This window comes from Cronobacter universalis NCTC 9529, assembly GCF_001277175.1.
Lineage (GTDB): Bacteria > Pseudomonadota > Gammaproteobacteria > Enterobacterales > Enterobacteriaceae > Cronobacter > Cronobacter universalis.
In genome coordinates, this window is sequence record NZ_CP012257.1 from 4,107,159 (window position 1) to 4,162,863 (window position 55,705).

Annotated in this window: 55 protein-coding genes, 1 tRNA gene and 1 pseudogene (2 of these 57 only partly in view); 19 read left to right on the plus strand and 38 right to left on the minus strand. The window is 57.5% G+C overall.

Translation table 11 applies throughout. The features are described from left to right. The 3 genes from glyS to AFK65_RS18970 all read right to left on the minus strand — a co-directional run. On the minus strand, positions 1-305 hold the 5' end (the start) of the coding sequence (glyS, locus tag AFK65_RS18960; protein ID WP_007703111.1) for a glycine--tRNA ligase subunit beta. Its footprint begins 1,765 nt before the window's first position; the window shows 305 of its 2,070 coding nt (coding positions 1-305); its start codon is at positions 303-305; the stop codon falls past the left edge of the window. Positions 306-314: 9 nt separating this feature from the next. Beyond that, positions 315-1,226 carry a glycine--tRNA ligase subunit alpha gene (gene glyQ, locus AFK65_RS18965; RefSeq protein ID WP_004387598.1) on the minus strand — a complete coding sequence of 304 codons (912 nt, stop codon included), beginning with the start codon at positions 1,224-1,226 and terminating at the stop codon, positions 315-317. 118 nt (positions 1,227-1,344) lie between these two features. Next, positions 1,345-1,656 carry a YsaB family lipoprotein gene (locus AFK65_RS18970; protein WP_007703119.1) on the minus strand — a complete coding sequence of 104 codons (312 nt, stop codon included), beginning with the start codon at positions 1,654-1,656 and terminating at the stop codon, positions 1,345-1,347. 187 nt (positions 1,657-1,843) lie between these two features. Here AFK65_RS18970 and AFK65_RS18975 point away from each other — a divergent pair, with 187 nt between their 5' ends. Next, positions 1,844-2,836 carry an acyltransferase gene (locus AFK65_RS18975; protein ID WP_007703122.1) on the plus strand — a complete coding sequence of 331 codons (993 nt, stop codon included), beginning with the start codon at positions 1,844-1,846 and terminating at the stop codon, positions 2,834-2,836. On the opposite strand, the gene AFK65_RS18980 is transcribed toward AFK65_RS18975, so the two are convergent. The 4 genes from AFK65_RS18980 to xylA form a co-directional block, all read right to left on the minus strand. Then, the gene (locus AFK65_RS18980; RefSeq protein WP_038858646.1) at positions 2,829-3,749 is read right to left on the minus strand and encodes a GlxA family transcriptional regulator; all 921 of its coding nucleotides are present in this window, start codon (positions 3,747-3,749) and stop codon (positions 2,829-2,831) included. The two genes, AFK65_RS18975 and AFK65_RS18980, sit on opposite strands and share 8 nt — an antisense overlap. Then, a complete protein-coding gene (locus AFK65_RS18985; protein ID WP_007703494.1) occupies positions 3,746-4,288 on the minus strand; it encodes an isochorismatase family protein in 543 nt (180 codons plus the stop codon). The genes AFK65_RS18980 and AFK65_RS18985 overlap by 4 nt, the downstream gene beginning before the upstream one ends. Before the next feature lie 122 nt (positions 4,289-4,410). Continuing rightward, complete coding sequence (xylB, locus tag AFK65_RS18990; RefSeq protein WP_038858643.1) at positions 4,411-5,865, minus strand: xylulokinase; 1,455 nt, start codon at positions 5,863-5,865, stop codon at positions 4,411-4,413. Between the two features lie 47 nt (positions 5,866-5,912). Beyond that, positions 5,913-7,235, minus strand: coding sequence for a xylose isomerase (gene xylA / locus AFK65_RS18995; RefSeq protein WP_007703131.1), 1,323 nt, complete (start codon positions 7,233-7,235; stop codon positions 5,913-5,915). A gap of 382 nt (positions 7,236-7,617) precedes the next feature. Here xylA and xylF point away from each other — a divergent pair, with 382 nt between their 5' ends. The 4 genes from xylF (at position 7,618) to xylR (ending at position 12,664) form a co-directional block, all read left to right on the plus strand. Next, positions 7,618-8,610, plus strand: a complete 993-nt coding sequence (gene xylF, locus AFK65_RS19000) for a D-xylose ABC transporter substrate-binding protein (protein WP_007703134.1) — start codon at positions 7,618-7,620, stop codon at positions 8,608-8,610. Positions 8,611-8,677: 67 nt separating this feature from the next. Continuing rightward, positions 8,678-10,219, plus strand: a complete 1,542-nt coding sequence (locus AFK65_RS19005) for a xylose ABC transporter ATP-binding protein (protein WP_007703136.1) — start codon at positions 8,678-8,680, stop codon at positions 10,217-10,219. Further along, positions 10,197-11,387 carry a xylose ABC transporter permease XylH gene (xylH, locus tag AFK65_RS19010; protein WP_038858639.1) on the plus strand — a complete coding sequence of 397 codons (1,191 nt, stop codon included), beginning with the start codon at positions 10,197-10,199 and terminating at the stop codon, positions 11,385-11,387. The genes AFK65_RS19005 and xylH overlap by 23 nt, the downstream gene beginning before the upstream one ends. Before the next feature lie 98 nt (positions 11,388-11,485). Beyond that, on the plus strand, positions 11,486-12,664 hold the full coding sequence (gene xylR, locus AFK65_RS19015) for a D-xylose utilization transcriptional activator XylR (RefSeq protein WP_007703139.1): 1,179 nt from the start codon (positions 11,486-11,488) through the stop codon (positions 12,662-12,664). Between the two features lie 144 nt (positions 12,665-12,808). Here xylR and AFK65_RS19020 read toward each other — a convergent pair whose 3' ends face one another. Further along, positions 12,809-13,633, minus strand: coding sequence for a protein bax (locus AFK65_RS19020; RefSeq protein WP_071602576.1), 825 nt, complete (start codon positions 13,631-13,633; stop codon positions 12,809-12,811). Positions 13,634-13,946: 313 nt separating this feature from the next. Between AFK65_RS19020 and AFK65_RS19025 the strand changes: the two genes are divergently transcribed. Together AFK65_RS19025 and avtA are read left to right on the plus strand one after the other, a co-directional pair. Further along, positions 13,947-15,977, plus strand: coding sequence for an alpha-amylase (locus AFK65_RS19025; protein ID WP_007703142.1), 2,031 nt, complete (start codon positions 13,947-13,949; stop codon positions 15,975-15,977). Positions 15,978-16,150: 173 nt separating this feature from the next. Beyond that, on the plus strand, positions 16,151-17,407 hold the full coding sequence (gene avtA / locus AFK65_RS19030; protein ID WP_007703144.1) for a valine--pyruvate transaminase: 1,257 nt from the start codon (positions 16,151-16,153) through the stop codon (positions 17,405-17,407). A gap of 48 nt (positions 17,408-17,455) precedes the next feature. Here avtA and yicI read toward each other — a convergent pair whose 3' ends face one another. Both yicI and AFK65_RS19040 read right to left on the minus strand, forming a co-directional pair. Next, a complete protein-coding gene (yicI, locus tag AFK65_RS19035) occupies positions 17,456-19,780 on the minus strand; it encodes an alpha-xylosidase (protein ID WP_038858637.1) in 2,325 nt (774 codons plus the stop codon). Between the two features lie 3 nt (positions 19,781-19,783). Then, positions 19,784-21,187 carry a glycoside-pentoside-hexuronide family transporter gene (locus tag AFK65_RS19040; protein ID WP_007703148.1) on the minus strand — a complete coding sequence of 468 codons (1,404 nt, stop codon included), beginning with the start codon at positions 21,185-21,187 and terminating at the stop codon, positions 19,784-19,786. A 290-nt stretch (positions 21,188-21,477) separates the two neighbouring features. Here AFK65_RS19040 and AFK65_RS19045 point away from each other — a divergent pair. Both AFK65_RS19045 and AFK65_RS22300 read left to right on the plus strand, forming a co-directional pair. After that, positions 21,478-21,572 (plus strand) — tRNA-Sec (locus AFK65_RS19045). Between the two features lie 271 nt (positions 21,573-21,843). Next, positions 21,844-22,713, plus strand: a pseudogene (locus AFK65_RS22300) (tyrosine-type recombinase/integrase); the annotation flags it as partial. Positions 22,714-22,725: 12 nt separating this feature from the next. Here the strand turns inward: AFK65_RS22300 and AFK65_RS19055 are convergent. From AFK65_RS19055 to AFK65_RS19080, 6 genes are all read right to left on the minus strand, one after another. Further along, a protein-coding gene (locus AFK65_RS19055) for an IS3 family transposase (RefSeq protein ID WP_115185090.1) occupies positions 22,726-23,846 on the minus strand; the annotation gives its coding sequence in 2 pieces (ribosomal slippage) (positions 22,726-23,588 and positions 23,588-23,846; 1,122 coding nt in all). A 33-nt stretch (positions 23,847-23,879) separates the two neighbouring features. Continuing rightward, entirely contained in the window at positions 23,880-24,335 is a 456-nt protein-coding gene (locus tag AFK65_RS19065; protein WP_050555876.1) for a hypothetical protein, read from the minus strand. 104 nt (positions 24,336-24,439) lie between these two features. After that, positions 24,440-24,703: a hypothetical protein gene (locus AFK65_RS22305; RefSeq protein WP_236612745.1), complete on the minus strand. Its 264-nt coding sequence runs from the start codon at positions 24,701-24,703 to the stop codon at positions 24,440-24,442. Between the two features lie 236 nt (positions 24,704-24,939). After that, the gene (locus tag AFK65_RS21425; protein ID WP_071602574.1) at positions 24,940-25,458 is read right to left on the minus strand and encodes a DUF2778 domain-containing protein; all 519 of its coding nucleotides are present in this window, start codon (positions 25,456-25,458) and stop codon (positions 24,940-24,942) included. 9 nt (positions 25,459-25,467) lie between these two features. Next, positions 25,468-25,959 carry an Hcp family type VI secretion system effector gene (locus tag AFK65_RS19075; protein ID WP_032805036.1) on the minus strand — a complete coding sequence of 164 codons (492 nt, stop codon included), beginning with the start codon at positions 25,957-25,959 and terminating at the stop codon, positions 25,468-25,470. A 225-nt stretch (positions 25,960-26,184) separates the two neighbouring features. Beyond that, positions 26,185-26,802 carry a TetR/AcrR family transcriptional regulator gene (locus AFK65_RS19080; protein WP_007703155.1) on the minus strand — a complete coding sequence of 206 codons (618 nt, stop codon included), beginning with the start codon at positions 26,800-26,802 and terminating at the stop codon, positions 26,185-26,187. Positions 26,803-26,878: 76 nt separating this feature from the next. On the opposite strand from AFK65_RS19080, the gene AFK65_RS19085 reads away from it, so the two are divergent. After that, on the plus strand, positions 26,879-27,745 hold the full coding sequence (locus AFK65_RS19085) for an aldo/keto reductase family oxidoreductase (protein ID WP_038858624.1): 867 nt from the start codon (positions 26,879-26,881) through the stop codon (positions 27,743-27,745). A gap of 60 nt (positions 27,746-27,805) precedes the next feature. Here the strand turns inward: AFK65_RS19085 and AFK65_RS19090 are convergent, their stop codons facing one another. The 5 genes from AFK65_RS19090 to paoA all read right to left on the minus strand — a co-directional run bounded on the left by AFK65_RS19090 (position 27,806) and on the right by paoA (position 33,086). Next, complete coding sequence (locus tag AFK65_RS19090) at positions 27,806-28,354, minus strand: nucleotidyltransferase family protein (protein WP_007703159.1); 549 nt, start codon at positions 28,352-28,354, stop codon at positions 27,806-27,808. After that, the gene (locus AFK65_RS19095; RefSeq protein WP_038858622.1) at positions 28,354-29,289 is read right to left on the minus strand and encodes an XdhC family protein; all 936 of its coding nucleotides are present in this window, start codon (positions 29,287-29,289) and stop codon (positions 28,354-28,356) included. Before AFK65_RS19095 ends, AFK65_RS19090 begins: the two co-directional genes overlap by 1 nt. Before the next feature lie 70 nt (positions 29,290-29,359). Then, a complete protein-coding gene (gene paoC, locus AFK65_RS19100; protein ID WP_007703165.1) occupies positions 29,360-31,558 on the minus strand; it encodes an aldehyde oxidoreductase molybdenum-binding subunit PaoC in 2,199 nt (732 codons plus the stop codon). Further along, positions 31,558-32,511, minus strand: coding sequence for an FAD binding domain-containing protein (locus AFK65_RS19105; RefSeq protein WP_038858621.1), 954 nt, complete (start codon positions 32,509-32,511; stop codon positions 31,558-31,560). Before AFK65_RS19105 ends, paoC begins: the two co-directional genes overlap by 1 nt. Next, positions 32,508-33,086, minus strand: coding sequence for an aldehyde dehydrogenase iron-sulfur subunit PaoA (paoA, locus tag AFK65_RS19110; RefSeq protein WP_007703171.1), 579 nt, complete (start codon positions 33,084-33,086; stop codon positions 32,508-32,510). Before paoA ends, AFK65_RS19105 begins: the two co-directional genes overlap by 4 nt. 185 nt (positions 33,087-33,271) lie before the next feature. Here paoA and AFK65_RS19115 point away from each other — a divergent pair, with 185 nt between their 5' ends. After that, a complete protein-coding gene (locus AFK65_RS19115; protein WP_007703174.1) occupies positions 33,272-34,321 on the plus strand; it encodes a glycosyltransferase family 2 protein in 1,050 nt (349 codons plus the stop codon). A 9-nt stretch (positions 34,322-34,330) separates the two neighbouring features. Here the strand turns inward: AFK65_RS19115 and AFK65_RS19120 are convergent, their stop codons facing one another. Continuing rightward, positions 34,331-35,233, minus strand: coding sequence for a LysR family transcriptional regulator (locus AFK65_RS19120; protein ID WP_038858619.1), 903 nt, complete (start codon positions 35,231-35,233; stop codon positions 34,331-34,333). A 218-nt stretch (positions 35,234-35,451) separates the two neighbouring features. Between AFK65_RS19120 and AFK65_RS19125 the strand changes: the two genes are divergently transcribed. Genes AFK65_RS19125 through AFK65_RS19135 form a run of 3 tightly spaced genes read left to right on the plus strand, consistent with a single transcriptional unit; the run spans position 35,452 to position 38,241 of the window. After that, a complete protein-coding gene (locus AFK65_RS19125; RefSeq protein ID WP_007703176.1) occupies positions 35,452-36,720 on the plus strand; it encodes an MFS transporter in 1,269 nt (422 codons plus the stop codon). A 34-nt stretch (positions 36,721-36,754) separates the two neighbouring features. Then, a complete protein-coding gene (locus tag AFK65_RS19130; protein WP_038858616.1) occupies positions 36,755-37,801 on the plus strand; it encodes an NAD(P)-dependent alcohol dehydrogenase in 1,047 nt (348 codons plus the stop codon). A 35-nt stretch (positions 37,802-37,836) separates the two neighbouring features. Then, positions 37,837-38,241, plus strand: coding sequence for a (R)-mandelonitrile lyase (locus AFK65_RS19135; RefSeq protein WP_007703178.1), 405 nt, complete (start codon positions 37,837-37,839; stop codon positions 38,239-38,241). A gap of 42 nt (positions 38,242-38,283) precedes the next feature. Here the strand turns inward: AFK65_RS19135 and AFK65_RS19140 are convergent, their stop codons facing one another. After that, on the minus strand, positions 38,284-38,727 hold the full coding sequence (locus AFK65_RS19140; protein ID WP_071602575.1) for a lysozyme inhibitor LprI family protein: 444 nt from the start codon (positions 38,725-38,727) through the stop codon (positions 38,284-38,286). 96 nt (positions 38,728-38,823) lie between these two features. After that, a complete protein-coding gene (locus AFK65_RS19145) occupies positions 38,824-39,774 on the minus strand; it encodes a lysozyme family protein (RefSeq protein ID WP_007703181.1) in 951 nt (316 codons plus the stop codon). A 340-nt stretch (positions 39,775-40,114) separates the two neighbouring features. Between AFK65_RS19145 and AFK65_RS19150 the strand changes: the two genes are divergently transcribed. Next, positions 40,115-40,765: a CPBP family intramembrane glutamic endopeptidase gene (locus tag AFK65_RS19150; protein ID WP_007703183.1), complete on the plus strand. Its 651-nt coding sequence runs from the start codon at positions 40,115-40,117 to the stop codon at positions 40,763-40,765. Here the strand turns inward: AFK65_RS19150 and AFK65_RS19155 are convergent, their stop codons facing one another. Together AFK65_RS19155 and hprR are read right to left on the minus strand one after the other, a co-directional pair. Then, positions 40,766-42,127 (minus strand): heavy metal sensor histidine kinase, encoded by a 1,362-nt coding sequence (locus AFK65_RS19155; protein ID WP_038858614.1) that lies wholly within the window; start codon positions 42,125-42,127, stop codon positions 40,766-40,768. Next, positions 42,120-42,800, minus strand: a complete 681-nt coding sequence (gene hprR / locus AFK65_RS19160; protein WP_038858612.1) for a response regulator transcription factor HprR — start codon at positions 42,798-42,800, stop codon at positions 42,120-42,122. The genes AFK65_RS19155 and hprR overlap by 8 nt, the downstream gene beginning before the upstream one ends. 132 nt (positions 42,801-42,932) lie before the next feature. On the opposite strand from hprR, the gene uraH reads away from it, so the two are divergent. Next, complete coding sequence (gene uraH, locus AFK65_RS19165; RefSeq protein WP_038858609.1) at positions 42,933-43,343, plus strand: hydroxyisourate hydrolase; 411 nt, start codon at positions 42,933-42,935, stop codon at positions 43,341-43,343. Here uraH and AFK65_RS19170 read toward each other — a convergent pair. The 7 genes from AFK65_RS19170 to cpxP all read right to left on the minus strand — a co-directional run bounded on the left by AFK65_RS19170 (position 43,328) and on the right by cpxP (position 49,871). Next, a complete protein-coding gene (locus AFK65_RS19170; protein ID WP_007703194.1) occupies positions 43,328-43,720 on the minus strand; it encodes a hypothetical protein in 393 nt (130 codons plus the stop codon). The genes uraH and AFK65_RS19170 overlap by 16 nt on opposite strands. 23 nt (positions 43,721-43,743) lie before the next feature. After that, positions 43,744-45,048: an SLC13 family permease gene (locus tag AFK65_RS19175; RefSeq protein ID WP_038858608.1), complete on the minus strand. Its 1,305-nt coding sequence runs from the start codon at positions 45,046-45,048 to the stop codon at positions 43,744-43,746. A 58-nt stretch (positions 45,049-45,106) separates the two neighbouring features. Continuing rightward, entirely contained in the window at positions 45,107-45,874 is a 768-nt protein-coding gene (locus AFK65_RS19180) for a CDP-diacylglycerol diphosphatase (protein WP_007703200.1), read from the minus strand. Positions 45,875-45,978: 104 nt separating this feature from the next. Further along, the gene (locus tag AFK65_RS19185) at positions 45,979-46,968 is read right to left on the minus strand and encodes a sulfate ABC transporter substrate-binding protein (protein WP_007703203.1); all 990 of its coding nucleotides are present in this window, start codon (positions 46,966-46,968) and stop codon (positions 45,979-45,981) included. 165 nt (positions 46,969-47,133) lie between these two features. Continuing rightward, on the minus strand, positions 47,134-48,096 hold the full coding sequence (gene pfkA / locus AFK65_RS19190; RefSeq protein ID WP_007703206.1) for a 6-phosphofructokinase: 963 nt from the start codon (positions 48,094-48,096) through the stop codon (positions 47,134-47,136). Positions 48,097-48,285: 189 nt separating this feature from the next. Next, positions 48,286-49,188, minus strand: a complete 903-nt coding sequence (gene fieF, locus AFK65_RS19195; protein ID WP_038858606.1) for a CDF family cation-efflux transporter FieF — start codon at positions 49,186-49,188, stop codon at positions 48,286-48,288. Between the two features lie 176 nt (positions 49,189-49,364). Next, the gene (gene cpxP, locus AFK65_RS19200; protein WP_007703215.1) at positions 49,365-49,871 is read right to left on the minus strand and encodes a cell-envelope stress modulator CpxP; all 507 of its coding nucleotides are present in this window, start codon (positions 49,869-49,871) and stop codon (positions 49,365-49,367) included. A gap of 148 nt (positions 49,872-50,019) precedes the next feature. Here cpxP and cpxR point away from each other — a divergent pair, with 148 nt between their 5' ends. The 3 genes from cpxR (at position 50,020) to trmL (ending at position 52,663) form a co-directional block, all read left to right on the plus strand. Continuing rightward, entirely contained in the window at positions 50,020-50,718 is a 699-nt protein-coding gene (gene cpxR, locus AFK65_RS19205; protein WP_007680774.1) for an envelope stress response regulator transcription factor CpxR, read from the plus strand. Next, the gene (cpxA, locus tag AFK65_RS19210; RefSeq protein WP_007703231.1) at positions 50,715-52,088 is read left to right on the plus strand and encodes an envelope stress sensor histidine kinase CpxA; all 1,374 of its coding nucleotides are present in this window, start codon (positions 50,715-50,717) and stop codon (positions 52,086-52,088) included. The genes cpxR and cpxA overlap by 4 nt, the downstream gene beginning before the upstream one ends. Positions 52,089-52,189: 101 nt before the next feature. Then, positions 52,190-52,663, plus strand: a complete 474-nt coding sequence (trmL, locus tag AFK65_RS19215; RefSeq protein WP_007703235.1) for a tRNA (uridine(34)/cytosine(34)/5-carboxymethylaminomethyluridine(34)-2'-O)-methyltransferase TrmL — start codon at positions 52,190-52,192, stop codon at positions 52,661-52,663. Positions 52,664-52,729: 66 nt separating this feature from the next. Here trmL and cysE read toward each other — a convergent pair whose 3' ends face one another. From cysE to AFK65_RS19240, 5 genes are all read right to left on the minus strand, one after another. Next, the gene (gene cysE, locus AFK65_RS19220) at positions 52,730-53,551 is read right to left on the minus strand and encodes a serine O-acetyltransferase (RefSeq protein WP_004388495.1); all 822 of its coding nucleotides are present in this window, start codon (positions 53,549-53,551) and stop codon (positions 52,730-52,732) included. A 76-nt stretch (positions 53,552-53,627) separates the two neighbouring features. Further along, on the minus strand, positions 53,628-54,647 hold the full coding sequence (gene gpsA / locus AFK65_RS19225; protein ID WP_007703240.1) for an NAD(P)H-dependent glycerol-3-phosphate dehydrogenase: 1,020 nt from the start codon (positions 54,645-54,647) through the stop codon (positions 53,628-53,630). After that, entirely contained in the window at positions 54,647-55,114 is a 468-nt protein-coding gene (gene secB / locus AFK65_RS19230) for a protein-export chaperone SecB (RefSeq protein WP_032805752.1), read from the minus strand. The genes gpsA and secB overlap by 1 nt, the downstream gene beginning before the upstream one ends. Before the next feature lie 56 nt (positions 55,115-55,170). Continuing rightward, positions 55,171-55,422 carry a glutaredoxin 3 gene (gene grxC / locus AFK65_RS19235; RefSeq protein WP_004388492.1) on the minus strand — a complete coding sequence of 84 codons (252 nt, stop codon included), beginning with the start codon at positions 55,420-55,422 and terminating at the stop codon, positions 55,171-55,173. A gap of 20 nt (positions 55,423-55,442) precedes the next feature. Continuing rightward, a protein-coding gene (locus tag AFK65_RS19240) for a rhodanese-like domain-containing protein (RefSeq protein WP_032805038.1) crosses the window boundary here: on the minus strand, positions 55,443-55,705 show its 3' portion. Its footprint extends 169 nt past the window's final position; only the last 263 of its 432 coding nucleotides appear in the window; its start codon lies off the right edge, out of view — the gene reads right to left on this strand; it ends in the stop codon at positions 55,443-55,445.

A 55,705-nucleotide genomic window follows, 5' to 3' on the forward strand; every position in this document is an offset into this window, starting at 1 on the left:
ACGGTAATGCCGCAGCCGCGCGCCCAGCCTTCCGCCGCTTTGCTCGGATTGCCCTCGGCGTCAAACGCCGCAGAAACCGCCGGGCCACGCTTTTCAACTTCGCGATCCGGCTGGGACGCCGCCAGATTCGCCACTTTCAGCGCCAGACGACGCGGCGCCGCAAACCAGCTCACGACGCCGTGGGTCAGGCCCGCCGCGTCCAGTTCAGCAGTAAAGTTCGCAGCGAAGGATTCCTCCAGGCTGCGCAGGGCTTTTGGTGGCAGCTCTTCAGTGCCAATCTCCACCAGAAAAGTTTTCTCAGACATGGCAGCCTCTTATTTATTTCTGTTGCACATCGGGAAGCCCAGCGCCTCGCGGGAGGCGTAGTAGGCTTCGGCCACGGCTTTGGTCAGCGTGCGGATACGCAAAATGTAGCGCTGGCGCTCGGTCACCGAGATAGCCTTGCGCGCGTCCAGCAGGTTGAAGCTGTGGGCGGCTTTCAGAATACGTTCATAAGCAGGCAGCGGCAGCGGGTTTTCCAGCGCCAGCAGCTGTTGAGCTTCTTTTTCGTACTGCTCAAAGCAGGTAAACAGGAAATCCACGTCGGCGTATTCGAAGTTATAGGTGGATTGCTCCACTTCGTTCTGATGGAACACGTCGCCGTAAGTGGTTTTGCCAAGCGGACCATCGCTCCAGACCAGGTCGTAAACGCTGTCCACGCCCTGAATGTACATGGCGAGACGCTCAAGGCCGTAAGTGATTTCACCGGTCACCGGTTTGCACTCCAGGCCGCCGACCTGCTGGAAGTAAGTGAACTGCGTCACTTCCATGCCGTTCAGCCACACTTCCCAGCCGAGACCCCAGGCGCCGAGCGTCGGGTTTTCCCAGTTGTCTTCGACGAAGCGAATATCATGAATGGTCGGGTCCATACCCAGCTCTTTAAGCGACCCCAGGTACAGCTCCTGAATATTGTCCGGCGACGGCTTAATGATCACCTGGAACTGGTAGTAGTGCTGTAAACGGTTGGGGTTTTCGCCGTAGCGGCCATCGGTCGGGCGGCGGGAAGGCTGAACATAAGCGGCCGCGATCGGCTCCGGGCCCAGCGCCCGCAGGCAGGTCATCGGGTGGGAGGTGCCGGCGCCGACTTCCATGTCCAGAGGTTGAACGATGGTGCAGCCCTGACGAGCCCAGTAATCCTGTAAGGTCAGGATCAGGCCCTGAAAGGTCCTGGTATCAAACTTTTGCATATGATTTCGCACGCGATACGAGTGGGTTTATTTGGAAGCGGTCAGTATACCCGTTGACCGCCAGATATACAGCCTCAATCCACGACCAAAAGCGGGCGGTTGACGCGTGGTTGCGCCATTAGCGCATTGAAAGGTGTAAAAATTGGCCGTTGGCGTCGAAAGAACAGGTAAAGCCTTCTTCGCGCGCCGTATAGCCGCGCATTTCATAGCTTCCCTGAAACGCCTCGAAACCGTTGACGGTGATTTTCTGCGCGGCGGTATTGTAGCGATGGGCGGCTTTCGCTTTACAAAGCTGTTCCATTTCCAGCGAATGCGGCGCGCTGACGCGTCCTTTTTGCGCATGCTGCGGGTGCGCGTCCTCGTGACTGCAACCGACAAGCGCGCCTGCAAACAGCACCAGCCAAAGCGTGCGGGGCAACAGCCTCGTCATAGTCTGTTATCTCCATGTTAAAATGACGACTAAAGCGCGGGTGACCGCAGCGGACAAAGGGCGTGCATTCTGCAAAACCGCCGCCAGGCTGACAACGGGCCGCCCTGAAACTCAGATTGTTCCGTGAAGCAGGACCCAGAATCAGGAAGTCACACTGCTGATAATTAAAGATGGTACAGAGGAACTGATGCAGCAAAAAATTCACTGGATAGACAATCTGCGCGCGATAGCCTGTCTGATGGTCATCATGATCCACACGACGACCTGGTATATTACCAATCCTTCACTGGTCAGCCCGCTAAACTGGGAGTTAGCCAACCTGCTGAACTCCGCGTCGCGCGTCAGCGTGCCGCTGTTTTTTATGATCTCAGGGTATCTCTTTTTCGGCGAGCGCAGCGCCGGGCAGCGGCATTTTCTGCGCATCGCGCTCTGCCTGGTTTTTTACAGCGCCGTGGCGCTTGTCTACATCACGCTGCTGACACCAATCAATGAAAAAATCTCACTCAGGCTGTTGTTACAGAAGCCGGTTTTCTACCATTTATGGTTTTTCTTCGCCATTGCCGTCATTTACCTGCTGTCGCCGTTGATTAGCGTGAAGCGCATCGATGGCCGGACGGCGCTGGCCCTTATCGTCCTGCTGGGCGTGGTGGCGAACCCGAATACCGTGGCGCAAAAACTTGGTGGCGTGCAGTGGCTGCCGGTGAACCTGTATATCAATGGCGATACGTTTTATTACGTACTGTACGGGCTGATGGGCCGCGCGATCGGGATGATGGAGACAGCGCAGCGCCCGGTGAGCCTGCTGGCGGGTATCGTGCTGGCGGTCAGCACTGTGTCGATTGCGAGCGGCACCCATCAGGCGCTGGAGAGCCACGGCAACTTTGCCGACACCTTTTATCTTTATTGCGGCCCGCTGGTGCTTATCGCCGCGTTAAGCCTGCTGGTGCTGGCGAAAAATACGCTTAACCGCGAACTCACACCTCTCGCGTTTATCGCGCGCTATTCGCTGGGCATTTACGGCTTCCATGCGCTGATCATCCATTTCTTGCGCACGCGGCACCTGGAATTCACGGCATGGCCGGTGCTGGATATCGCCTGGATTTTCAGTACGACGCTGGCGGGCAGCCTGGCGCTGGCGGCGCTGTTGCAGCGCGTCGACCGCCGTCGTCTCGTCAGTTAACGGCGCGCGAGCGGGCGCGCTGGAGCTGCCGGGCGGATGAAAACCCGGCGGCCACGGCGGCCTGTTCCGCGCCCTGCCCCTGCAATAAGCACTGACTGGCAAACGCCACGCGTAATTGCTCAAGATAATCGCGAACGCTGATCCCCAGGTGCTCTTTAAACAGCCGCGTGAGATGGCGCGGGCTGACGTGCACGCGTCCGGCAATCTCCGTCAGGCTCCATGTCGCCTGCGGATGCGCGGCCAGCAGATCCTGGGCGCGATGCACGGCGGGGTGCAGATGATTTCGGTAACGCAGCCAGGGCGAGAGCTGCGGATCGTCGCCGGAGCGGCGAAACCAGACCACCATTTCGCGCGCCACATCAAGCGCCGCGCGCGGCCCGCACAAACGATGGATCAGATGCAGGCTTAAATCGATGCCGGACGTAATACCGGCGCTGGTCCAGATGCCGCGATCTTCAACAAAAATACGGTTATCGCGCACCTGCGCGCCGGGGGCGGCGGCCTTAAGGCGCGCCAGCACGTCATGGTGCGTGGTGCACTCAACGCCATGCAGCAGACCGGCTTTCGCCGCCAGCAGCGAGCCCGAGCAGACGCAAATTAGCGTGAGCTGCTGACTGTGGATCAGCGGCTGAAGCCGCATCAGCCAGTTGCGGGCGGCCAGCGCCCCTGGCGTAGCAAACCAGCGGCTGGAATCCGCGACACCGGGGAGAACGAGCAGGCTGCCTGGCGGCAGTGTTTCCGGCAGCGGCGCGATACCCGCCACCTGTAAGCCGGTCGACATCACGACTCGCTCTTCAGGCCCTATGTAATTCAGGCTGAAGGCGTCGCCCGCAAGCGCCAGCGTCTCCGCCGGGCCCGTTAAATCGAGCGCCATGACGCCAGGCAACACCACAAACCAGACAGGAATGGTCATCCCAAAGACTCCAGACATTGCGCCACGCTGCTAATCGTCGCAAAACGCCCCGCCAGCACCGTTTCGGTACGGTGGCGCAACGCGTCCACATCCAGCGTCACGCCTTTCCAGGTCATCGGAAACGTCAGCGTCGCTTCGCTCACAAACGTCACCCGGTAACCCAGATCAGAGGCGACCCGCGTTGTGGTTTCGCAGCACTGCTCGGTACGGATACCGCAGATAATCAGGTGGTTAATATCCCTTTGCCGCAGCCATAAATCCAGCCCGGTGTCGGTAAACGCGTTATGAACATGCTTATGGAATGTCACGGCGGCCTTATGACGCAGGAAAGGCATTGGCGTTACAAAACCCGATTCAAGCGTAAACACATCGTCGCCATCGACATGGAAAATATCGACGACCGGAATATTGCGCGCTTCGCAGCCAGCGATAAGCGTATTGATAGCCTCGCAAAACGCCGGAAAATCGTCTTCACGCCAGTAGCTGCGGTGAAAAAAAGATTGCTGGGTATCGATATTGATCAGTGCGGTACGCGTCATTTCAGGACACCTGTTTGAGTGGGGTTGAACCCTATTCTTACAGGCATGCGTGATGCCGGGCTGACCAGAAAAGGACAAAAAAAGGGTGTTTCAGGACGGCTTCCTGGACACCCGCTTTTTGGTTAAGACATTAAGGGCAGCAACTGCTGGTAGAGCTTGCGGAAGGTTTCACGCTGCTCGCCATAACGCTGATGGCGCGCGGCATCCGGCTGATGCTGCTGTTCCAGCGCAAGCGGTGGAAGCAGATCGGCTAGCGCACGCTCTGGCGAGAGCGCAATCTGCGCAAGCCTTGCCGCGCCGAGCGCCGGGCCGACGTCGCCGCCGGTGCGGTAATCCAGCGGCACGCCGCTGATATCCGCCAGCATCTGGCGCCAGTACGCGCTACGCGCGCCGCCGCCAATCAGCGTAACGCTTTGCGGCGTTACCCCGCATTCATGCACCGCATCCATGCCGTCCGCCAGCGCATAGCCGACGCCCTCCAGCACCGCGCGCGCCAGCTCGGCGGGCCCATGCTCGTGCGTCAGCCCAAAAAACACGCCTTTCGCCAGCGGATTGTTATGGGGCGTGCGCTCACCGGAAAGATACGGCAGGAACCAGACAGCGCCCGCGCCGTCACGCGCGTTTTGCGCGGCCGTAAGCAGCGCCGGAACGCTTCCCGCGCCGGTAAGCCGTGCCGCCCAGTCGAGACACGAGGCGGCGCTCAGCATCACCGACATCAAATGCCAGCGCGCGGGTAACGCATGGCAAAAACTGTGCACCGCGCTTTCAGGGTTTGTCCGAAAGCCATCACTGACGGCAAAGTAAACGCCGGACGTGCCGAGCGACAGCATCGCCTGGCCTGGATCGGCAAGACCAACGCCCACGGCGCCCGCGGCGTTATCGCCGCCGCCTGCCACCACCGGCACCGCATTCATACCCCACGCCCTGGCAACGTCATCTTTCAGTTCGCCCGTGATCTCGCTGCCTTCAAACAGCGCGGGCATATGCTCGCGTTGCAGATGGCACGCCGCCAGCATGACGTCGCTCCAGTCGCGCTGCGCCACATTCAGCCACATCGTGCCTGCCGCATCGGACATGTCGCTCGCGAATACGCCGGTCATGCGCAACCGCAGATAATCTTTGGGCAGCAGCACTTTGTCGGTTTGACTAAAAATTTCCGGCTCGTGGCGCTCCACCCATAGCAGCTTCGGCGCGGTAAAACCCGGCATCATGAGATTGCCGGTAATTTCACGCGAATCGGGTACGTTTTCTTCAAGGATGGCGCACTCCTGCGCGCTTCGCCCGTCGTTCCAGAGGATCGCGGGACGGAGCACCCGCTGATGTTTATCAAGCAGCGTGGCGCCATGCATCTGTCCGCTTAAGCCTATCGCTTTCACGTCTCGCAGACTGTGCTGCGCGCCCAGCGCCTGCATAGCGCGGTCAGTCGCCTGCCACCAGCTTTCGGGATCTTGCTCCGACCACAACGGATGCGGACGAGCGACCTGCAACGCTTCGCTGTGCGAAGCCACAAGCGCGCCCTGCTCATCCAGCAGAATAACTTTTACCCCTGAAGTCCCAAGGTCGATCCCAATATACATCGCCGCCGCTCCTGTGAAGAACGCCGCCCGAAGGCGGCGCAATGCGTTTACTTATCAAACAGATAATAATTGACCAGGTTTTCCAGCTGTTCCTGGTGTCCGCTCTGATGCTGCGGCGCCAGATTATGCTGCTCCGCGTACTGAGCCAGTTCAGCAAGCGTCATCTGGCCTTTGAGGATCTGCTGGCCAAGCTCGCCGTTCCAGCCGGCATAACGGCGGGCGACGCGTTTATCCAGCTCGCCCTCTTCGAGCATTTTCGCCGCCACTTTCAGCGACAGCGCCATCGTATCCATCGCGCCGATATGACCGTAGAACAGATCATACTTATCGGTGCTCTGACGGCGCACTTTGGCGTCAAAGTTCAGCCCGCCGGTGGTGAAACCACCTGCTTTGAGGATTTCATACATCACCAGGGCGTTCTCTTCGACGCTGTTCGGGAACTGATCGGTATCCCAGCCGAGCTGCGGGTCGCCGCGGTTCGCATCTACCGAACCGAACAGACCGAGCGCAATGGCGCTGGCAATCTCATGGTGGAAAGAATGGCCCGCAAGCGTGGCGTGGTTGGCCTCAATGTTAAGCTTAATCTCTTTTTCAAGACCAAATTGTTTCAGGAAGCCATACACGGTCGCCGCGTCATAGTCATACTGATGTTTGGTCGGCTCCTGCGGTTTCGGTTCGATAAGCAGCGTCCCGCGAAAGCCGGTTTTATGCTTATGCTCCACGACCATCTGCATAAAGCGGCCAAGCTGTTCACGCTCCTGGCGCAGATCGGTATTGAGCAGCGTTTCGTAGCCTTCGCGTCCGCCCCACAGCACATAGTTTTCGCCGCCCAGCTGATGGGTCGCGTTCATGGCGGTGACCACCTGCGTGGCCGCCCAGGAGAAAACTTCCGGGTCAGGATTGGTGGCGGCGCCTGCGCCGTAGCGTGGATGGGTAAAGCAGTTGGCGGTGCCCCACAGCAGCTTCACGCCGCTCTCCTGTTGCTTCTGCGCCAGCACTTCTACCATCCGGGCGAAGTTATTCAGGTACTCCTTAAGCGACGCGCCTTCCGGCGATACGTCAACATCATGGAAGCAGTAGTAAGGCACGTTGAGCTTATGGAAAAACTCGAATGCCACGTCGGCTTTGCGTTTCGCGAGGCTCAGCGCGTCGCCTGATTGCTGCCACGGGCGTTCAAACGCGCCCACGCCAAACATATCCGAGCCGTTCCAGCAGAACGTATGCCAGTAGCAGGCGGCGAAACGCAGATGATCTTCCATACGTTTACCGGCAACCAACTCGTCGGGATTGTAATGGCGGAATGCCAGGGGATTGGTGGTTTTCGGGCCTTCATAACGCACACGTTCAAGTTGGTCGAAATAAGTCGGCATAATTGACTCCGTAATCAGGGCTGTTCCAGCGAGAATAAATTAATCCTGGAATTTCCTTTCCCTTTGCTCAATTACGTTATTTCACACTGCGATTAAGAGAATGCGCAAATGTGCGCTGGCTCGCAAAAACTGGGTTAGCTCCACTCAATATTGCATTGCGCGATAAATTCCATTTTATTTGTGAAACTTTTGGATTTAACATTAGAAATCCGATCGGCGTCATAAAATCAGAAATAAACAAAAAAACGTAATCCGAAGATTAAAATCTGTAATTGATCGCCAGCCTTTCCGCGCTAAAAATTCCTGCGTCCGTAAGTATGAATGTCCGTTTCGTCCCCGATGAATTAAGCCCATTCGTAACACTGGAACAGGTATAAAAATCATGAAAATAAAGCAGCTTATTCTTACCCTGTGCGCGTCGCTGGTGTTAACCAGCTTCAGCGGCATCGCAAAAGACGTCAAAATCGGCATGGCGATCGATGACCTGCGCCTTGAGCGCTGGCAGAAAGATCGCGACATTTTCGTTAGCAAAGCGGAATCACTGGGCGCCAAAGTCTTTGTACAGTCGGCGAACGGCAACGAAGAAACGCAAATGTCGCAAATTGAAAATATGATCAACCGCGGCGTGGATGTGCTGGTGATTATTCCCTACAACGGGCAGGTATTAAGTAACGTTGTCGCCGAGGCGAAACGCGAAGGAATTAAAGTGCTGGCGTATGACCGTATGATCAATAACGCCGACATCGATTTCTACATCTCTTTCGATAATGAAAAAGTAGGCGAAATCCAGGCGCAAAGCCTGGTCGACAAGGTGCCGCAAGGGAATTATTTCCTGATGGGCGGCTCGCCGGTCGATAATAACGCGCGCCTTTTCCGGGACGGGCAAATGAAAGTCCTGAAGCCTTTTATCGATAGCGGAAAAATAAAAGTCGTTGGCGATCAGTGGGTGGATGGGTGGCTACCGGAAAATGCGCTGAAAATTATGGAAAACGCGCTGACCGCGAACAACAATAAAATCGACGCTGTCGTCGCCTCTAACGACGCGACCGCAGGCGGTGCTATTCAGGCGCTGAGCGCGCAAGGGCTTGCCGGGAAAGTGGCTATCTCTGGTCAGGATGCCGACCTTGCCGGGATCAAGCGCATCATCGCTGGCACACAGACCATGACGGTCTATAAACCGATTACGCAGCTTGCCAATACGGCTGCCGAAGTCGCGGTTGAGCTTGGCAACGACAAGCAGCCGAAATCTGACGCCACGCTCAATAACGGGCTGAAAGAAGTGCCCTCGCGCCTGTTAACCCCCATCAAGGTGGATAAATCCAACATTGAATCCACCGTCATTAAAGACGGCTTCCATAAGAAAACCGATCTGTAATCCCACGGCGTTTGCGGTTCGCCGTAAACGCCAGTGACGCCCTCCGACCAGTGCAGGCGGACTTGTTATGCCTTATTTACTCGAAATGAAAAATATCACCAAAGCCTTCGGCGCCGTTAAAGCGGTCGATAACGTGTCGCTCGCGCTTGCGCCAGGCGAGGTGATGTCGCTGTGCGGTGAAAACGGCTCCGGCAAATCAACGCTGATGAAAGTACTGTGCGGGATATACCCCTGGGGCAGCTATGAAGGCGAAATCACGTTTGCCGGCGAGCCGCTCACGCCAGCCCATATCCGCGATACCGAGCGCAAAGGGATAGCGATCATTCATCAGGAGCTGGCGCTGGTAAAAAACCTGACGGTGCTGGAAAACATCTTTCTCGGCGCAGAAATCACGCGCCGCGGCGTGCTGGATTACGACGCCATGACGGTGCGCTGCGAAAAACTGCTGGCGCAGGTGAGCCTGTTTGTCTCTCCGCATACCCGAACGGGCGATCTCGGCCTTGGCCAGCAGCAACTGGTGGAAATCGCGAAAGCGCTGAACAAACAGGTGCGTCTGCTGGTATTGGATGAACCCACGGCGTCACTCACCGAGCAGGAGACCGCGCTGCTGCTGGATATCATTCGGGATCTTCAGCAGCACGATATTGCCTGTATCTACATTTCCCACAAGCTGAATGAAGTAAAAGCGATATCCGACACCATTTGCGTGATCAGGGATGGCAAACCGGTCGGCACGCGCCCGGCCGCGCAAATGAGTGAGGAGGAGATCATCGCCATGATGGTAGGCCGCGAACTGACGGCCCTCTACCCGAGCGAGCCTCATACGCCTGGTGATGAAATCCTGCGTGTGGAAAACCTGACGGCCTGGCACCCGGTGAATCGCCATATTCAGCGCGTCAGCGAGCTCTCATTTTCGCTGCGCCGTGGTGAAATTCTCGGCATCGCCGGGCTCGTGGGCGCCGGGCGTACCGAGGCGATGCAGTGTCTGTTCGGCGTCTGGCCAGGGCGCTGGCAGGGCGACATTTTTATCGACGGCAAGCCGGTGACGCTGCGCAACTGCCAACAGGCTATCGCCCACGGCATCGCGATGGTGCCGGAGGATCGCAAAAAAGACGGCATTGTGCCGGTGATGGCGGTTGGGCAGAACATTACGCTCGCTGCGCTGGATGAATTCAGCGGGCCGCTCAGCGCGCTGGATGCGGCGGCAGAACAGCAGTGCATTCTTGATTCACTACAGCGACTGAAAGTGAAAACCGCGTCGCCGATGCTGGCGATAGGCCGCCTGAGCGGCGGCAATCAGCAAAAAGCGATTCTCGCGCGCTGCCTGCTGCTTAATCCACGCATTCTTATCCTCGATGAACCGACGCGCGGCATTGATATCGGTGCCAAATATGAAATCTACAAACTGATTCACCAGCTGGTGCAGCAGGGTATCGCCGTCATTGTTATCTCATCGGAACTGCCGGAAGTGCTCGGTCTGAGCGACCGGGTGCTGGTGATGCATGAAGGCCGACTCAAAGCCAATCTCGTTAACCGCCATCTCACACAAGAACAGGTGATGGAAGCCGCCCTGAGGAGCGATCGCCATGTCGAAAAGCAATCCGTCTGAAATCAAGCTAGCCGCGCCATCGGCCTCTTCGCCGGTCTCATTCCGCGCGCTGAATAAAATTAACGTTCAGGTCTTTGTGATGATCGCGGCCATTGTGGTCATCATGCTGTTTTTCACGTTCATGACCGACGGCGCGTATCTGAGCGCCCGTAACATCTCTAACCTGCTGCGCCAGACCGCCATTACCGGCATTCTGGCAGTCGGGATGGTCTTCGTCATTATTTCCGCGGAGATCGATCTTTCTGTCGGCTCAATGATGGGCCTGCTGGGTGGGGCAGCGGCGATTTTTGACGTCTGGCTGGGCTGGCCGCTGCCGCTGACGATTGTCGTCACGCTGCTGCTCGGCCTGCTGCTGGGCGCATGGAACGGCTGGTGGGTCGCTTACCGCAAAGTCCCGTCGTTTATCGTCACGCTTGCGGGGATGCTGGCGTTTCGCGGCGTGTTGATAGGCATCACCAACGGCACGACGGTATCGCCCACCAGCCCCGCGATGTCACAGATAGGCCAGAGCTACCTGCCAGGCGGCGTCGGCTTTGCCATCGGCGCGCTCGGGCTGGCGCTGTTTATTTTCTGGCAGTGGCGGGGGCGGATGCGTCGCCAGGCCCTCGGTCTGACCTCAACGCCTTCCAGTGCCGTTGCCGGCAAGCAGGCGCTGACGGCGGTGATTGTGCTGGGCGCCATCTGGCTGCTCAACGATTATCGCGGCGTGCCCACGCCAGTATTGATCCTCACATTCCTTCTGCTGGCGGGCATGTTTATGGCGCTGCATACCGCGTTTGGCCGCCGCATTTACGCGATCGGCGGGAATATCGACGCCGCGAGGCTTTCCGGCATTAACGTGGAACGCACTAAGCTTGCGGTGTTTGCGATAAACGGCGTGATGGTGGCGATTGCCGGGCTGATTTTAAGCTCGCGCCTCGGGGCGGGCTCGCCCTCGGCCGGGAATATCGCCGAGCTCGACGCCATCGCCGCCTGCGTCATCGGCGGCACCAGCCTTGCCGGCGGCGTCGGGAGCGTGGCGGGGGCGGTGATGGGCGCCTTTATTATGGCGTCGCTTGATAACGGCATGAGCATGATGGACGTGCCCACGTTCTGGCAATACATTGTCAAAGGAGCCATTTTGCTGCTGGCGGTCTGGATGGATTCCGCGACGCGCCGACGCGCCTGAACATAACCTGCAATGGATCACATTGCAGGCGCGCGGTTATCCCGTCTCGCGGGATATGTGTTATTCAAACAACAGGTTCAAGGCCGGATACTGACACTATGTTTGAAAAGCGTCATCGCATTACGCTGCTGTTTAATGCCAACAAAGCTTATGACCGTCAGGTGGTTGAAGGCGTTGGCGAGTACTTACAGGCTTCGCAATCAGAGTGGGATATCTTCATGGAAGAGGATTTCCGCACCCGGATTGAGAACATTAAAGAATGGCTTGGCGATGGGGTGATCGCCGATTTTGACGATCCGGAAATCGAGCAGCTGCTGAAAGACGTTCAGGTGCCGATCGTCGGCGTCGGCGGCTCTTATCATCGGCCCGAGCACTATCCGCCGGTGCATTACATCGCGACAGACAATTACGCGCTGGTCGAAAGCGCGTTTTTGCATCTGAAAGAGAAAGGCGTGCACCGCTTCGCCTTCTACGGGCTCCCTTCTTCCAGCGGCAAACGCTGGGCGGCCGAGCGCGAGCATGCGTTTAGCGAACTAGTCGCGCGCGAAAAATACCGTGGCGTAATCTATCAGGGGCTGGAAACCGCGCCGGAGAACTGGCAGCACGCCCAGAACCGGCTTTCTGACTGGCTCCAGACGCTGCCGCCGCAGACCGGCATTATCGCCGTGACCGATGCTCGTGCCCGCCATCTGCTACAGGTGTGCGAGCATTTACATATTCCGGTGCCGGAGAAACTCTGCGTCATCGGCATTGATAACGAAGAGCTAACGCGTTATCTCTCCCGCGTCGCGCTCTCGTCAGTGGCACAGGGCACGCGCCAGATGGGATATCAGGCCGCGAAACTGCTGCATCGCCTGCTGGCTAATGAAAATCTGCCGCTCCAGCGTGTGCTGGTGCCGCCTGCGCGGGTAGTGGAACGGCGCTCCACCGATTACCGCTCGCTGCACGATCCGGCCGTTATTCAGGCGATGCACTACATTCGCAATCACGCCTGCAAAGGAATCAAAGTCGAGCAGGTGCTGGATGCGGTCGGGATTTCCCGCTCCAACCTGGAAAAGCGCTTTAAAGAAGAGGTCGGCGAAACTATTCACGCCGTGATCCATGCTGAGAAGCTGGAGAAAGCGCGCAGCCTGCTGATTTCTACCTCATTGAGCATCAACGAGATTTCCCAGATGTGCGGCTATCCATCGCTGCAATATTTCTATTCGGTATTTAAGAAAGAGTACGACACCACGCCGAAGGAGTATCGCGACAGATTCAGCGAGGTGATGATATAGCGCGCGCGACGGTTTACCTTAAAACGTTAAGCGGCGCTTATGCTGGCAGGCGTTAATAACATGCGCGCGTGGCGGAGCGAGAAACAATAAAAAACGTCTTCCAAAGAAGACGTTTTTTTGTGTCCGAACCAGGAGAGCCGCTCATTAATTGGTTGCCAGCAGGTGCTGATTATCCTGATACATGGCAAACAGATAATTGTTATAGCTTTTCCCTTTGGTGGAATAGCCTTTCAGCTTATGGATCATATTGCTCGCCGTTACTTCCTGATCCGCTTTACGCAGTTGCAGACGGGATTTGCGGAAAGAAGCATAAGCCGGATGCGTATTGAGATTCACCGCGTACGCATTAACGGATTCTTTAACAGAGTTAAAGTGAGAATACCCTTTCACTTTGCCTGGTTCGTAATTACAACGCTTGCTGGCGCATTTCATGCCGAACAAGTTGTTGTTATTTCGGGCAAGTTTCGAGGTCCCCCAACCGCTTTCCGCCGCCGCCATGGTCGCGACCATGCTGGCAGGAATAATATCTACGCGCTCAAACAGCGTATTCCACGGTACCCGACGCGTATTGCCGTTCCATTTCACCTTGTAACGCTTCGCGATATCTTTCAGGCGCGCGCGCTCAGACGGCGACCACTGGGCGTCGTACTGCTTTGAGATAAGCCAGTTACGCTCAGCCGAAATCGCTGCATTCTGGCTGGTAATGTAAGGCATGACGGTCCGGAGAAACGCTTTTTTCCGTGGTGTTCCGGAAGGGTATTTTCGCAAATCAGGCAGTGAACCACTTATTACACTATTGCGAGAATACTCTTTTTTACTGCTTGCCAGTTTTTTACCGCTTGTCTTTTTAACATGGACTGTGTGGCTCTTTTTCGTGGTGTGCTGCGTTGCAAGCACTTCACCCGAAAATGCCAGGGTGGCTAACATACACAGCGCCGCCCCTAATCGTCGAATTGAAGTCGATATCATCAGGTCTCCTGGTCGGATTTCAGCATTCCAACACCTTATTATTTAATTAAATTTAAGAAAGGAATCTTAAATCGTATCAAAAATACCGTTTTGGATCATCAAAAGAAATAAGTCGATTCTGAATTCGCGCCGCTCAAAGGCAGTTTAACTTGCTGAAATTGAACGTTAAAAAAGAGCATTTTTAGCATTTCATGCTGGCATTGAAAGGGCACGGCTCATCCTCCCGTTTCCTCCCCTTTCACTGCCGCTTAAGGATGAGGAATTCCTTAGATCGCCATGCGACACTGCACAGAAATCGCACAGGATGCCCATAATGAACCTCTCCCCTCTCGCACTCTTCTTGCTGCCGGGCATCGCGCTTGCGCAGTGGTCTGCTCCCGACCTGCCCGCGTTTCAGGAAAAGACACCCGGCGTGTTTACAAGCCAGGGGCTGCTGGCCAAAGGCGCGCAGCCGCTGCGCCTGACGCAGGACAATGCCTGCTGGCAACCCGCAGGCCCCGTCAAGCTCAACCAGATGCTCTCACTGGCGCCGTGCGTTGACCCGGCACCCGAGTGGCGACGCTTTCGCGACGGCCATTATCAGGTGCAGATAGACACGCGCTCCGGCACCCCGACGCTGATGCTGAGCATTGAGCAGGAAGCGCAAAAAGCCGTGGCGGAAGTGACACGCCAGTGTCCGAAGTGGGACGGCAAACCGCTCACGGTTTCCGTAAAAGAGACATTCGAGGAAGGCAGCCAGGTACGCGATTTTTACAGCGGCAGTATCGCTACGGTCACGCAGGGGCAAATCACGCTGACGCCTGCGCCCGGCAGTAACGGGCTTTTGCTGCTGGAGCGCGCAGAATCTCCTTCGCAGGCCGCGTTTAACTGGCACAACGCCACCGTCTATTTCGTCCTGACCGATCGCTTTGTGAACGGCGACCCCGCCAATGACAACAGCTATGGCCGCCATAAAGACGGCATGCAGGAGATTGGCACGTTTCACGGCGGCGATCTCAAAGGGTTGACCAGCAAGCTGGATTATCTGCAAACGCTCGGCGTCAATGCGTTATGGATAAGCTCGCCGCTGGAGCAGATCCACGGCTGGGTCGGCGGCGGCGCCAAAGGCGATTTCCCCCATTATGCCTACCACGGCTACTACCCGCAGGACTGGACGAAACTGGATGCCAACATGGGCACGCCGGACGACTTACGCCATCTGGTCGATGAAGCGCACCGGCGCGGCATTCGTGTTTTATTCGACGTGGTGATGAACCACACGGGCTACGCCACGCTCGCTGATATGCAGCAATTCCAGTTTGGCGCGCTCTACCTCAAAGGCGACGAGCTGAAAAAGACGCTGGGTGAACACTGGACCGACTGGCGCCCTGGCGCGGGCCAGAACTGGCACAGCTTCAATGACTATATTAATTTCAGCGACAAAGCGGCCTGGGAAAAATGGTGGGGTAAAACGTGGATCCGCACGGATATCGGCGACTACGACAGCCCCGGCTTTGACGATCTCACGCTCTCGCTCACCTTTTTACCGGACCTGAAAACAGAATCGACGCAGCCCTCCGGCCTGCCAAACTTTTACCAGCGCAAGCCGGATACCGCGGCGCAGCTTATCGACGGCGCCACGCCGCGCGATTACCTGACACGCTGGCTCAGCCAGTGGGTGCGCGATTACGGTATCGACGGTTTCCGCGTGGATACGGCAAAACATGTTGAACTGGCCGCCTGGCAACAGCTGAAAAACGAGGCCAGCGCGGCGCTTGTCGAATGGAAAGCCAAAAACCCGGATAAAAAGCCCGATGACGCGCCGTTCTGGATGACCGGCGAGGCCTGGGGTCACGGCGTGATGCAGAGCGATTACTACCGCCACGGCTTCGACGCGATGATTAACTTCGATTACCAGGAGCAGGCTGCGAAAGCCGCGAACTGTTTCGCGAATATCGATATGGTCTGGCAGCAGATGGCGGAAAAACTCCAGGGGTTCAACGCCCTGAGCTATCTCTCCTCGCATGATACCCGGCTGTTTCGCGAAGGCGGGCCGCGGGCGGCAGAATTACTTTTGCTCACGCCCGGCGCGGTACAGATTTTTTACGGCGACGAGAGTGAACGGCCTTTCGGCCCAACCGGCTCCGATCCGCTCCAGGGCACGCGATCCGATATGAACTGGCAGGATCTCAACGGTAAAAGCGCGGCGACGCTCGCGCACTGGCAAAAGCTCGGGCAGTTCCGCGCGCGTCACCCGGCCATCGGCAGCGGAAAGCAGACCACGCTTTCGCTGCAACAGGGCTACGGTTTTGTGCGCCAGCAGGGTGACGATACCGTTATGGTCGTCTGGGCTGGCCAGCAATAATCACCAGGCGGCGTGTCTTCGGGCGCGCCGCCTCGTTATCCAGCATTTAATGCTGCATGCTGTCAGCATCGAAACATTTTGCATCAGAAAAGCCCCCGCCCGCCGATTTGCACCCGCCATCCTGTAGCGCTATGGTTAGCCTCTTTTTAAAAGAATGCGACAGACAGACCGCTATGACGTTTTCACTTTTCGGCGACAAATTTACCCGACATGCAGGCATTACGCGCCTCATGGAGGATCTCAACGACGGATTACGCACCCCCGGCGCTATCATGCTGGGCGGCGGAAACCCGGCGCAAATCCCGGCGATGAACCACTATTTCCAGGAGCTGCTGGCCTCGATGCTCGAAAGCGGCAAAGTGACTGATGCGCTTTGCAATTATGATGGCCCGCGCGGAAAAAGTGAGCTGCTGGTAGCCCTGGCGGGGATGTTGCGAAAAGCGTTTGGCTGGGATGTCGAACCACAGAATATTGCACTAACAAACGGCAGTCAGAGCGCATTTTTCTACTTGTTTAACCTGTTTGCCGGCCGCCAGGCGGACGGGACATCGAAAAAAGTGCTGTTCCCGCTGGCCCCCGAATACATCGGCTATGCGGATTCCGGGCTGGAGGAAGACTTGTTCGTCTCCGCGCGTCCGAACATCGAACTGCTGCCTGAAGGCCAGTTTAAATATCACGTCGATTTCGAGCATCTGCATATCGGCCCGGAAACCGGCATGATCTGCGTATCGCGCCCGACCAACCCCACCGGCAACGTGATCACTGACGACGAGCTGATTAAGCTCGACGCGCTCGCCAATCAGCACAACATTCCGCTGGTGATTGATAACGCCTACGGTCTGCCATTCCCGGGCATTATCTTCAGCGAGGCGCGCCCGCTCTGGAACCCGAATATTATCCTTTGCATGAGCCTTTCCAAGCTCGGCCTGCCGGGCAGCCGCTGCGGCATTATCATCGGCAATGAAAAAGTGATTTCGGCTATCAGCAACATGAACGGGATCATCAGCCTGGCGCCGGGCGGCATCGGGCCCGCGATGGCCTGTGAGATGATTAAGCGCAACGATCTGCTGCGTCTGTCTCAGGAGGTGATCAAGCCTTTCTACCAGCAGCGCGTTCAGGAGACGATCGCCATCATTCGCCGTTATCTGTCGCCGGAACGCTGCCTTATTCATAAACCAGAAGGCGCGATTTTCCTGTGGCTGTGGTTTAAAGATTTGCCGATCACCACCGAGCTGCTCTACCAGCGCCTGAAAAAGCGCGGCGTACTGATGGTGCCGGGCGATTTCTTCTTCCCGGGGCTCGATAAGCCGTGGCCGCACACGCATCAGTGCATGCGCATGAACTATGTGCCGGAGCCGCAGAAAATCGAGGCGGGCGTAAAAATTCTGGCGGAAGAGATTGAGCGCGCCTGGCAGGAAGCGGGCCAGTAACGTCTTACCGACAGATAAAACGCCGCCTGCGGGCGGCGTTTTTGTTCCTCAGAGCGTGATGATAAGCGCTCGCGCATCGCGCTCCGGCGTCACCAGAACTCCCCATTCGCTGCCCGCGCTGCTGCCGCCGTCAACGCTTGCCACCTGCTGAATGTTGCGCAGGCAGAGTGTCCAGCCGGTCGCGTGACCGCGCCCTTCGACCGTCAACCGCTTGCCCTCGCGCTTCACGCACAGCGTAAATACCGTCTCGCCATTCGCGGCAGGCACCTCGCAGCGCGCTTCAGCGCCGTCCGCCAGGTTAAACAGCTGGAACGCTGTGCCCTCATGCCACGCGTAGTCGGGCTTCCGATCGTTATTACCCAGCGCCAGCAGCGTATTGCCGCGCACATAAACCGGGAGGCTCAGAAAATCGTGACGCTGCTTATACCAGCGGCCGCCGTCCAGCTCATCGTTATGCCACAGATGCGTCCAGCGCCCTGGCGGCAGATAAAACGCCACGTCGCCCGCCTCGCTGAAAACCGGCGCGACCAGCACGCTGTCGCCGAGCATATACTGGCGGTCAAGATAGTCGCAGGCCGGATCGTCCGGAAACTCCAGCATCATGGCGCGCATGACTGGCGTGCCGCGCTCGTGCGCTAACGCCGACTGCCGATACAGATAAGGCATCAGGCGGCATTTCAGCTGTGTAAAGTGGCGCACCACATCGCAGGCTTCGTCGTCATACGCCCACGGCACGCGGTACGATTTGCTGCCATGCAGGCGGCTGTGGCTGGAGAGCAGCCCAAACGCGCACCAGCGTTTATAGACATGCGCGGGCGCGGTGTTTTCAAAACCGCCGATGTCGTGGCTCCAGAAGCCAAAGCCGGAAAGACCGATGGAAAGGCCGCCGCGCAGGCTTTCCGCCATCGATTCATAGTTGGCGTAACAGTCGCCGCCCCAGTGCACCGGGAACTGCTGCGCGCCGACGGACGCCGAGCGGGCAAACAGCACCGCCTCTTCCTCGCCCACAGTCTCTTTCAGCACGTTCCAGACCAGCGCGTTATAAATGAACGCATAGTGGTTGTGCATTTTTTGCGGATCAGCACCGTTATGCCACACCACATCGGTGGGAATGCGCTCGCCGAAATCGGTTTTGAAGCAGTCGACGCCCATCCCGACCAGCCGTTTCAGATGGCCTGCATACCAGGCACACGCCGCCGGGTTGGTGAAATCGACGATTCCCTGCCCAGGCTGCCACTTATCCCACTGCCACACGGCGCCATTCGGTCGCTTCAGCAAGTAGCCCTTCTCCATGCCTTCGCGGAACAGCGGCGATTTCTGGCCGATGTAAGGGTTAATCCAGACGCAGATCTTCAGGCCGCGCGCCTTCAGGCGTTTAAGCATGCCTTCAGGGTCCGGGAAGGTCGCAGGATCCCACTCGAAATCGCACCACTGGAAGGCTTTCATCCAGAAGCAGTCGAAGTGAAAGACATGCAGCGGCAGTTCACGCTCCGCCATGCCGTCGATAAACCGGTTCACGGTCTCTTCGTCATAGTTAGTGGTAAACGAGGTGGTGAGCCACAGCCCGAACGACCAGGCGGGCGGCAGCGCCGGACGCCCCGTAAAGCGGGTATAACGGTCCAGCACCGCTTTTGGCGTCGGGCCATCGATAACGAAATATTCCAGATATTCACCCGCCACGCTGAACTGTACTTTCGACACTTTCTCCGAGGCGACTTCAAAAGAGACGCACTCCGGGTGATTCACCAGCACGCCATAGCCGCGGTTGGTCAGATAAAAAGGAATATTTTTATAGGCCTGCTCCGTGCTGGTGCCGCCGTCGCGGTTCCAGGTCTCCACCGTCTGGCCGTTTTTCACCAGTGCGGTAAACCGCTCGCCGAGTCCATAAACCGTTTCGCCGACGCCGAGATCCAGCCGCTCGAACATGTAGCTGCCGCCGGTGTTGTTATTCTGCACATAGCCGTTGTTTTTCAACTGGCTGCCGGTAATACGCTCGCCGTCGCGCAGAAAATCGAGCGCCCAGTTTTCGCCTTTGGTAACCCGCACGCTGAGCGCGCCGCTTTTCAGCTCGGCGTAGCGCTCCGTGTCGCGCAGCTCAACCTGAACATGCGCTTCTGTATTGAGCGGATAATGCGGGCCGTGGTTCGGCGCGCCCTGAAAATGTTCGATACGCACGCCGATGATTCCCTCCTGCGGCGAGAAAAAACGCAGGGTGAAAAGCGGAATATCGAGCTGTCCGGCGCGTTCGCGCACGTCGCGCGGCGCCGCATAAACCACCATTTCGCTGTTACGCTGCTCAACATCGAATACCTGAACGGGATGCAGCAGGTTTAAACCTGGCTGGATCAGCCAGTTTCCGTCACTGATTTTCATGGCTTACCCCTTAGACTTCTGGAATGTTTCACTGACCGGCAGCGTTTCAAATTCACGCTGGTTATGGCGCGCGCTTTTCGCCAGCTCCGCCAGAATGTTTTTCAAAAACGGCGTTTTCAGCGTGTAGTAACGCTTCGCGATAATGGCGCTCAACACGTAGCAGAGGCCCGGCGCCAGCGTGAACAGTGAAATAATGATGGTGAGCGTGGCGCCGTTCTGAGTTTTCGCGGCGGCGTCATACCCACCGCCTGCCAGCATCCAGCCGATCAGCGCGCCGCCCAGCGCCAGACCGAGCTTCAGCACAAACAGCGTGCCCGCGAAGCTAATCCCGGTGAGACGTTTACCGTTGCGCCATTCGCCGTAATCGACCGTATCGGACATCATGACCCACTGAATGGGCGTCACCAGCTGGTGCAGCACGCCGATGACGAAGATAAAAATGAACATAACGACGGTGGCGCTCATCGGCACGAAGAACATCGCGACGCTCAGCACGGCCAGCGCGGCGTTGGTCCACCAGAAGACGCTGACTTTGCATTTCCAGTCCGTCAGCGGTTTGGCAAGCGCGCTGCCAAAGAGATTGCCGACGCAGTAAAGCCCGAGGAACCAGGAGAACAGCGCGGCGTCGCCCATAATCCAGGTGACGTAATACATCATCGCCCCGCCACGCACGCAGACGGCGAGGATGTTGAGAATGGTTAGCACGCCTACGACGCGCCACTGGTCGTTTTGCAGGATGTCGCGCAGATCTTCGCGCATGGTGGAAGTGTTCGGCGGCGCCTCGACGCGTTCTTTCGTCGTGAAGAAGCAAAACGCGAGCATCAGACACGCTACAACGGCCAGCACGGCAATCCCCGCCTGAAAGCCAAACGCCTTATCCTCGCCGCCGAAAAAATTCACCAGCGGCATCATCAGTACCGTGGAGAGCATGCCGCCCGCTGTGGCCAGCACAAAGCGCCAGGATTGCAGCGAAATTCGCTGCTGCGGATCGCTGGTAATCACCCCGCCCAGCGCGCAGTAAGGAATATTCACCACCGTATACATCAGCGTGAGCAGCGTATAGGTGACGGCGGCATAAATCATTTTGCCGCTAAGGCTGAGCTCCGGCGTGCTGTAGGCGAACACGCACACCACACCGAATGGCAACGCGCCAAAGAGCACCCACGGACGAAATTTGCCCCAGCGGCTGCGGGTGCGGTCGGCGATAAGCCCCATCGCCGGGTCAGAGATGGCGTCGAGCGCGCGGGCCAGCAGAAACATCGTGCCGACAAACCCTGCGGGGATGCCAAAGATATCGGTATAAAAAAACATCATGTAAAGCATGACGTTATCAAAGACGATATGGCTTGCGGCGTCTCCCATGCCGTAGCCAATCTTCTCCTTCACGGAAAGCGCTTGCTCACTCATTCGGTGGTCCTCCGGCGATACGCGAAATTTCACTTAAGTTTTTTAGCGCCGTTCGGAACCGCCAGATATTCTGTTTTCTGGTTATTTATTTATGATTCTTGATTTCTGTGATCGCGATAACCTGCTGATGCAACGAATGAATAATTCTTGTGGCCCGTAACAACGGAAAAACACTTAAGCAAAACCGTACAACGGGGGTTTGAGGGGCGAAAAAAGAGTGTGACGGGGGTATTGGTAAGCGTCTGAAACGCGCCTATAATGCGCCGGCCTCCATGTAGCAATGCAGGCGCGGAAGATCGTCGTCTCCGGTGAGGCGGCTGGACTTCAAATCCAGTTGGGGCCGCCAGCGGTCCCGGGCAGGTTCGACTCCTGTGATCTTCCGCCAAAGTTCTTCCCCCCCATCCGAGAACGTCTAAAAAATCTTTTATTTTTAATAGCAATACCAAATTAATCATCCGTGACAGTCCGACAACTTCTCCCTGAATCCATGAAAAATATGTATATTGATGTGTATAGATTTTTTATACACATTTTTGACTTATATACATGGCACTTACAGACATACAAATCAACCGAGCAAAGCCCCAAGACAAGCCCTAAACATTGAACGATGGTCAAGTCCTGTCATTACTCATCAATTCAGACGGCTCAAAGGGCTGGCGCTTCCGTTTCCGCTTTGCCGGAAAAGCGCGGTTGATATCATTTGGCAGCTACGCAAAAGCCCGTGAGAAGCGCGAGATAGCTTGTAAACAAGTTGCTAATGGCACTGATCCAGTTGAAGAACGTAAAGCCCAGAAAGTGGCACAACAGCTCTCCACTGAAAACTCCTTTGAAGCCATTTGTCGAGAATGGCATGCAAACAAAGCCGATCGCTGGACACTTGCATACCGTGACGAAATCATTAAGACTTTCGAGCAAGATGTTTTCCCTTTTATCGGCAAACGCCCTATGGTGAGATCAAACCTTTGGAGTTGCTTGAGGTATTACGGCGGATAGAGAAACGTGGTGCGCTTGAGAAAACCAGAAAAGTGCGCCAAAGATGCGGCGAGCTCTATCGCTATGCGATCATTACTGGCCGCGCTGAATACAATCCAGCACCTGATTTAGCTATAGCTCTGGCCGTACCTAAGCAAAAACACCACTCTTTTCTATCTGCCGAAGTGCTGCCTCATTTCATTCGTGATTTGGAAGCATACACCGGCAGCATCATCACCAAAAATGCAACTAAGATAGTTATGCTTACTGGCGTTCGAACTCAGGAAATGCGCTTTGCTAAATGGGACGAAGTAGACCTTAATAACGGTATCTGGGAAATCCCTGCAGAAAGGATGAAAATGCGCAGGCCGCATGTCGTACCTTTATCAAATCAAGTGATAGAACTCTTTAAGCAGCTTAAATCTATTACCGGCCATTATCCCTATATTTTTATTGGGCGAAATAATCGTAGCAAGCCAATCTCGAAGGAGAGCGTGTCACAAGTGATTGAGTTACTTGGCTACAAAGGGCGTGTGACCTGCCCCCAGGATTAGATACAACCTTCAGTTAGTAATGTCAGTTGGTTTTTCTTCAAATTTCCCGTTTCGCCAGCCCGCTGCAAATTCAGCCGGCGTGAGGTAATTCAGCGATGAATGTGGTCGACACTCGTTATAATCCTGCCGCCAGTCATTAATTATTTCCCGGGCATGTAGAATATCGCTGAACCAGTGCTCATTCAGGCATTCATCCCGAAAGCGGCCATTGAAACTCTCAATAAATCCGTTTTGCGTTGGCTTGCCCGGCTGGATTAAGCGCAACTCAACACCATGTTCAAAGGCCCATTGATCGAGCGCGCGGCAGGTGAACTCCGGGCCCTGATCGGTTCTTATCGTTGCAGGATAGCCACGAAACAGCGCAATGCTGTCCAGAATACGTGTCACCTGAACGCCTGTAATCCCGAATGCCGTGGTGATCGTCAGACACTCCTTCGTGAAATCATCCACGCAGGTCAGGCACTTCATCCTGCGGCCGCTGGCAAGTGCATCCATGACAAAATCCATCGACCATGTCAGGTTCGGCGCATCCGGGCGAAGAAGCGGAAGCCGCTCAGTCGCCAGTCCCTTGCGGCGTCGCCTGCGTTTTACACTCAGGCCGTTGAGATGATAGATGCGGTATACCCGCTTGTGGTTGACGTGAAGGCCCTCCCGACGCAGTAGCTGCCAGATGCGCCGGTAACCAAAGCGGCGGCGCTCAAGTGCCAGCTCTGTGATGCGTAGAGACAGCTGCGCGTCAGCAGCCGGACGCTGAGCCGGGTAACGGCAGGTCGACAGGGACAAACCTGCCAGCCTGCAGGCACGACGTTGCGACAGACTTGCGGCCTCACACATGACTTCCACGGCTTCCCGCTTCTGGTCTGTCGTCAGAACTTTCGGCCAAGAGCTACCTGAAGCGCCTCCTTATCCAGCATGGCTTCAGCGAGCAGCTTCTTGAGGCGGGCGTTCTCCTCTTCAAGCGACTTGAGCCGCTTCACTTCGGGAACTTCCATGCCACCAAACTTCTTGCGCCAGGTGTAAAAGGTAGCGTCTGAAATAGCATGCTTACGGCAGAGTTCCCGGGCTGAAACCCCGGCTTCGGCCTCGCGGAGAATACTGATGATCTGTTCGTCGGAAAAACGCTTCTTCATGGGGATGTCCTCATGTGGCTTATGAAGACATTACTAACATCGCGGTGTGTTAATCAACGGGGAGCAGGTCAGCGCAGCTGAAATAATTAACGCCATAACCGTTGTGGAGCTGACAAAAAACAATCTCTCTAAAAGAGCGATCTGACTTTCAATTTCTGTAAACCTTTCCGCGGAAGAATAATGGCTTACAAGATACCAGGCCAGGTACCCAGAATAATATCCAACATCAGAAAAAATCATGATAACCAGAAAACAAAAATAATAAACGCTTCCTTTAATGAGTTTATACCATGACCAGATTTTCATTAGTCTGATGATTAAACCCCACAAGAAAATATTAAAGAAAAGCAATGAAACCATTACAAACAGCGGCGATAGTCCACCACCATAGGTTCCTGTTTCCATAAAAATCATATCTACCGGGGGGATAATAACCAGTATTAGCAATAGCAATCCTTTTCTTAAAGTAGTTCTAATCTCGGGCAACATACGGCTTCCTTGCTCAACGCTGTGATAACTATAAGCTGCGGCCTGTCAATATATCTGAATTTCAAAAGAACCTTGGCAACACTTTACTTAATATGATTATATTATCATAATTCATTCTTCTTTCTTATTGCACTCAGGAATCGAGAAAATATAAAGGCTGCTACTCCTGACATTACCGCATTGCCAATAAAAAAAATCATGCCCATGATAAAATCCCGTATCGCTATAGTTTGCCCTTCTACCTGAGGTTCAACATGAGTATGGCTCAGATTAAAATCATTCATAAACAATATATGCTCAACAACATCTTTCAAATGTATCACCGTGTCAGACATCGTAAAAATAACAAAACCCACCTGCCAGGACATAATAAAAGTAACGCCCCAATAAGAATTGACAGGTAAATGCAGCCTTCTTAATAAATAAATATAAAAAAAACACCAAAATAAATCCAGCCACAGCGGAATCTACGAATGCAATTAAAACCAAATCACTGAAAGTTCGGGAGTAGTCAGTATAAGCATAATCGCTAAAGCTTAAGTGAAACACAGCCATCAATGCTATAATAACAAAGCCAAGCGGGGCCAGAAGAACAGGAATTAATTTACCGAGGCAATTTTGCATAAGGCATCCCCATTACAGTTAATTCACCATAAGCTTTTAAAGCTTCGCATGTCGTATAGAGCTTCGTTGTATTCAGAAGTGCGTGCCGCAAGCGATAAAAATCCGCTTCGTTATAAAAAGTAACACAGCCATCAGAGACGCCTGTTCCATCAGGGCGAAGGGGATGCATCCTGAATCCGCCTCTTGTAATACCATTTATAACAAGTGAATCGTCCAGCGTGGCGTCTTGTGGGTATAAAGCAAACCATTCCCAATATTTATTCCCTGTCCTTACCCATTTATCTATTGTCTTTACTCTACTATATAACCCACCCCAACTTCTTTGCACAATTAAATACTTCCCCAATGGAATAGGCCCGTTACGTCTTCCAGAAAATTCAAGCACATTTTTATAACTGCCAAGCCCAGAAAACACAGGAAAAACGCCGACACCAGCGCAACGCAATAAGAGTTTGCCGTCTGCGGTTTTCTCATTGTAGTTAAGTTCACAATTGATCATCGCACTATCCTAAGCATACATCTGGCTGTTCCAGGCATCCGTGTATTGAATATTCCCGTTCAGGTATTTCCAGGTTATTTTGTTGTATATCAGCCCTACGGACTCCACCGGCGTGGAAAGCAACCCCTCCGGGTGTTTAAAGTTTTGCATATTGGGATGGATACCAGTAATTCTTACATCTTCCAGTATCATCTGGAAAAACTCTTCTTCCATACCCGCATGGTTAATTCGATACCAGCGAATGATAGCTCGCTGTAGTTTTTCACTGGTAGCGACTGCGCGATAAAGATAAGGAGAGGATTTATCGAATTCCTTTTCTATGTTCATCAGATTATGAACGCGTGTTGCTGTTAGTTTGCCGGTATTTCCGTCGAAAGGTACAGACAAACCATGACCAAAGCTCTGAACCTCTATACTCCCCTCGCGGCCCGCCACCCCTGAGCCACCACAAATTAACGCGCCCGAGGCGTCATAAAGCCATAAATGTGCCGGGACAGCCATAATGATCTCCTTTATTAAATCATATCGATGACATCACGCTTTTTCATTGCTTCATTGAATAGATCTCGACAGCAATAAAGGTTATTTACCGTCATACGACATAAGAAGTAAAAAGGAGTTGGAATTTAATTAACTTATTTTTGATGAAGATTAAAAAATGCAGCAGGCATTCATGGTTTTAATATCAACAAGAAATCAATAAATTGCCATAATTAATGACTCGTTTCATCCTTTCAAATAATCCCCCAACAGCCGGGATAAATGCGTCTGGAATTGCCCGGTATAGTCGTGCGGAATAAACCCTTCGAGAAACGATTTCGTCGGCCCGGTAATGACGCCCAGCGCCATATGGGCGGTGAATACCGGGTCGGGAAAGGTTTTATCCGGCGCGGTAACAAGCGTTTGCGCTATATCATTCACCATTCGCTGGTACATCACGCCCATCAGGCGCGCGCCGTCGCGCTCTGCCGCCACGCCATACAGCGCTTTTGATTCATCAGGATTGGCTAATTTCAGGCTCAGAAAAGCCTGCACCATCGCACAGGCCATTTCCCCGACGGGTTTGCCGCGCACGGAAATACACGCGGCTTCGAGCGCGTCGGCGATTTTGGTTAAGTGTAATTCCAGCACGCCGGAAAGCAGCGCGTCGCGATTAGGGTAATACTGATAAAGACTCCCGACCGACATTCCGGCGCGGCTGGCGACGCGTGTGGTGGTACAGCGGCTGAGTCCTTCGGTCACTAAAACCTGAATGGTCGCCGTATGAAGCGCCTCCACCGTCGCCACGGAACGGCGCTGGATCGGGGCTTTACGCGGGCTGAGCGGTGCTGCGGTCGTCTTCATGGAATGCGAATTCTTAAACTGAAGGATGCTTCATATACTAATACTTCCTTCACATCGATACAGCAAGCAGGTCGTCATGAACAATATTGAAAAAAGCGGTACGTATAAACTCGGCAGCCGTGAAGTCAGACGGTTTGGATATGGCGCGATGCAGCTCGCAGGCCCCGGCGTATTTGGACCGCCGAAAGATAAAAACGCGGCCCTCAGCGTATTACGCGCGGCCGTTGAGGCGGGCGTTAATCATATTGATACCAGCGATTTTTACGGGCCGCACATTACGAATCAACTGATTTGCGAAGCGTTATATCCCTACCGCGACGACCTGACGATTGTGACTAAAGTCGGCGCGACACGTGGCAATGATGCCTCGTGGAACCCGGCATATTCGGCTGACGAATTAACCCAGGCCGTGCACGATAATTTGCGCAACCTGAAGCTCGACGCGCTGGATGTCGTCAATTTTCGCGTGATGTTTGATGTCCACGGCCCGGCGGAAGGATCTATCGAAGCGCCGCTCATAGCGCTGGTGAAATTAAAAGAACAAGGGCTGATTAAACATATCGGCTTAAGTAACGTCACGCAGAAACAGGTTGCGCAAGCGCGGCAGATAACGCCAATAAGCTGCGTGCAAAATATGTATAACATCGTTCACCGTGACGATGAGGCGTTAATTGATGAACTGGCCGCCGCCGGGATTGCCTATGTACCGTTTTTCCCGTTAGGCGGATTCTCACCGTTACAGTCTTCAACGCTTGAGACTATCGCAACGCAATTATCAGCAACGCCGATGCAGGTGGCGCTCGCCTGGCTGTTAAACCGCTCCGAGAATATTTTATTAATTCCGGGTACGTCGTCAGTCGCGCATTTCCATGAAAACAGCAAGGCCACGGAATTAACGCTCTCTCAGGAAACCCTCGACGCGTTAAATAAACTGGCCGCGTAAGCGCGAAACGCCGTCAGATTTTACGCATTTCGCCAATGTGTTCGTAAAATCTGTACGGCGCTATTTTTTATCGTGTTCAGCCGCCGCTAAATCCGCCGGCACGTCAATGTCCTGCACGATGCCTGCGTCGTTTAGCGCAAGCGTTAATACGTCTGCGCGCGCCCTTGCCGCCTGCACAATCGATTTTGCGCCCTCATCGCCAGAAAGCGCGACAAGCGCGTCGAAATACTCACGCCGGAAGCCGACCGGGTGACCATGACGCTGCTGGTAGTACGGCACCACCACGGGCTTTTCATTCAGCGCCTGCGCCACCCGTTGCAGCGACGCGGCCGTTATGAGCGGCAGATCGCCCGGCAGGATCAGCCAGCCTGCGGCGTCTGGTGTGGCTTTCACACCAAGCGCGATGGACTCGCCCATGCCGTCAGTGCCCCCTTCCGGCCTGACCAGATGCCACGGCAGGCCAGACGCCCGCGCCGCCGCCAGTACGTGTTGCAGCACCGGCTTGCCCGCCAGCAGCGCCTCCAGCTTGTGCGTCGTTCCGCCGCCCGCGCGAAAGCGCTCGCCCTTTCCGGCGGCGAGAATAATGATGACCGGCTGTGCTTCGGGCATCAGCCTGCGGCCTCATGGTTGAGTCGCGCCGCCGCAACATCAGCAAGAATCGACAGCGCCAGCGACTGCGCGTCGCGGGCTTTCGGGAAGATCCCGATCGGCGCTTTAATGCGGGCGATATCCCGCTCGCTAAAGCCCCGCTCGCGCAGCGCCGCGGTGCGTGCGGCATGGGTGCGCTGGCTGCCGAGCGCGCCGATGTAAAACGACGCGTCAGAAAGTGCCGCGTCAAGCACCGGCAGTTCGCGATCAAGATCGTGAAAAAGCACGATCACGGCGGTATCGGCGTCAATCTGCGCACAGGCAGTCTGCGGATTGATGCCGTCATTCACCAGCACGTCGTAACCTGCCGCCCGCGCGATAGTGGCGGTGGCCTCGGCCTCCACGGAGCGGCCGAAAATAATGACCTGCGTGCAGGGCGTGTAGCGCACGTCAAAGACGTCGTCGCGCCAGCCGGTCTTTTGTACCGGGAGCACGCTTTGCAGCGTCTGCGTGGAAGGGTGATAACGCAGCCCTGCCGCTTTGCGCTGTGAAAGGGCGTTCAGCACCGCCAGCAGCGGCGTCGCCTCACGTAGCGGGTGAATCGCGAGCGTAATGCCGCCGCCGCACGGCAGCACAATATCGAAATAGGGCGAGCCTTCGCCATATTTCACCAGGCGATCTTTACCGCAGGCGATCGCCTCCAGCGCCTCGAATGCGGCGGCGGCCTCCACGCAGCCGCCGGAGACAAAGCCGCAATACGCGCCGTCGTCGCGCACGGCCATCTGCGCGCCGAGCGCGCGTGACGAGCCGCCGCGGATCTCCACCAGCGTCACCAGCGCCACGGCCATGCCGGCGCGCAGCGCCTGCGCCGCAAAGCGCAAAATCGCGGTGCTGTCGTCGGTCAGAAACGCCGCCTCAGGCCGCGCCTGTTCTGTCAGCAGGGGTTGTTGCAGCACCTTTTCTTATCCTTTTATCAAACTGCGATGCGGTTCGGCTGGCGACGCGCGGCCGCCAGCCGTCACGTCCTTATGCAATCTCTGGCAGCCCTTCCAGCAGCTTATCCAGCGTGAGGGGGTAGTCGCGCACGCGCACGCCGGTGGCGTTGTAAATCGCGTTCGCGATGGCGGCGCTGACGCCGCACAGGCCGAGCTCGCCCACGCCTTTGGCTTTCATCGGCGACGACACCGGGTCGGTGTCTTCCAGGAAAATCACCTCCTGCGTCGGGATATCGGCGTGAACCGGCACCTCATAGAGCGCCATGTCGTGATTAACGAAAAAGCCGCGCCGCGTATCGACGAACAGTTCTTCCATCAGCGCCCCGCCAAGCCCCATCGTCATCGCGCCGATGACCTGGCTGCGCGCGGTTTTCGGGTTGAGAATGCGCCCGGCGGCGCAGACCGCCAGCATCCGGCGCACGCGCACTTCGCCTGTGTTCGCCTCGACGGCCACCTCCACAAAATGCCCGGCGAAGGTCGACTGCTGGAACTGTTTATCGAGATCGCCATATTCCATGGTGTCTTCAACCGTCAGCATGCCGTCAGCGGCGGCATCGGCGAGCGCCGCGATGCGCCCGTCGCCCTGCACATTGCCATCGAAGAATTCGGCGCGGTTCGGGTCAAACCCGAGCTTATTGGCTACCGCTTCGCGCAGTTTGACGCACGCCGCGTACACGCCCGCCGTGGAGCTGTTCGCGCCCCACTGCCCGCCCGAGCCGGAAGAGATGGGGTAATCGGAATCGCCCAGCCGCACGGTCACGCGCTCCAGCGGCACGCCCATCATTTCGGCGGCGGTTTGCGCGATGATGGTATAGCTGCCGGTGCCGATATCCGTCATGTCCGTTTCCACGGTGATATGGCCCTGCGCGTCCAGATGTACGCGCGCGCCCGACCTGGTCACCAGGTTATTACGAAAACCCGCCGCCATACCGAGCCCAATCAGCCAGTCGCCTTCGCGCACCTGCGCCGGTTGCGGGTTGCGCTGATGCCAGCCGAAGTGCGCCGCCCCGGTACGAAGACACTCCACCAGCTGACGGCGCGAGAAAAAGCGCTCCGGGTGCGCCGGGTCAACTTGCGTGTCGTTGATGATGCGAAACTCCACGGGATCGATGCCGAGTTTTTCGGCCATTTCATCCATCGCGATCTCCAGCACCATCATGCCCGGCGCTTCGCCAGGCGCGCGCATGGAGTTGCCCTCGGGCAGATCCAGCTCCGCCAGACGCAGTCCGGTGTGACGGTTCGCGCCCGCGTAGAGCAGCTCCGTCTGGTTGGTCGCCGTCTCCGTCGGGCCGCCCGGCAGGTTGCCGGACCAGCTTTCATGGGCGATGGCCGTGATGCGCCCGTCATTGTGCGCGCCGATGCGCACCCGCTGGATCGTGGCCGGGCGGTGCGTGGTGTTATTGGGAATAAAGGGGCGCGGCAGCATCACTTTCACAGGGCGTTGCGTTGCGCGTGCGCCGAGCGCCGCCAGCACCGCGTCGCTGCGCAAAAAGAGTTTGCTGCCAAAGCCGCCGCCGATAAACGGCGAACGCACGCGGATATTTTCAAGGGGAATACCGAGCGTTTTGGCGAGATCGCCGCGCCACCAGTTAATCATCTGGCTCGACGTCCAGAGCGTGAGTTTATCGCCCTCCCACGCGGCCATGGACGCGTGCGGTTCCATCGCCATATGGCTTTGATCGGGCGTGGTGTACGTGGCATCGAGCTGCACGGCGGCGCTTTCAAAAGCGCTATTAAAATCGCCAACAGTTTTATCGGGCGTATCCTCCGGCGGCGTGGTCACCGACGGTTTTTGCTTTGCCAGATCGTAATGACCCGGCGCTTCTTCATACTCCACCGTAATCAGCCCGGCGGCCGCGCGAGCCTGTTCGAACGTTTCCGCCACCACCAGCGCGATAGCCTGGTGATAATGCTCGATTTCCGGGCCGCCCAGCAGTGTTGCCGCGTTCATGTCGCCCTTACCCGGCAGGGCGGCGTTCTCCGCCGTCACCACGGCCAGCACGCCGGGCGCCTGTTGCGCCGCCTGGATATCCATCGCGACGATGCGCCCTTTGGCGATGGCCGATCCCACCACATGGCCATAGGCGGCGTTCGGCGCTTCATCGTGCCACTCATAGGCGTAAGTGGCCTGGCCTGAGGTTTTTAGCGGGCCGTCGATACGATCGCGCGGCCGTCCGACCACTTTCTGCTGGTCGATCGGGTTCTCTGTTGCCGGTTTTTCAAATTTCATCAGCCTGCCCTCGCTTGCGTCAGTACCGAGGCGATGGTGCGTTTCGCCAGCACCAGCTTGAATGCGTTTTCCGCGGTCGGCTGCGCGACGGCGAACAGCGCGTCATACACCGCCTGCGCGCCGTGCGGCACCTGCGCATCCGCGGCATCAAGCCGCCAGGGTTTATGCGCCACGCCGCCCACCGCCACGCGTCCGGTGCCGTCCGGCTGCACAATCGCGGCCACCGACACCAGCGCGAACGCGTAAGAGGCGCGGTCGCGCACTTTGCGGTAAATGTGCGTTCCGCCCGCGGGCGGCGGCAGGGTGACGGCCGTGATGAATTCGCCAGGCTCAAGCGCCGTTTCCAGATGCGGCGTATCGCCAGGCGCTCGGTAAAATTCCGCGACCGGAATGCGGCGCGCCTGGCCGTTCGGGTTGATGGTTTCCACCACCGCGTCCAGCAGGCGCATGGCGACCGCCATATCGCTCGGGTGCGTGGCGATACAGGCGTCGCTCGCGCCCACCACGGCTAACTGGCGGCTGTATCCCTGCATGGCGGCGCAGCCGCTGCCGGGCTTACGTTTATTGCATGGCTGGTTGGTGTCGTAGAAATAGGGGCAGCGGGTGCGCTGCAAGAGATTCCCGGCGGTCGTCGCCCGGTTGCGTAACTGCCCGGACGCCCCGGCCAGCAGCGCGCGCGAAAGCACGGCGTAGTCGCGGCGCACGCGTTCATCTGCCGCCAGATCGGTGTTGCGCACCAGCGCGCCGATCCGCAGCCCGCCCTCTTCCGTGGGCTCAATCGTATCCAGCGCGAGATCGTTGACGTCAATCAGATGCACCGGCGTTTCTATCTCCAGTTTCATCAGATCGAGCAGGTTGGTGCCGCCCGCGATGAATTTTGCGCCCGGCGTGCGCTGCGCGCTGGCCGCCGCCTCTGCGGGCGTCGCGGCGCGTTCGTAAGTGAAAGCTTTCATGAGGCGCCACTCCCGGCGACATCTTCGATCGCGGCAAGAATATTGGCGTACGCGCCGCAGCGGCAGATATTGCCGCTCATGCGCTCACGAATTTCATCGGCGGTCATTTCCGGGGGGGAGACTAAATCATGCGTCACATGGCTTGGAATGCCCGCTTCGATTTCCTTGAGCATCGCGACCGAGGAGCAGATCTGCCCCGGCGTGCAGTAGCCGCACTGAAAGCCGTCATGCTCCACAAACGCCGCCTGCATCGGGTGCAGGTTCTCCGGCGTTCCCAGCCCCTCAATGGTGGTGACGTCGGCATCCTGGTGCATCACCGCCAGCGTCAGGCACGAGTTCACGCGCCGTCCGTCGATGATGACCGTACACGCGCCGCACTGGCCGTGATCGCAGCCTTTCTTAGTGCCCGTCAGCGCCAGATGTTCGCGCAGCGCGTCCAGCAGCGTGGTGCGGGTGTCGACCTCCAGCTGCCGGGTTTCGCCATTCACCGTCAGCCTCAGCGGGACATATTGCGGCGGCGGGCCGCCTGCCTCGCGCAGATGCCCGTGGTGTGTTTCATCGCCGTGGTTGCTCATGCCAGGCCTCCAGTATTGTCAAAGTGAAAAGAGTGTGGCCGCTACGATGCCGCGCGGCTTTTTTTATAACGGAGAGTTAATAATAGACGGCGCTGACGCGCTGGCAGGCGCCGCTAAAAAATTGCCGCCCGCCGCCGATACCTCTGGTATCGTGAATTCCCCCGAAGCCGCCTGAACCTGACGCTATGATTTCCATCTGCATGATCGTGAAAAACGAGGCAAAGCATCTTGCCGATACGCTCGCCTCCGTCGCCGCGCATTTCGACGATATTGTGATTGTCGATACCGGCTCGCAGGACGACACCAGAGCCGTCGCGCAACGCTTTACCGACAAGGTGTATGACTTCGCGTGGGTGGACGATTTCGCGGCGGCGCGCAACGCCTCGCTGGAGTACGCTCGTCACGAATGGGTGCTGGTTATTGATGCCGATGAATCCATAACGGCGGTAGATATTCCGGCGCTACAGGCGCTTATCCATGCGCACCCGGAGGGCGTCGGGCGCGTGGAGCGGATTAACTATATTGACGAAGGCGACGGCGTAACCACCCTGCGCGAGCGCGTGTCGCGCCTGTTTCCGAAGGCGCGTTATCATTACCAGGGCGTGATCCATGAGCAGGTGACGCCGCGTGAGGGCCACGCGCCTGGCGACATGTTCCCGGTTCCCGTGACGCTCGATCACGTCGGCTACAAAAACGCGGTGTTGCAGGAGACGGATAAAATTACCCGCAATATCCGCCTGCTGGAACGGGCGTTGCAGACGCAGCCGGACGATCCGTATCTCTGGTTTCAGCTTGGCAAAAGCCATTTTCTCAAACGCGGCTACGGACAAGCGTCAGAGGCGTTTCGCAAAGCGCTGAGTTATGAACCGAACGTGGCGCTGGAGTATGTCGAAGAGCTGGTCGAAACGCTGGGCTATGCGCTGATCAATCAGGGCGATTACGCGGCGGCCATGAGCATTCTTGATTACGAACGCTGGTATACCTCCGCCGATTTCATGTTTCTTAAGGCGCTGATTTTGATGAACAACGGCCAGCTACAGGCGGCGGTAGACACCTTCTTACACTGCACCCGCATGCCGCAGAGCAGCAAAGCGGGCGTGACCAGCTTTAAGGCCTGGTACAACATCGGGGTGATCCTGGAAATCTCGGGCATGACGGCGGATGCGCAGGCCTGTTATACGCAGTGCGGCGACTACCCACCCGCGCAGGCAGGCCTGACTCGGCTGAACGCCTGACGCACGCCTTTACCTTTTCCGGCTGCCGGTCATTTTCAGGGCTTCGACCACCAGCGAAAAGGCAGGAGATGGCTGTTTTCTGCTGGGATAATAGAGGTAATAGCCAGGAAATGGCGCGCACCATGATTCCAGCACGCGCACCAGGCTTCCGTCTTTAAAGCGATCGTCAAATTCCCCTTCTGGCAGGAACGCGATGCCGAGTCCGTCCAGCGCGGCGTGAACGATATGCGCCGCCGTATTGAAAATAAGCTGGCCCTCAACCCGCACATTCACCGGCCCATCCTGCCCATCAAATTCCCAGACATACAGCCCGCCTCCGCTGGTCATACGCAGATTAATGCAGTTGTGAGCCACCAAATCGTGCGGCGTTTCCGGCACCGGATGCGCCGCGAAGTAATCCGGCGAAGCGGCGGCAGCCATCCGCATCGGCGGGCTGATCGGTACGGCAATCATGTCTTTATCGATCGTACCGCCAAGCCGCACGCCTGCATCAAAGCGATCCGCGACGATATTGCGAAACCCATGGTTGGCATCAAATTCCATCTGAATATCCGGGTAATCGCGTAAGATCGGCGTCAGTTTTGGTAGTAAGAGCGCATGCAGAACGTGCGGATCGCAGGTAATACGCACCTTACCCGCAGGCTTATCACGCAGTGCGCTCAGCATGTCGAGTTCTGCTTCGATTTCATCAAAACGGTTGCCGATCGCCTCCAGCAGACGCTCGCCTGCGGCCGTGAGCGAAATGCTGCGCGTCGTGCGCGTCAGCAGGCGCAGCTTTAGCCGGTTTTCCAGCCCGGCAATCGCCTGGCTTAGCGCCGACTGCGTCACGCCAAGCTGCGCCGCAGCGCGGGTAAAACTGCCCTCGCGCGCAACGGTCACAAAAGAAAACAGATCGTTCAGGTTACGTTTCATCGCCCGTCTTCTCGCTTCAATTTATTAGTAAACCTAATAACAGTGTTTAGTATTCATTAGCTAGTCACCCTGACACACCCGTGTAAAACTTTCATCAACAATCCGTTCTGCTCTCGCGGCGCAGGTTTACGCACCGCCGCTTTTTACGGAGCCAGAAACGCCGAACGCCCGTTCCGGCTCGTTTCCCGGCTCCCGAGAACACCAGGGTTTTCAGCCATGTGCCGCATTTTTGCGGCGCCTGTGCTGGCGTGCGCGCTATGCAGCGCGTCGGACCACCCTCTATCACGCTACAGGGCCTGTTGAAGATGACAACGACGACACATGATGACACCCACCCGCGCGCATACTGGAGCGGCGTGCTGGCAATGACGCTCTGCGCCTTTGCGCTGGTAGCCTCGGAATTTATGCCGGTGAGCCTGTTGACGCCGGTATCACAGGATTTAGGCATCAGCGAAGGACTGGCGGGCCAGGGCATCGCGATTTCCGGCGCGCTGGCGGTACTGACCAGCCTGTTTCTGTCACAGCTCGCAGGCACTCTCAATCGCAAGACCTTGCTGCTGGGACTGACGCTGCTGATGGCGCTGTCCGGCGTCATCATCGCGCTCGCGCCCGATTACCTCGCTTATATGGCGGGCCGCGCGCTGATTGGCGTGGCGATCGGCGGGTTCTGGTCGCTCAGCACGGCAACGGCGATTCGGCTGGTGCCGCGTCAGCAGGTGCCACGCGCGCTGGCGATTTTCAACGGCGGCAATGCGCTGGCCACGGTTATCGCCGCCCCGCTCGGCAGCTGGCTCGGCGCGGTGATCGGCTGGCGCGGCGCGTTCTTCTGCCTCGCACCGATCGCGCTGTTCGCCTTTATCTGGCAATGGCGAAGCCTGCCTGCGATGCCTGCGCAGGGGCACAACGGTCGCGCTGGCGGCGCGCTGCGCCAGCCGCTGGTGATCGCGGGCATGGCGGCCAGCGGGATTTTCTTCATGGGTCAGTTCGCGCTCTTTACCTATGTGCGTCCGTTTCTGGAAACCGTCACCCGCGTCAGTGTCCCTACGCTGTCGCTCATTCTGCTTGGCATTGGCACCGCCGGGTTTACCGGCACGCTGCTGATTAGTGGCGCGCTGCGCTCAGGCTTCTACCGGACGCTTATTGCCATCCCTTTTTTAATGGCGGCAATCGCCGTCGCGCTGACCGTAGTGGGCCACAGCGTATCGCTGGTCGCGGCACTGCTGTGCGGCTGGGGGCTTATCGCCACCGCCGCGCCCGTGGGCTGGTGGACATGGGTCGCCCGGACGCTGCCCGATAACGCCGAGGCGGGCGGCGGCCTGATGGTGGCAGTCGTTCAGCTTTCCATCGCGCTCGGCTCCACGCTCGGCGGGTTCGCTTTTGACCACAGCGGCTGGCGCAGCACGTTCTTTCTGAGCGCCGGGCTGTTACTGCTGGCAGCCCTGCTGGCAACCATCACGTCAAAGCAGGATCCACATTCTGACATCTGAGCCGCAAGCCGGCCGAACATTAAGGAGTTTCGTTATGCACATTAAGGCTATTGGCGCGCTTTCCGCCACTCAACCGCTTGAACCGATGACGATTACCCGCCGCGAGCCCGGCGAGCACGATGTGCAAATCGCCATCGCGTATTGCGGCGTTTGCCACTCGGATATTCATCAGGCGCGCGCCGAATGGGCAGGCACGTTATTTCCCTGCGTGCCGGGCCATGAAATCGTCGGTCGCGTCACTGCAATCGGCACGAAAGTGACCGCTTTTGCGCCCGGCGATCTGGTGGGCGTCGGCTGCATCGTCGACAGCTGTAAAGATTGCGAAGAGTGCGATGACGGGCTTGAGAACTACTGCGATCACATGATCGGCACCTATAACTTCCCGACGCCGGACGCGCCGGGCCATACGCTTGGCGGTTATTCACAACAGATTGTCGTGCATGAGCGCTATGTACTGCGCATCCGTCATCCGGAATCCCAGCTCGCCGCTGTCGCGCCGTTACTGTGTGCAGGCATTACGACCTATTCGCCGCTGCGTCACTGGCAAGTTGGGCCAGGGAAAAAAGTGGGCATCATCGGCATCGGCGGGCTTGGGCATATGGGTATCAAACTGGCGCACGCGATGGGCGGGCAGGTCGTGGCGTTTACCACATCAGAATCCAAACGCGACGCGGCGAAAGCGCTGGGCGCGGATGAAGTGGTGGTATCGCGTAACGCCAGTGAAATGCAGGCGCACGCCAAAAGCTTCGATTTCATCCTGAACACCGTGGCCGCGCCGCATAACCTGGATGCCTTCACTGCGCTTTTAAAACGCGACGGCACAATGACGCTGGTGGGCGCGCCCGCTTCGCCGCATCCGTCGCCGGAAGTCTTTAACCTGATTTTCAAACGCCGCGCTATCGCGGGCTCGATGATTGGCGGCATCCCGGAAACTCAGGAGATGCTCGATTTTTGCGCCGGGCACCATATCGTCGCCGACATTGAGCTTATCCGCGCCGACGACATTAACGAGGCGTGGGAGCGCATGATCAAAGGCGATGTGAAATATCGCTTTGTCATCGACACCGCTACGCTGGCGTGAAAGACGCCCTGTTCTCATGACTGAGGAGTTAAATTATGACGGATATTTATTATTGTGGTTCGCAGGCCTCTTACGCTGGCCCGGAAGCGTGGTTTACCGGTACCGTGCGTGTCGATCCGCTGTTCCCGGCGAATGCCCCGGCGCGCGCTGGCGGTAATAGCGTCACATTTGAACCGGGCGCGCGAACGGCATGGCATACGCATCCACTGGGCCAGACGCTGATCGTCACCGCCGGTTTCGGCTATGTGCAGACCTGGGGAGAGCCTGCTCGTGAAATTCGCCCCGGCGATGTGGTCTGGATCCCGCCGTATGAAAAACACTGGCATGGTGCCAGCCCGACTACGCCGCTGACGCATATCGCTATCCAGGAAGCGCAGGATGGCAGCGTGGTGGAGTGGCTTGAACATGTGTCCGACGAGCAGTACGGGGAACGCGGGTAAGCGCATACTCTTGTGAATAAAGACCGGTTTAAATCCGGTCTTTCAATCAGCCTTTATCAGCAGCCTGATTTCATCTGCATGCCGCTTGTTAAGGGTGATTTCGCACTGATCGATGTAGGCAGGATAATCGTAAGCATCTTCGTTAATCTCTGTTGCAACCGCTTCACAGAGTTGATCCCGGTACTGCTTCCACACTGCCTGCGCCTTGAGAAACCGCTGATTAAAAACGTCACCCGCCGTGAGGCCCGCGTCTTGCTTACCATTAAAATCGCCAGGATTGTTAGCGAGAATATTTTTACTGGCGCGCGCAATCAGTGCATCCAGTTCCCTCGCACTTTCTACTTTTTTCTTTGCCAGACAATTGTATCCTTCCGCAACGGAAGCACTCTGCCTGAAACAATGCTCGCGCTCCGGCCCCTCGCTTAATGAGGCATAACAGGAAGCAGGAAGCAGAAAAAAACAAGCCAAAGCCGTAATACGTTTCACTGGGATTTTCTTCGTTAAAGATTTCATCTGCCTGTCGACACGCTGTTATAAGGGTTAATCGTTGAAAGGGTAGACTGTTTAAAAGCATAACGAAACTTATTCTTTTAAATAAGCCAGTCGCTTTCGGGTCGGCTCAAATGACATATAAATTGCATCCTGCCTAATGTACCGGGCAAGTTTCTCTTTGCCGCCCACTGCCGCTTTAAAGAGGGCAGTGACGCTATGCGCTCCCTGAAAAAAGATATCGACGACCACATCCCTGATTTTTTTATCGAGAGATGCCCATCCTGGCGCGCCGGGAATATCGGGAGCCAGCTTTTCATAAAGCCTGCGCGCCTCGTCAGCCTTCTTCTGATAAGAAATCTTAAAAAGCTGGACTTGCTGGATATGGCTGATTTCGCCCACAAAGGGGCCATAGATTCTGATAAAATCCACCGCAGCATCTCCTTTACGAAAGGCGGCCTTTGAACACAGGACCGCTTTGTACTCTTCGATACCTGCCTGACGCAAGGTAGCAAAAATTTCGCCGCTGCTTCGATTACCCATATCATAGCCTCGGCCTAATGTGACGCCAGATCCCACAGTGCCCGGCGTATGTAATACTCTTGAAAAATAAGGGTAGGTATTTCTTCCCCTGAAAGGAGCAGCGGTTTTGATGTAATCGATACCTTCAGCATCAAAGGTCAGTTGTCCTTCATTAACTATCAGAATCCCACTTTTTTGTACTGGTAATGAACCTGGTGACGCTGCGTTATTAATCGCCATCATAAACCAGTTATCCATTGGCTGAACTAACCCGGAAGGTGAAAGATTTAATAACCGTTGATACCAGCAGATAGCCTCAATAGTCTCATGATTGCAGATACTGTCAGCGCCTATGCTCCGCCCGGTAAAAAACGTGTAACCTGATTTATTTATCGCCGTTTTTAACAGCCTCACGTCTTCCGGATTATTCGTTCCACAAAACCCTACAGGAGCTGACAGACGGAATATTTTCGGATTACTGTAATAAACCCCGCCATTTTTTGAAGCTATTCCTTTTTGCATATAATCCCTTTATATTTTTTGGAAACTCTGAAAAAGACATTAATCAAACCGATTCGTTATAAATAGATCTTTATGGGGATATTGGGTATAGCCAGAGCTGGCAATTAGGAATACGTTTAATTGATGGAAGAATCACATATCGATCTTAAACAACCAACAAACCTGGCAGAATATTAATTCCTGCACCTGTTTAATAGATGGTTACGTATTAGCTCAGTCTGAGAAGGAGGGTTGCACAGAATCATCTGCACAAAAAAGCTTATCGGCGGGGAAAGGCCAGGTATAATCCGCGGCAGCGGGAATGGCCCGCTCTCCTTTCCTTAGCCACAAGGACGTCACGATGAACGCGCCCGCCGACCGACTTCAACATACGCTGCTTTGCATTACCGTCGGGCTGGCCTGGTTTATGCTGCCGATGGTGGTATCGATGCTGCCGGGCTATATGAGCATTTACCGTGCCGGGTTCGCCACGCCGTTGCTCTACTTCGTGTTCTGGCTGCCGTTCGCGCTATTTTGCTGGCAGCGCTACCAGAAGCGCTTCGGTCTGCTGCCTGTGGGCGGGCTGAGCGTGCAGTCGCTGGCATTGCCGGGGCTGGCGCTGCTGGCGCTCTCCATCATTCATGGGCTGTTCGGCAGGCAGGAGCCCTGGAGCGCGACGCTTTCGCAGATGTCATCCCTGAACCTTGCGCTCACGGCGGTCTGCATCTGCCTGCTGGCGCCGGTGGTGGAAGAAGTTATCTGCCGCGGCTTTTTGCTGAATGCGGGCATCGGCTGGGGGAAAATGGGCCAGACGGTCGCGATGGTCGGCACATCGCTGTTTTTCGCCATCGGCCATGCGCAGTACCAGATGCCCACCACTTTCGTCTGGCTGTTCATCTTCTCGGTAATCCTCTGCCAGGTGCGCATTCATACCGGCAGCCTGCTGGCGCCCATCGTCCTGCATTCGGCGACCAATATTATCGGCATGATGGCGGCGCTGAAGCTCTCCTGATCAGGCCGCCGGGAACCGCAGAATAAAGCGGTTCCAGCCCGCTTCGTGTTCTACCGCGGTCTCCCCGCCGTGCAGGCGCGCGATCGCCTGGGTGAGTGCCAGCCCAAGCCCGGTGCCGGGCGTGGCGCGCGCGTTATCGCCGCGCCAGAAAGGCAGAAACAGCTTTTCCGCCTCCCCGACTGGCTCGCCCTGGTTGGCGACGCTGAGCTCGGTTTCTCCCGCCTTCCGTACAGCCACGATCCGCACCTCGCTGCCCGTGGGCGCGTGGCGAAGCGCGTTCGTCAGAAGGTTAGTAAGCGCTCGCTGGAGGAGCAGCCGATCGGCGAAAATATCACCCTGAGCCTGCACGTTAAACGTTATCTCCTGCTCTTCCGCCAGCGGCTCCAGAAAATCGGTCAGTTGATGGATAAACGGCTCAAGCGCCAGCCTTTCGCGCTTCAGCGCGATGTTTTGATGATCGGCGCGGGCGAGAAACAGAATGTTTTCAATCAGCCGGGTCATCTGCTCCAGCTCTTCGATATTCCCGGCAAGCAGGCTCTGATACTCCGGCACGCTGCGCGCGCGTTGCAGCGCGACCTGATTTTGCCCCAGCAAAATGTTAACCGGCGTGCGCAGTTCATGGGCGAGATCGTCGGCAAAGCGCGTCAGCCGCGCAAAATCCTCCGCCAGCCGGTGACGCATGGTATTGAGCGCCTCGCCGAGCGGCAGCAGCTCGCGCGGCAGGGTCTCCAGGCTGAGCGGCTGTTGCAGCGTTTCGCTGCCGGTGCGGGCGGTGGCCTCGCTGAGACGGGTAACGGCGCGCAGGCCGCGGCGTATCAGCCACGGGCTGAGCAGCGCGGCGGCGAGCGTCGCCAGCAGGCACACCATCAGGCTTTCCCGGCGGTACTGCGCCAGCATCTGCGCGCGCTCCTGCGCCACGCGCGCCACGGTGATGATGAGCGGACCGCGGGCATCGCTCGCCGTCAGCGCCAGCGCGCTCACATAGACGCCGTCGGGCCGCTGCCAGCGGTGTAGCGCGTCCTCGTTAACGCCGCGCCCTGGCGGCATTGGCGCAAGCGTCGGCAGCGCGACGCCCGCCTGGTTAATATTCACCAGCGTCTCGCCCTCCATCCGTTTTATCAGCAGCAGATCCTGGCGGGTATCCAGCATCCGGTTGAAATAGAGCGGCAGCTGGCGCGGCTCGGCGCCGTCCGTCAGCAGCTGGCGTAGCTGGGAAGCGCGGTTCAGCAGCGTCTGATCGTCGCGCCAGATAAGCTCGGCGCTTAACGAACGATAGAGCGACACCCCGGTAATGCCGCAGGCGAACGCCACCAGCAGCGTGAAGATGAGCGTCAGGCGCAGCGTTAAGGAGGGGCTACGCATCGTTCTGCTCCGGCGTGCTGAGGCGGTAACCCATGCCGCGCACGGTTTCAATCAGCTTAAGCGGGAACGGATCGTCGATTTTCTTGCGCAGGCGACGAATGGCGACATCCACCACATTGGTTTCGCTGTCAAAGTTAATCCCCCAGACTTCGCTGGCGATCAGCGTGCGCGGCAAAATCTCCCCGACGCGGCTTGCCAGCAACCACAGCAGCGTAAATTCCTGACGGGTCAGCGCGATCCGCTCGCCGCCGCGGCTGGCGGCGTGACGCGCGGTATCAAGCGTCAGATCCGCCACCTGCAGCGTCGCGGCGGCAGGCGCATGGCGGCGCAGTTGCGCCCGCACGCGCGCCAGCAGTTCGGCGAAAGAAAAGGGCTTCACCAGATAGTCATCGGCCCCCAGCTCCAGCCCTTTCACGCGATCGCTCACCGCATCTCTGGCCGTCAGGCAGAGCACCGGCGTGGCTTTGGCGGTGCGCAGCGCGCGCAACACCTGCCAGCCGTCGAGGCCCGGCAGCATGATGTCGAGGATGATCAGCGCGTAGTCGTGCTCCAGCGCCAGATGCAGGCCATCGCGCCCGTCGGCGACGGCGTCCACCACCAGCCCCGCCTCCCGCAGCCCTTTTTCGAGCCACGCGCGGGTTTTATCGTTGTCTTCAATCAGCAGCAGTTTCATGGCGACAGTCTCGCAAAGAACGCGGGCGCTGCCCAGCGGCGATGCGCAGGATGACAAAACTGTCATCTTCGTGTCAGGCGTTTTCGCCCGCGCGGGTGGCAGGATGAGCGCACAACCACTTCAGGAGGAATGATGATGAACCGTTTTCAAACGCTTGCCGCCGCTGCCCTTTTCGCCCTGCCGGGCCTCGCGCTTGCCGCGCCGGCGAATTTACTGAGCGTGCATGTGCTGAATGAACAGACCGGCAAACCCGCGCCGGGCGTGGTGGTAAAACTGGAGAAAAAACAGGGGAATGCCTGGCAGCCGCTGAACGAAGCGACGACCGATAAAGATGGCCGCATTAAGGCGCTCTGGCCAGACGCGCCTGCCGCCGCGGGCGACTACCGCGTGATTTTTGAAACCGGCGACTACTTTGCCGCGCACAAGCAGTCCAGCTTCTTCCCGGAAGTGCCGGTGGTGTTCCATATCGATAACACCGACGAGCACTACCATGTGCCGCTGCTGCTGAGCCAGTACGGCTACTCCACCTATCGCGGCAGCTGAAACCCAGGCGGCGGGCAGCAGAGAATATTGCCGAGAAAGACGAGCAGCGGCGAGGATTCCGTCTCGCCGTAGTACTCCACATCGGGCAGCGCGTACAGAAAGCGGATCTCGCTGACGCCGCGCTCGCACAGCTGTTCCCCCGCCGCGCGGGTTAAAAACGCGAATTGCGGGTCGAGCGCCGGGTTATGCGGGTGAATCGACCCTTTTTCACCTGCCGTCGCGCCATACCAGAGCGCAATCGCGTCGTCCGCGTACCCCTGCGCGAAGCCGAAATCCTGCAAAAAATGGCGCTCGCAGCCGGGCGCGGGCAGCGCCTCCCGCAGCGCCTGCACGTCATCCGTCGTGGAATACCAGACCGCAAACTGCATCGTCGCCATAATGGCCTCCGCGTCGCGTTGCCTCAGAGTTTACCCAACAGCCGGAACCAGCCGTAATCGAGCGGCAACAGGAAAAGAAAAGTGACTACCGCCAGCGCCAGGCAGAGCTTCATCCCGGCGCGCGCCGGGACGTTGCCCAGCGCCATCGCCACCACGATGGGCGACGCCTGGTACGGCAACAGCGGCGTGGAATACCCCAGCACCTGGATCATGATGGTCGAGAGCAGCGGGAAGCCGGTACTACGCGAAAAGCTCTCCGCAAGCGTGGTATAGAGCGCCGGAACGCCGTTGGCGGTCATGATGAAGTTGAGCGCCGTGGTAATGCCGGTGAGCGCGGCGAAACTGGTAAAGGGGCGCGCCGGATCGAGCGGCATGATCTGCATCAGCGCCGCGCCGACCGCGTTGCCGATGCCCGTGTGGGTCACGGTGGTCGCAAGCCCCAGAATGCCCGCCACATAGATGCAGGTGCGCATGTTGACGCCGCTTGCGAACTCATCGCCGGTAATAAACCCGACGCGCGGCAGAAGCGTGATGACCGCCGCCGCAAGGCCCGTCCACGCCGGGCCGATGCCGTGCCAGCTCTCGGTGACCCACAGCGCCAGCACCACCAGCAGCAGCCAGCCGAGGCGTTTTTCCGCGCGGCTCATCGGCGTCGCGGCGGGCAGCTCGCGCGGCGGCTGCGGCTTGCCGGGAAAGAACCAGCAGATAAGCGCAATCAGCACCGCGCCCTTGAGCAGTCCCAGCACTGGCGTGTGCAGCAGCAGATAGGGCAGATAGTTAAGGTGAATGCCGAAAGAGCCTTCCGCCGCGCCGCTCATCACCAGATTGGGCACGTTGGCGGGCAGAATAGTGGCGGAGAGCTGGAACGTGCCGAAGCCCACCGCCAGCGCCAGGCCGTACCAGCCGCGGGTGTTTTCTTCGATACCGGCGCGTTTCGCCATCGCCGCCACGACGGGCATCAGCAGCGCGATGCGCCCCATGTTCGACGGCATGACGAACGCCAGCGCATAGCTGAGCAGCACCACGCTCGCCACCATCTGCCACCAGGAATCGGTCAGCCGCGCCGACAGCGCCCGCGCTGCCCGGTCCGCAAGCCCCGTTTTACGGATGGCCACGCCCAGCACGAAACCGCTGAACACCAGCCAGAACGCCGATGACGCGAAGCCGCCGAACAGGACTTCCGGCGGCGCGATTCTGGCTATCATCGCCACTGCGAAAAAGAGCAGCACCGTGATGAATTCCGGCAGCAGGGACGTCGCCCAGAGCACGATGGTCAGCAGAATAATAAGGGAGGGTAAGAGCAGCGGATGCGCAAGCCAGACGGACATACCTGTCTCCTGATGAAATTTCCAGCAAGTCTACGGCGCGCCTGACGTTAAGTAAACGTTATGGCGTGCCTTCGTGAAGCAGCGCGCAGTCGTGATCCTGAAGCTCTTCGCTGTGCGCCAGGTTCAGTTGCAGAAGCTGACGATGCGTGGCGAGCAGGACAAACGAGCCATCTTTAAGCAGCGCCAGCGCCAGCGAGTAGCGCCCCATGTGCTCGCGCGCCTGCGGCACCTCTTCCGCCAGCATCAGAAACGGCGAACGGCGCGACAGCTCTTCGCCGGTAATACGGCGCGCTAAATAGTCGTGACCGCGAAGACTCCCCGGAAACGGCTGCCAACGGCTGCCGATGCCGTTCATCGCGGCGTCAAGCTGCGCGCGCACGTCCGGGCGCAGGCAGGAGATGTGAATGTGCAGATGGTTCTGGGTGCGGCCCATTGTGGAGTTGATGGCCAGTGAAACCGCGCTGTCGGGCACCGGACCGCCGCGCTTTTCGCTCATCCAGCGGCGCGCCTGCCACGCCTGCCAGAAAAAGTTGGGCGTGTTATCGGAGAGCAAAAGCGGGCTTTCGATGCCGTTGATTTTCCACAGCGGCATCAGCAGGTATTGCAGCGGGCCGTTGATATCTTTCAGCACGGCGTAACCCGCAGGGAGATTCACCTGGGCGCAGGGGGCTGGATCCTGGCGTTCTCGCTCGCCGGGCAGGCACTGCTGCGTCACGATGCGCCTTAGCACGTCCGGATCGCTCGGCAGGAAATAACGCCACGCCACCAGCGCGGCCAGCGCCAGTACGGCAATAAGCGTGACGGTGAGATACAGCGTTCGCTTCATGCTTCGCCCCTGTTAATGCTGAAAACGCAAAGCGTAGCGTAAAACGGGCCGCAGCGGGGGGGTTATTACCCGGAAAGCAGGCCACATCCTTGTGGCCGGGGTATTTAACGCTGGCTTATCTGATCGAAGGTGCCGCCGCTCGCAAAGTGCGTTTGCTGCGCTTTGGTCCAGCCGCCGAACACGTCATCAATCGTGAAGAGTTTCAGTTTCGGGAAGGTGCTTTCATACTTCGCCGCGATTTGCGCATCGCGCGGACGGTAGAAGTTTTTCGCCGCGATCTCCTGGCCTTCCGGCGAGTAGAGGTATTTCAGGTAGGCTTCGGCCACCGCCTGCGTGCCTTTCTCCTGCGTGACTTTATCAACGACCGAGACGGTCGGCTCCGCAAGGATGGATTCACTCGGCGTCACGATTTCAAACTTATCTTTACCAAGCTCGTTGGCGGCCAGCAGCGCTTCGTTTTCCCAGGCGATCAGCACATCGCCGATACCGCGCTCAACGAAGGTGTTGGTCGCGCCGCGCGCGCCGGAATCGAGCACTTCGACGTTTTTATACAGCGCTTTGACGAAATCCTGAGCTTTGGCCTGATCGCCGTTGTTGTGATGCAGCGCGTAGCCCCAGGCCGCCAGATAGTTCCAGCGCGCGCCGCCGGAGCTTTTCGGGTTCGGCGTGATGACCGACACGCCCGGCTTCACCAGATCGTTCCAGTCTTTAATTTGCTTCGGGTTGCCCTTACGCACGAGGAACACGATGGTGGAGGTGTACGGCGCGGAGTTGTCCGGCAGGCGTTTGATCCAGTTTTTATCGATGCGGCCGCGTTCGGCGATGGCGTCCACGTCATAGGCCAGCGCCAGCGTCACCACATCGGCCTTAATACCGTTAATGACCGAGGTCGCCTGTTTACCGGAGCCGCCGTGCGACTGACGGACCACGACGTTATCGCCGGTCTCTTTTTTCCAGTGCGCGCTGAACGCTTTGTTGTACTGCTCATAGAATTCGCGCGTCGGATCGTAAGAGACGTTTAACAACTGCACGTCTTTCGCCAGTACGCCTGCTGAAGCCAACAGTAAAGTAATGCCCACGCCCCACTTGTTCATCGCACGCTCTCTTTAAATATTCAGATGTGAATTGCAATAAAAGCAGCGTGCCAGAAAGCGCGGCGCGGACTAAAGAATAAAAAAAAATTGGCTATAACTTTGGGGAATAACGCAGAGTAGAACAACGCCCGGCCGCGTTAGCGTACCGGGCGCATAACGAGCGGCTTAGTAGAGCTTTTTCGCGCAGTCCAGCCAGTCGCCTTTGAACGGACGCTTCATGTTTTCGATAGCGTCGATGATGTCGTGATGCACCATTTTTTCGTTCTGAATGCCGACGCAGCGGCCGCCGTAGCCCTGCAGCAGCAGTTCAATGGCGTAAGCGCCCATGCGGGAGGCCAGGATGCGGTCATAAGGCACCGGCGAGCCGCCGCGCTGGATGTGGCCGAGAACGGTGGCGCGGGTTTCGCGCTTGGTTTCGGTTTCGATGTATTTCGCCAGCTCGTCGATGTCGCAGATGTGCTCGGTGATCGCAACGATAGCGTGTTTTTTGCCTTTCGCGATGCCCGCTTTGATTTCAGAGACCAGATCTTCGCGGTTGAACTCGACTTCCGGCAGAACGATAAATTCGCAACCGCCGGCGATGGCTGCCGCCAGGGTCAGATCGCCGCAGTAGCGGCCCATGACTTCGACGATAGAAATACGCTGGTGCGAAGAGGAGGTGTCGCGCAGGCGGTCAATCGCCTCAACCACGGTGTGCAGCGCGGTGAAGTAGCCGATGGTGTAATCGGTGCCCGCCACGTCGTTATCGATGGTGCCCGGCAGACCAATGCACGGGAAGCCCATTTCGGTCAGGCGTTTGGCGCCCATGTAGGAGCCGTCGCCGCCGATCACCACCAGCGCATCGAGGCCGCGTTTCTTCATGTTCTCGATAGCCACGGCGCGGATATGTTCTTCGCGGAATTCCGGGAAGCGCGCGGAACCGAGGAAGGTGCCGCCGCGGTTGATCATGTCGGAAACGCTGTAGCGGTCGAGCTGGATCATGCGGTCTTCATACAGGCCAAGATAGCCGTCGTACACGCCGAACACTTCCAGACCTTCTGTCAACGCCGCACGGACCACACCGCGGATGGCGGCGTTCATGCCTGGCGCATCACCGCCACTCGTCAACACACCGATTTTCTTAATCATGACTACCTCTGAACGTAGAATGCAAAAGGAATACTTTCGCCGGAAACCGCCTGCGCAAGGGCGACAGGTGATCGACTATTGCTGCAAATAGTATATCAACAGCTTCCTGCTGAATTGATTCAGGTCAGCCCTCGTGGGGGTGGTATATACAAAAAATGCCTGACTGAACCACGCCTTTACAACGAATGCTTAACGCTCAAATTGCCCCTGCTGGAAACGCGGGACCACTGAGCATGGGTCCTGATGAATAATGACGTCCGACCCCGGAAACCGGAACAGGATCGCCTGCTCCACCTGTTCGGCGATAAGATGCGCCTGAACGAGCGGCAAGTTGTCTTCCATTTCGAGATGAAGCTGGATAAAGCGGGTCGGCCCTGACTGCCGCGTACGTAGATCGTGCGCGCCACGAACGCCTGGCCAGGCGGCGATAATGTCGACAATCGCCTGGCGCTCGTCATCGGGCAGAGCCCGGTCGAGCAGCGACTGTACCGCTTCATAGCCCATCCGTAACGCACTGTATAAAATCCAGACGCCAATCCCGAGCGCGAACAGCGCGTCGGCGCGGTGCAGGCCATACCATGAGAGGGCCAGCGCCACCAGAATAGCGGTGTTCATCATAACATCAGACTGATAATGAAGCATATCCGCCCGCACCGCCTGGCTGCGCGTTTTACGCACTACCCAGCGCTGGAAGGTGACTAACATCAGCGTGGTGACGAGCGCCGCCACCGTCACGACAATCCCGACCAGCGGCGCGCGCATGGGCTCAGGCTCGACCAGGTGCTGAATGCCGGTCAGGAAAAGAAACAGCGCCGAGCCGGAAATAAACATGCTTTGCGCGAGCGCCGCCAGCGATTCCGCCTTTCCGTGACCAAACGTATGTTCTTTATCGGCAGGCTGAAGCGAATAGCGCACCACTAAAAGATTGGTCAGCGACGCGGCGATATCCACCAGAGAATCCACAAGGGCGGCGAGAATACTGACCGACCCGGTATACCACCAGGCGAAGATTTTGATGATCAGCAGTAAGGTTGCCACAAGCGTTGCGGCGAGCGCCGCCCGACTTACCAGACGGGCATAGTCATGATTCATAACGACTCCTGCAAAGACATGTTGCCAGTATAACCAACCGTTCGCAGGAGTTTGATGAAATTCGTCTGACGCACGCCGGTATTGAAAAAGGACGCAGGGTGAAAAAAGGCAAAAAAAACCCCCACATCATGTGGGGGAAGACAGGGATGGTGTCTATGGCAAGGAAAACAGGGTTCTTACTGGTTACTACGGGTACTGCTACTAAAGAGCGGCAGCGCAGACTGGCGCTGCATTTGCGCAACCTCACGGAACTGTTCCATGCGTTGCTGGTGTTTCTTGTTCAAAACCGCTTGCTGCTCGGGCGTTAACAGGCGATACATCTGGTTTCTCACCTTCGCCATTTCAACCTGGCGAGCCACTTGCTCCTGGGCCATTTTTTCCGCCTGGGCGCGCACAGCGTTTTCATCAAAATTTTCTGCGGTGACCAGCCTGTGCATGGCCTCCATTTCGCTAACATTAACAGGGGGCTGCTCATGTCGCGCTCGCTGCATCAAATCGCGCATTTGCTGGCGCTGATGCTCTGTTAAGTTAATGCCGTCAAACATATGGCTTTGCACACTGTTGCGCTGCGTCAGCATGTCCGCTGGATGCCAGCTTTCGTCCGTCGGGACCTGTGCCGCCTGGCTGGTTAACGCACCGACAGCCAGCGTTGAGGCCATGACGGCGGCGGTAACTTTGCGCATCACTGACTCCTGGAAACTTATGTGCTGCGGTTCAACGAAATCCAGTCTACGATTCGGGCTGCAAACATGCGTCAGGGGGTGTAAAACAACGTAAAGTCATGGATTAGCGCGCCTTGATGACGTAATTTCTGCCTCGGAGGTACTGAAAATGAATAAAATCCTGTTAGTTGATGATGACCGCGAGCTGACGTCCCTGTTAAAGGAATTGCTCGACATGGAAGGGTTTAATGTCCTCGTTGCCCATGATGGCGAACAGGCGCTTGACCTCCTGGATGACAGCATCGACCTGCTTTTGCTCGACGTGATGATGCCGAAGAAAAACGGCATTGATACTTTGAAAGAGCTTCGCCAGACACACCAGACACCCGTTATTATGTTGACCGCGCGCGGCAGCGAGCTGGATCGCGTGCTCGGCCTTGAGCTGGGCGCCGATGACTACCTGCCGAAACCGTTTAACGACCGCGAACTCGTGGCCCGTATTCGCGCGATTTTGCGCCGTTCGCACTGGAGCGAACAGCAGCAGAACAGCGACAGCGGTTCGCCGACGCTGGAAGTGGACGCGCTGAGCTTGAATCCTGGCCGCCAGGAAGCGAGCTTCGATGGCCAGACGCTGGAGCTCACCGGTACCGAATTCACGCTGCTTTACCTGCTGGCGCAGCACCTGGGCCAGGTGGTATCGCGCGAACATTTAAGCCAGGAAGTGCTCGGCAAACGTCTGACGCCGTTCGATCGCGCGATCGATATGCACATTTCCAACCTGCGCCGTAAATTGCCGGAGCGTAAAGACGGCCATCCGTGGTTTAAAACCCTGCGCGGACGCGGCTATCTGATGGTTTCCGCTTCATGATAGGCAGCCTTACCGCCCGCATCTTCGCCATTTTCTGGCTGACGCTGGCGCTGGTGTTAATGCTGGTGCTGATGCTGCCTAAGCTCGACAGCCGTCAGATGACGGAACTGCTGGAGAGCGAGCAGCGTCAGGGCACGATGATTGAACAGCATGTCGAGGCTGAACTGGCGAGCGACCCGCCCAACGATCTGATGTGGTGGCGGCGGCTGTTCCGCGCTATCGACAAGTGGGCGCCGCCGGGACAGCGGCTGCTGCTGGTCACCAGCGAAGGTCGCGTCATCGGCGCTGAGCGCAACGAAATGCAGATCATCCGCAATTTTATCGGCCAGTCTGATAACTCCGATCATCCGCAGAAGAAAAAGTATGGCCGCGTTGAGCTGGTCGGGCCGTTTTCCGTGCGCGACGGCGAGGATAACTACCAGCTTTACCTGATCCGCCCGGCGAGCAATTCGCAGTCCGATTTTATCAACCTGCTGTTTGACCGCCCGCTGTTGCTGCTGATTGTCACGATGCTGGTCAGCTCGCCGCTGCTGTTGTGGCTGGCATGGAGCCTGGCGCGTCCGGCGCGTAAGCTTAAAAACGCCGCCGATGAAGTGGCCCAGGGCAACCTGCGCCAGCACCCGGAACTGGAAGCCGGGCCGCAGGAGTTTATCGCCGCAGGGGCGAGCTTTAACCAGATGGTGACGGCGCTGGAACGCATGATGACGACCCAGCAGCGGCTGCTCTCTGATATCTCCCATGAGCTGCGCACGCCGCTCACGCGTCTGCAACTGGGCACCGCGCTGCTGCGCCGCCGCAGCGGAGAGAGCAAGGAACTTGAGCGCATCGAAACCGAAGCCCACCGGCTCGACAGCATGATTAACGATCTCCTGGTGATGTCGCGTAATCAGCAGAAAAACGCGCTGGTGAGCGAGACCATGAAGGCGAATCAGCTCTGGAGCGAGGTGCTTGATAACGCCGCGTTTGAAGCCGAGCAGATGGGCAAATCGTTTGAGGTGGCCTATCCGCCTGGCCCGTGGCTGCTTTATGGCAACCCGAACGCGCTGGAAAGCGCGCTGGAGAATATCGTGCGTAACGCGCTGCGCTACTCGCACAGCAAGATTTCCGTGAGTTTCGCGGTGGATAAAGAAGGCATTACGATTAATGTCGATGATGACGGCCCGGGCGTAAGCCAGACCGATCGGGAACAGATTTTCCGTCCGTTCTATCGCACCGATGAGGCGCGCGACCGGGAATCCGGCGGTACGGGGCTGGGCCTCGCTATCGTGGAAACCGCCGTGCAGCAGCATCGCGGCTGGGTGAAGGCGGACGACAGCCCGCTGGGCGGCCTGCGCCTGACGCTCTGGCTGCCGCTCTATCACCGCTCCTGACCGAGCCCTCCCGCGCGGGAGGGCGTTGCTTCTCCCGCGCCCGCTGTTTTTACCCACCGGCAATTCTGTTATTCTGCGCGCCTCTGCACAAGGGGAGCCGTATGCTGAACATCGTCCTGTTTGAACCTGAAATTCCGCCCAACACCGGTAATATCATTCGTCTTTGCGCCAACACGGGCTTTCGCCTGCACATTATCGAGCCGATGGGGTTTACCTGGGACGATAAGCGCCTGCGCCGCGCGGGGCTGGATTATCACGAGTTTACCGCCGTGACGCGCCATGCCGACTATGCCGCGTTTCTGGAGGCGGAAACGCCGCAGCGCCTGTTCGCGCTGACGACCAAAGGCACGCCCGCGCACAGCGCGGTCAGCTATCAGGACGGCGATTATCTGATGTTCGGCCCGGAAACGCGGGGCCTGCCCGCCTCGATTCTGGACGTACTGCCGCCTGAGCAGAAGATCCGCATCCCGATGATGCCGGACAGCCGCAGCATGAACCTCTCCAACGCCGTGTCCGTTGTAGTGTATGAGGCCTGGCGACAGCTTGGTTACCCAGGCGCGGTATTGCGCAGCTAAGCGACAACCGTCAGAAACAACAAAGCCGCGCAATGCGCGGCTTTTTTATGCGAAACCCCGGCGGGATCAGATGCCGTCGCCGTACTCAAACCCGTGGTTGATGCCGTTGAAGTGCTGATCCATATCCATCGACGGTTTATCGCTTTCAGGCTTGCCGACAATGCGCGCCGGGACGCCCGCCGCCGTGGTGTGCGGCGGCACGGGCTGAAGCACCACCGAGCCCGCGCCGATTTTCGCGCCGCGCCCGACTTCGATATTGCCAAGAATTTTCGCGCCCGCGCCAATCATCACGCCTTCGCGGATTTTCGGGTGGCGATCGCCGCTGGTTTTACCGGTACCGCCCAGGGTCACCGACTGGAGGATAGAGACGTCATCTTCCACCACGGCGGTTTCGCCGATCACAATACCCGTCGCATGATCGAGCATGATCCCGCGGCCAATGGTCGCCGCCGGATGAATATCGACCTGAAAAGAAACCGACACCTGATTTTGCAGGAAAATCGCCAGCGCCTGACGGCCTTGCTTCCAGAGCCAGTGGCCGATGCGATAGGCCTGCAGGGCATGAAAACCTTTGAGATAGAGCAGCGGCGTGGAGTATTTATCCACCGCCGGATCGCGGGTGCGGACGGCCTGGATATCGCAGGCGGCGGAAGCGATCATTTCCGGGTCCGCCCGGTAGGCCTCTTCCACCACTTCACGAATGGCGATCGCCGGCATAATCGGCGACGCCAGTTTGTTCGCCAGCATGTAGCTTAACGCGCTGCCCAGATTTTCGTGCTTAAGTAATGTCGCATGGTAAAAACTGGCCAGCATCGGCTCACAATCGGCCAGCTGACGGGCTTCGGCTTTAATATTCTTCCACACCAGATCCAGTTCTTCACACGGCATTGCTTTCTCCAGACAAACAAACAGCGGCCGACAAAACGGTTTGTCGGCACGCATCAATCATTACGGGCGCTCGTCCTTACTGGCTGCTTCGCTCATCCTTGCGGGTACGGCCCAGCAGCGTTAATGCTGCCTCGCGCGCATTTTTTCCGCAATAGAGTACCTGATAAATTTCCTCGGTTATTGGCATTTCCACGCCAACACGCGCCGCCAGCTCGCGCACCTCTTTGGTGTTGCGATAGCCTTCCACCACCTGACCGATCTTCTCCTGCGCGCTCAGAACGTCCATTCCCTGGCCGAGCATCATGCCGAAACGACGGTTGCGCGACTGGTTGTCGGTACAAGTCAGCACCAGATCGCCGAGGCCCGCCATACCCATAAAAGTGGTCGGGTCAGCGCCGAGCGCCGCGCCCAGACGGGACATCTCCGCCAGACCGCGCGTAATCAGCGCCGTGCGGGCATTCGCGCCGAAGCCGATGCCATCAGACATCCCCGCGCCGATAGCGATAACGTTTTTCACCGCGCCGCCAAGCTGCACGCCGATAAAATCCGGGTTGCTGTAGACGCGAAAGCTTTTGCCGCAGTGCAGAAGCTGCTGGAGATCGTCTGCGAATGTGTCGTCCGTCGCCGCCAGCGCAATCGCCGTCGGCAGCCCTGCCGCCAGCTCTTTGGCGAACGTCGGGCCGGAGATGACCGCGAGCGGGATAGTATCGCCTAACGCCTCGCGCGCGACATCCTGCAACAGCCTGCCGGTTTCCGCTTCCAGGCCTTTCGTCGCCCATACTACACGGGCATCCGGGCGCATCAGCGGTTTAATCTGGCGCAGCACCTGCCCAAACACATGGCTTGGCACCACCACCAGAATGTTGCGGCTGGCGGCCAGCGCAGTGGCTAAGTCGCTTTCAAGGTGAAGCGTGTCGGGGAAAGGCACATCAGGAAGGAAAGCCACGTTGCAGCGGTCAGCCTGCAGCGTCGCGATATGCGCGGGATCATGACCCCACAGCACGACGTGATGGCCGTTTCTTGCCAGTGTGATGGCAAGAGCGGTGCCGTAAGAACCGGCACCGATAACTGTCATTGACGCATTAATGGTGTTCATCAGGCATCCTGATGGTTTGGCGCACCTTCAGCAGCCTGCTGCTGCAGATAGTTCATGAACAGCGCGTCGAAGTTAACCGGCGCAAGGTTCAGCTGCGGGAAAGTGCCGCGGGAAACCAGGTTGGTGATGCATTCGCGAGCGTACGGGAACAGGCTGTTCGGGCAGTAAGCGCCGAGGCAATGCGCCATCTGGGTGCCTTCAATGCCGGTAATGTTGAAAATACCCGCCTGCTGCACTTCGCACAGGAAAGCGGTCTCTTCGCCCAACGACGCGGTGACCGTCACGCGCAGTACCACTTCGTAGACATCGTCAGCGAGCTGGCTGGAGGCAGTATCCAGATCCAGTTTCACTTCCGGTTGCCAGTCTTTCTGAAACACATGCGGCGCATTCGGTGCTTCGAAAGAGATATCTTTGGTGTAGATGCGCAGAAGCTGAAAATTCATTTCAGTGTTGTTTTGTTCTGACATGAGCGAAAACCCTTTGTATGTAATGTCCTTAAATGTGCCGTCACGGCTAAAGCGCACTAGCGCAGCAGAGGATCGAGTCCGCCGCGCGCATCCAGTGCATGCAGGTCGTCGCAGCCGCCGATGTGCTGACCGTCGATAAAGATCTGCGGTACAGTGGTGCGGCCACTACGCTGAATCATCTCTTCCCTTTTGGCGGTATCGCCATCAATGGGCAGCTCGAGGAAAGCGGCGCCTTTGCTGTTCAGCAGGGCCTTCGCACGATGGCAATACGGGCAGGTTGCTTTGGTATACATTTCGATATTAGCCATGTCGTTACCTCTTATGAAAATTATTTACCACGCACCAGCGGCAGGTTTTCACCACTCCAGCCGGCGACGCCCTCTTTCAGCACATACACCTGTTCAAACCCGGCGTTCGTCAGCGCCGTCGCTGATTCCTGCGCCGACAGCCCGTTGCCGTCAACCACGATAACCGGCTTCGCTTTATGCTTGTCCAGCTCGCCGACGTTGTTGGCTTTGATATCGGCAGGCAGCAGGTTCATCGCGGTGGCGATATGGCCTTTGCGGAAGTCGTCGCGCTGGCGGATATCCA

What these genes read in the sequence shown, in the direction of transcription:
- glyQ (WP_004387598.1), bottom strand. Translation starts at nt 1,226, where the DNA reads ATGCAAAAGTTTGATACCAGGACCTTTCAGGGCCTGATCCTGACCTTA.
- AFK65_RS18970 (WP_007703119.1), bottom strand. Translation starts at nt 1,656, where the DNA reads ATGACGAGGCTGTTGCCCCGCACGCTTTGGCTGGTGCTGTTTGCAGGC.
- AFK65_RS18975 (WP_007703122.1), top strand. Translation starts at nt 1,844, where the DNA reads ATGCAGCAAAAAATTCACTGGATAGACAATCTGCGCGCGATAGCCTGT.
- AFK65_RS18980 (WP_038858646.1), bottom strand. Translation starts at nt 3,749, where the DNA reads ATGACCATTCCTGTCTGGTTTGTGGTGTTGCCTGGCGTCATGGCGCTC.
- AFK65_RS18985 (WP_007703494.1), bottom strand. Translation starts at nt 4,288, where the DNA reads ATGACGCGTACCGCACTGATCAATATCGATACCCAGCAATCTTTTTTT.
- xylB (WP_038858643.1), bottom strand. Translation starts at nt 5,865, where the DNA reads ATGTATATTGGGATCGACCTTGGGACTTCAGGGGTAAAAGTTATTCTG.
- xylA (WP_007703131.1), bottom strand. Translation starts at nt 7,235, where the DNA reads ATGCCGACTTATTTCGACCAACTTGAACGTGTGCGTTATGAAGGCCCG.
- xylF (WP_007703134.1), top strand. Translation starts at nt 7,618, where the DNA reads ATGAAAATAAAGCAGCTTATTCTTACCCTGTGCGCGTCGCTGGTGTTA.
- AFK65_RS19005 (WP_007703136.1), top strand. Translation starts at nt 8,678, where the DNA reads ATGCCTTATTTACTCGAAATGAAAAATATCACCAAAGCCTTCGGCGCC.
- xylH (WP_038858639.1), top strand. Translation starts at nt 10,197, where the DNA reads ATGTCGAAAAGCAATCCGTCTGAAATCAAGCTAGCCGCGCCATCGGCC.
- xylR (WP_007703139.1), top strand. Translation starts at nt 11,486, where the DNA reads ATGTTTGAAAAGCGTCATCGCATTACGCTGCTGTTTAATGCCAACAAA.
- AFK65_RS19020 (WP_071602576.1), bottom strand. Translation starts at nt 13,633, where the DNA reads ATGATATCGACTTCAATTCGACGATTAGGGGCGGCGCTGTGTATGTTA.
- AFK65_RS19025 (WP_007703142.1), top strand. Translation starts at nt 13,947, where the DNA reads ATGAACCTCTCCCCTCTCGCACTCTTCTTGCTGCCGGGCATCGCGCTT.
- avtA (WP_007703144.1), top strand. Translation starts at nt 16,151, where the DNA reads ATGACGTTTTCACTTTTCGGCGACAAATTTACCCGACATGCAGGCATT.
- yicI (WP_038858637.1), bottom strand. Translation starts at nt 19,780, where the DNA reads ATGAAAATCAGTGACGGAAACTGGCTGATCCAGCCAGGTTTAAACCTG.
- AFK65_RS19040 (WP_007703148.1), bottom strand. Translation starts at nt 21,187, where the DNA reads ATGAGTGAGCAAGCGCTTTCCGTGAAGGAGAAGATTGGCTACGGCATG.
- AFK65_RS19065 (WP_050555876.1), bottom strand. Translation starts at nt 24,335, where the DNA reads ATGTTGCCCGAGATTAGAACTACTTTAAGAAAAGGATTGCTATTGCTA.
- AFK65_RS22305 (WP_236612745.1), bottom strand. Translation starts at nt 24,703, where the DNA reads ATGTCCTGGCAGGTGGGTTTTGTTATTTTTACGATGTCTGACACGGTG.
- AFK65_RS21425 (WP_071602574.1), bottom strand. Translation starts at nt 25,458, where the DNA reads ATGATCAATTGTGAACTTAACTACAATGAGAAAACCGCAGACGGCAAA.
- AFK65_RS19075 (WP_032805036.1), bottom strand. Translation starts at nt 25,959, where the DNA reads ATGGCTGTCCCGGCACATTTATGGCTTTATGACGCCTCGGGCGCGTTA.
- AFK65_RS19080 (WP_007703155.1), bottom strand. Translation starts at nt 26,802, where the DNA reads ATGAAGACGACCGCAGCACCGCTCAGCCCGCGTAAAGCCCCGATCCAG.
- AFK65_RS19085 (WP_038858624.1), top strand. Translation starts at nt 26,879, where the DNA reads ATGAACAATATTGAAAAAAGCGGTACGTATAAACTCGGCAGCCGTGAA.
- AFK65_RS19090 (WP_007703159.1), bottom strand. Translation starts at nt 28,354, where the DNA reads ATGCCCGAAGCACAGCCGGTCATCATTATTCTCGCCGCCGGAAAGGGC.
- paoC (WP_007703165.1), bottom strand. Translation starts at nt 31,558, where the DNA reads ATGAAATTTGAAAAACCGGCAACAGAGAACCCGATCGACCAGCAGAAA.
- AFK65_RS19105 (WP_038858621.1), bottom strand. Translation starts at nt 32,511, where the DNA reads ATGAAAGCTTTCACTTACGAACGCGCCGCGACGCCCGCAGAGGCGGCG.
- paoA (WP_007703171.1), bottom strand. Translation starts at nt 33,086, where the DNA reads ATGAGCAACCACGGCGATGAAACACACCACGGGCATCTGCGCGAGGCA.
- AFK65_RS19115 (WP_007703174.1), top strand. Translation starts at nt 33,272, where the DNA reads ATGATTTCCATCTGCATGATCGTGAAAAACGAGGCAAAGCATCTTGCC.
- AFK65_RS19120 (WP_038858619.1), bottom strand. Translation starts at nt 35,233, where the DNA reads ATGAAACGTAACCTGAACGATCTGTTTTCTTTTGTGACCGTTGCGCGC.
- AFK65_RS19130 (WP_038858616.1), top strand. Translation starts at nt 36,755, where the DNA reads ATGCACATTAAGGCTATTGGCGCGCTTTCCGCCACTCAACCGCTTGAA.
- AFK65_RS19135 (WP_007703178.1), top strand. Translation starts at nt 37,837, where the DNA reads ATGACGGATATTTATTATTGTGGTTCGCAGGCCTCTTACGCTGGCCCG.
- AFK65_RS19145 (WP_007703181.1), bottom strand. Translation starts at nt 39,774, where the DNA reads ATGCAAAAAGGAATAGCTTCAAAAAATGGCGGGGTTTATTACAGTAAT.
- AFK65_RS19150 (WP_007703183.1), top strand. Translation starts at nt 40,115, where the DNA reads ATGAACGCGCCCGCCGACCGACTTCAACATACGCTGCTTTGCATTACC.
- AFK65_RS19155 (WP_038858614.1), bottom strand. Translation starts at nt 42,127, where the DNA reads ATGCGTAGCCCCTCCTTAACGCTGCGCCTGACGCTCATCTTCACGCTG.
- hprR (WP_038858612.1), bottom strand. Translation starts at nt 42,800, where the DNA reads ATGAAACTGCTGCTGATTGAAGACAACGATAAAACCCGCGCGTGGCTC.
- uraH (WP_038858609.1), top strand. Translation starts at nt 42,933, where the DNA reads ATGATGAACCGTTTTCAAACGCTTGCCGCCGCTGCCCTTTTCGCCCTG.
- AFK65_RS19170 (WP_007703194.1), bottom strand. Translation starts at nt 43,720, where the DNA reads ATGGCGACGATGCAGTTTGCGGTCTGGTATTCCACGACGGATGACGTG.
- AFK65_RS19175 (WP_038858608.1), bottom strand. Translation starts at nt 45,048, where the DNA reads ATGTCCGTCTGGCTTGCGCATCCGCTGCTCTTACCCTCCCTTATTATT.
- AFK65_RS19180 (WP_007703200.1), bottom strand. Translation starts at nt 45,874, where the DNA reads ATGAAGCGAACGCTGTATCTCACCGTCACGCTTATTGCCGTACTGGCG.
- AFK65_RS19185 (WP_007703203.1), bottom strand. Translation starts at nt 46,968, where the DNA reads ATGAACAAGTGGGGCGTGGGCATTACTTTACTGTTGGCTTCAGCAGGC.
- pfkA (WP_007703206.1), bottom strand. Translation starts at nt 48,096, where the DNA reads ATGATTAAGAAAATCGGTGTGTTGACGAGTGGCGGTGATGCGCCAGGC.
- fieF (WP_038858606.1), bottom strand. Translation starts at nt 49,188, where the DNA reads ATGAATCATGACTATGCCCGTCTGGTAAGTCGGGCGGCGCTCGCCGCA.
- cpxP (WP_007703215.1), bottom strand. Translation starts at nt 49,871, where the DNA reads ATGCGCAAAGTTACCGCCGCCGTCATGGCCTCAACGCTGGCTGTCGGT.
- cpxR (WP_007680774.1), top strand. Translation starts at nt 50,020, where the DNA reads ATGAATAAAATCCTGTTAGTTGATGATGACCGCGAGCTGACGTCCCTG.
- cpxA (WP_007703231.1), top strand. Translation starts at nt 50,715, where the DNA reads ATGATAGGCAGCCTTACCGCCCGCATCTTCGCCATTTTCTGGCTGACG.
- trmL (WP_007703235.1), top strand. Translation starts at nt 52,190, where the DNA reads ATGCTGAACATCGTCCTGTTTGAACCTGAAATTCCGCCCAACACCGGT.
- cysE (WP_004388495.1), bottom strand. Translation starts at nt 53,551, where the DNA reads ATGCCGTGTGAAGAACTGGATCTGGTGTGGAAGAATATTAAAGCCGAA.
- gpsA (WP_007703240.1), bottom strand. Translation starts at nt 54,647, where the DNA reads ATGAACACCATTAATGCGTCAATGACAGTTATCGGTGCCGGTTCTTAC.
- secB (WP_032805752.1), bottom strand. Translation starts at nt 55,114, where the DNA reads ATGTCAGAACAAAACAACACTGAAATGAATTTTCAGCTTCTGCGCATC.
- grxC (WP_004388492.1), bottom strand. Translation starts at nt 55,422, where the DNA reads ATGGCTAATATCGAAATGTATACCAAAGCAACCTGCCCGTATTGCCAT.